The sequence below is a fragment of the Citrobacter sp. Marseille-Q5395 genome, from assembly GCF_947057495.1.
Lineage (GTDB): Bacteria > Pseudomonadota > Gammaproteobacteria > Enterobacterales > Enterobacteriaceae > Citrobacter > Citrobacter murliniae.
Map to the genome: position 1 here is coordinate 1 of NZ_CAMSEL010000027.1, position 47823 is coordinate 47823.

46 protein-coding genes are annotated in these 47823 nt (G+C 47.7%); 20 read left to right on the top strand and 26 right to left on the bottom strand.

Features of this window, described 5'->3' with window-relative positions; all coding sequences use genetic code 11:
* The first annotated feature begins 207 nt into the window (after positions 1-207).
* Positions 208-567 carry a hypothetical protein gene (locus OH663_RS23255; protein WP_015063010.1) on the top strand — a complete coding sequence of 120 codons (360 nt, stop codon included), beginning with the start codon at positions 208-210 and terminating at the stop codon, positions 565-567.
* Positions 568-599: 32 nt separating this feature from the next.
* On the opposite strand, the gene OH663_RS23260 is transcribed toward OH663_RS23255, so the two are convergent.
* The 8 genes from OH663_RS23260 to mobI are packed head-to-tail and all read right to left on the bottom strand — an operon-like array spanning position 600 to position 10610.
* The gene (locus tag OH663_RS23260; RefSeq protein WP_015063009.1) at positions 600-1328 is read right to left on the bottom strand and encodes a nuclease-related domain-containing protein; all 729 of its coding nucleotides are present in this window, start codon (positions 1326-1328) and stop codon (positions 600-602) included.
* Position 1329: 1 nt separating this feature from the next.
* A complete protein-coding gene (locus tag OH663_RS23265) occupies positions 1330-2511 on the bottom strand; it encodes a S49 family peptidase (protein ID WP_040113315.1) in 1182 nt (393 codons plus the stop codon).
* Positions 2512-2523: 12 nt separating this feature from the next.
* On the bottom strand, positions 2524-3186 hold the full coding sequence (locus OH663_RS23270) for an IncC plasmid conjugative DNA transfer DtrJ family protein (protein WP_015063007.1): 663 nt from the start codon (positions 3184-3186) through the stop codon (positions 2524-2526).
* Positions 3173-4276 carry a hypothetical protein gene (locus OH663_RS23275; protein ID WP_015063006.1) on the bottom strand — a complete coding sequence of 368 codons (1104 nt, stop codon included), beginning with the start codon at positions 4274-4276 and terminating at the stop codon, positions 3173-3175. Before OH663_RS23275 ends, OH663_RS23270 begins: the two co-directional genes overlap by 14 nt.
* The gene (gene traD / locus OH663_RS23280) at positions 4276-6360 is read right to left on the bottom strand and encodes a conjugative transfer system coupling protein TraD (RefSeq protein WP_040113316.1); all 2085 of its coding nucleotides are present in this window, start codon (positions 6358-6360) and stop codon (positions 4276-4278) included. Before traD ends, OH663_RS23275 begins: the two co-directional genes overlap by 1 nt.
* Positions 6360-9395: a MobH family relaxase gene (mobH, locus tag OH663_RS23285; protein ID WP_015063004.1), complete on the bottom strand. Its 3036-nt coding sequence runs from the start codon at positions 9393-9395 to the stop codon at positions 6360-6362. Before mobH ends, traD begins: the two co-directional genes overlap by 1 nt.
* 10 nt (positions 9396-9405) lie before the next feature.
* Positions 9406-10128 (bottom strand): hypothetical protein, encoded by a 723-nt coding sequence (locus tag OH663_RS23290; protein WP_015063003.1) that lies wholly within the window; start codon positions 10126-10128, stop codon positions 9406-9408.
* On the bottom strand, positions 10125-10610 hold the full coding sequence (gene mobI, locus OH663_RS23295; RefSeq protein WP_015063002.1) for a conjugative transfer protein MobI(A/C): 486 nt from the start codon (positions 10608-10610) through the stop codon (positions 10125-10127). The genes OH663_RS23290 and mobI overlap by 4 nt, the downstream gene beginning before the upstream one ends.
* A gap of 668 nt (positions 10611-11278) precedes the next feature.
* Between mobI and OH663_RS23300 the strand changes: the two genes are divergently transcribed.
* From OH663_RS23300 to OH663_RS23320, 5 genes are all read left to right on the top strand, one after another.
* A complete protein-coding gene (locus OH663_RS23300) occupies positions 11279-12076 on the top strand; it encodes a hypothetical protein (protein ID WP_015063001.1) in 798 nt (265 codons plus the stop codon).
* Positions 12077-12081: 5 nt separating this feature from the next.
* Entirely contained in the window at positions 12082-12594 is a 513-nt protein-coding gene (locus OH663_RS23305) for a hypothetical protein (RefSeq protein ID WP_015063000.1), read from the top strand.
* Positions 12595-13208: 614 nt separating this feature from the next.
* Positions 13209-14255: a thioredoxin family protein gene (locus OH663_RS23310; RefSeq protein WP_015062999.1), complete on the top strand. Its 1047-nt coding sequence runs from the start codon at positions 13209-13211 to the stop codon at positions 14253-14255.
* Positions 14245-15660: an IncHI-type conjugal transfer protein TrhH gene (trhH, locus tag OH663_RS23315; protein WP_015062998.1), complete on the top strand. Its 1416-nt coding sequence runs from the start codon at positions 14245-14247 to the stop codon at positions 15658-15660. Before OH663_RS23310 ends, trhH begins: the two co-directional genes overlap by 11 nt.
* Positions 15661-15668: 8 nt before the next feature.
* Entirely contained in the window at positions 15669-19658 is a 3990-nt protein-coding gene (locus OH663_RS23320) for a conjugal transfer protein TraG N-terminal domain-containing protein (protein ID WP_015062997.1), read from the top strand.
* Between the two features lie 371 nt (positions 19659-20029).
* Here OH663_RS23320 and OH663_RS23325 read toward each other — a convergent pair whose 3' ends face one another.
* Positions 20030-20596 carry an HAD domain-containing protein gene (locus OH663_RS23325; RefSeq protein ID WP_015062996.1) on the bottom strand — a complete coding sequence of 189 codons (567 nt, stop codon included), beginning with the start codon at positions 20594-20596 and terminating at the stop codon, positions 20030-20032.
* A 99-nt stretch (positions 20597-20695) separates the two neighbouring features.
* On the bottom strand, positions 20696-21211 hold the full coding sequence (locus OH663_RS23330) for a lytic transglycosylase domain-containing protein (RefSeq protein WP_032610469.1): 516 nt from the start codon (positions 21209-21211) through the stop codon (positions 20696-20698).
* Positions 21212-21358: 147 nt separating this feature from the next.
* Here OH663_RS23330 and OH663_RS23335 point away from each other — a divergent pair, with 147 nt between their 5' ends.
* From OH663_RS23335 to OH663_RS23345, 3 genes are read left to right on the top strand one after another with little or no spacing between them, the layout of a single operon-like run.
* Positions 21359-22108, top strand: a complete 750-nt coding sequence (locus tag OH663_RS23335) for a thioredoxin fold domain-containing protein (protein WP_040113318.1) — start codon at positions 21359-21361, stop codon at positions 22106-22108.
* A 25-nt stretch (positions 22109-22133) separates the two neighbouring features.
* Entirely contained in the window at positions 22134-22526 is a 393-nt protein-coding gene (locus OH663_RS23340; RefSeq protein WP_032610466.1) for a hypothetical protein, read from the top strand.
* Between the two features lie 34 nt (positions 22527-22560).
* Positions 22561-22983, top strand: coding sequence for a hypothetical protein (locus OH663_RS23345; RefSeq protein WP_015062992.1), 423 nt, complete (start codon positions 22561-22563; stop codon positions 22981-22983).
* A 58-nt stretch (positions 22984-23041) separates the two neighbouring features.
* Here the strand turns inward: OH663_RS23345 and OH663_RS23350 are convergent, their stop codons facing one another.
* Positions 23042-23653 (bottom strand): hypothetical protein, encoded by a 612-nt coding sequence (locus OH663_RS23350; protein WP_015062991.1) that lies wholly within the window; start codon positions 23651-23653, stop codon positions 23042-23044.
* 105 nt (positions 23654-23758) lie between these two features.
* Here OH663_RS23350 and OH663_RS23355 point away from each other — a divergent pair, with 105 nt between their 5' ends.
* Positions 23759-24568 carry a DsbA family protein gene (locus tag OH663_RS23355; RefSeq protein ID WP_015062990.1) on the top strand — a complete coding sequence of 270 codons (810 nt, stop codon included), beginning with the start codon at positions 23759-23761 and terminating at the stop codon, positions 24566-24568.
* Between the two features lie 51 nt (positions 24569-24619).
* On the opposite strand, the gene OH663_RS23360 is transcribed toward OH663_RS23355, so the two are convergent.
* The 14 genes from OH663_RS23360 to OH663_RS23425 all read right to left on the bottom strand — a co-directional run bounded on the left by OH663_RS23360 (position 24620) and on the right by OH663_RS23425 (position 38284).
* Positions 24620-24673, bottom strand: a complete 54-nt coding sequence (locus OH663_RS23360) for a DUF4113 domain-containing protein (RefSeq protein WP_223203177.1) — start codon at positions 24671-24673, stop codon at positions 24620-24622.
* A 198-nt stretch (positions 24674-24871) separates the two neighbouring features.
* Complete coding sequence (locus OH663_RS23365; protein WP_032610464.1) at positions 24872-26371, bottom strand: helix-hairpin-helix domain-containing protein; 1500 nt, start codon at positions 26369-26371, stop codon at positions 24872-24874.
* Between the two features lie 25 nt (positions 26372-26396).
* Positions 26397-28034, bottom strand: coding sequence for a PP2C family serine/threonine-protein phosphatase (locus OH663_RS23370; RefSeq protein WP_040115219.1), 1638 nt, complete (start codon positions 28032-28034; stop codon positions 26397-26399).
* Positions 28034-29074 carry a TerY-C metal binding domain-containing protein gene (locus tag OH663_RS23375; protein ID WP_040115221.1) on the bottom strand — a complete coding sequence of 347 codons (1041 nt, stop codon included), beginning with the start codon at positions 29072-29074 and terminating at the stop codon, positions 28034-28036. Before OH663_RS23375 ends, OH663_RS23370 begins: the two co-directional genes overlap by 1 nt.
* Before the next feature lie 88 nt (positions 29075-29162).
* Positions 29163-29801, bottom strand: a complete 639-nt coding sequence (locus OH663_RS23380) for a vWA domain-containing protein (protein ID WP_015062986.1) — start codon at positions 29799-29801, stop codon at positions 29163-29165.
* Positions 29801-30442, bottom strand: a complete 642-nt coding sequence (locus OH663_RS23385; RefSeq protein ID WP_032610462.1) for a TerD family protein — start codon at positions 30440-30442, stop codon at positions 29801-29803. Before OH663_RS23385 ends, OH663_RS23380 begins: the two co-directional genes overlap by 1 nt.
* Before the next feature lie 22 nt (positions 30443-30464).
* A complete protein-coding gene (locus tag OH663_RS23390) occupies positions 30465-31103 on the bottom strand; it encodes a vWA domain-containing protein (protein WP_001388628.1) in 639 nt (212 codons plus the stop codon).
* Between the two features lie 463 nt (positions 31104-31566).
* Positions 31567-32034, bottom strand: a complete 468-nt coding sequence (gene terW / locus OH663_RS23395; protein WP_001176767.1) for a tellurium resistance protein TerW — start codon at positions 32032-32034, stop codon at positions 31567-31569.
* 17 nt (positions 32035-32051) lie between these two features.
* Positions 32052-33260, bottom strand: a complete 1209-nt coding sequence (locus tag OH663_RS23400; protein WP_000506888.1) for a DUF4236 domain-containing protein — start codon at positions 33258-33260, stop codon at positions 32052-32054.
* A 10-nt stretch (positions 33261-33270) separates the two neighbouring features.
* Entirely contained in the window at positions 33271-34227 is a 957-nt protein-coding gene (locus OH663_RS23405; RefSeq protein WP_015062984.1) for an HpcH/HpaI aldolase/citrate lyase family protein, read from the bottom strand.
* Complete coding sequence (locus tag OH663_RS23410; protein ID WP_032610457.1) at positions 34227-35306, bottom strand: cysteine protease StiP family protein; 1080 nt, start codon at positions 35304-35306, stop codon at positions 34227-34229. The genes OH663_RS23405 and OH663_RS23410 overlap by 1 nt, the downstream gene beginning before the upstream one ends.
* A gap of 1 nt (position 35307) precedes the next feature.
* Positions 35308-36081, bottom strand: a complete 774-nt coding sequence (locus OH663_RS23415; protein WP_032610456.1) for a hypothetical protein — start codon at positions 36079-36081, stop codon at positions 35308-35310.
* Positions 36074-37216: a phosphoribosyltransferase domain-containing protein gene (locus OH663_RS23420; protein ID WP_032610455.1), complete on the bottom strand. Its 1143-nt coding sequence runs from the start codon at positions 37214-37216 to the stop codon at positions 36074-36076. The genes OH663_RS23415 and OH663_RS23420 overlap by 8 nt, the downstream gene beginning before the upstream one ends.
* 9 nt (positions 37217-37225) lie before the next feature.
* Positions 37226-38284, bottom strand: a complete 1059-nt coding sequence (locus tag OH663_RS23425; RefSeq protein ID WP_015062980.1) for an ATP-grasp domain-containing protein — start codon at positions 38282-38284, stop codon at positions 37226-37228.
* A gap of 322 nt (positions 38285-38606) precedes the next feature.
* Between OH663_RS23425 and OH663_RS23430 the strand changes: the two genes are divergently transcribed.
* The 8 genes from OH663_RS23430 to OH663_RS23465 all read left to right on the top strand — a co-directional run bounded on the left by OH663_RS23430 (position 38607) and on the right by OH663_RS23465 (position 45124).
* The gene (locus OH663_RS23430; protein WP_015062979.1) at positions 38607-39188 is read left to right on the top strand and encodes a TerD family protein; all 582 of its coding nucleotides are present in this window, start codon (positions 38607-38609) and stop codon (positions 39186-39188) included.
* Entirely contained in the window at positions 39188-40345 is a 1158-nt protein-coding gene (locus tag OH663_RS23435; protein ID WP_015062978.1) for a TerD family protein, read from the top strand. Before OH663_RS23430 ends, OH663_RS23435 begins: the two co-directional genes overlap by 1 nt.
* Positions 40346-40367: 22 nt before the next feature.
* A complete protein-coding gene (locus tag OH663_RS23440; RefSeq protein WP_000007448.1) occupies positions 40368-40823 on the top strand; it encodes a tellurite resistance TerB family protein in 456 nt (151 codons plus the stop codon).
* 22 nt (positions 40824-40845) lie between these two features.
* Positions 40846-41886: a tellurium resistance membrane protein TerC gene (gene terC / locus OH663_RS23445; protein ID WP_000255079.1), complete on the top strand. Its 1041-nt coding sequence runs from the start codon at positions 40846-40848 to the stop codon at positions 41884-41886.
* A gap of 48 nt (positions 41887-41934) precedes the next feature.
* Positions 41935-42513 carry a tellurium resistance membrane protein TerD gene (gene terD, locus OH663_RS23450; protein WP_015062976.1) on the top strand — a complete coding sequence of 193 codons (579 nt, stop codon included), beginning with the start codon at positions 41935-41937 and terminating at the stop codon, positions 42511-42513.
* A gap of 69 nt (positions 42514-42582) precedes the next feature.
* A complete protein-coding gene (locus tag OH663_RS23455) occupies positions 42583-43158 on the top strand; it encodes a TerD family protein (protein ID WP_015062975.1) in 576 nt (191 codons plus the stop codon).
* A 58-nt stretch (positions 43159-43216) separates the two neighbouring features.
* Positions 43217-43867 carry a hypothetical protein gene (locus OH663_RS23460; protein ID WP_032610453.1) on the top strand — a complete coding sequence of 217 codons (651 nt, stop codon included), beginning with the start codon at positions 43217-43219 and terminating at the stop codon, positions 43865-43867.
* 15 nt (positions 43868-43882) lie between these two features.
* Positions 43883-45124 (top strand): vWA domain-containing protein, encoded by a 1242-nt coding sequence (locus tag OH663_RS23465; protein WP_015062974.1) that lies wholly within the window; start codon positions 43883-43885, stop codon positions 45122-45124.
* Positions 45125-45271: 147 nt separating this feature from the next.
* Here the strand turns inward: OH663_RS23465 and OH663_RS23470 are convergent, their stop codons facing one another.
* Entirely contained in the window at positions 45272-45952 is a 681-nt protein-coding gene (locus OH663_RS23470; RefSeq protein WP_032610522.1) for an HAD family hydrolase, read from the bottom strand.
* A 313-nt stretch (positions 45953-46265) separates the two neighbouring features.
* Here OH663_RS23470 and OH663_RS23475 point away from each other — a divergent pair, with 313 nt between their 5' ends.
* Both OH663_RS23475 and OH663_RS23480 read left to right on the top strand, forming a co-directional pair.
* Positions 46266-46895, top strand: coding sequence for a hypothetical protein (locus OH663_RS23475; RefSeq protein WP_032610449.1), 630 nt, complete (start codon positions 46266-46268; stop codon positions 46893-46895).
* 82 nt (positions 46896-46977) lie between these two features.
* Positions 46978-47397: a hypothetical protein gene (locus OH663_RS23480; RefSeq protein ID WP_015062971.1), complete on the top strand. Its 420-nt coding sequence runs from the start codon at positions 46978-46980 to the stop codon at positions 47395-47397.
* The last annotated feature ends 426 nt before the right edge of the window (positions 47398-47823 follow it).

Consider the following 47823-nt stretch of genomic DNA (forward strand, 5'->3'; position numbering starts at 1 on the left):
ATGGCGAAGAAACGGTCTAAATAGGCTGATTCAAGGCATTTACGGGAGAAAAAATCGGCTCAAACATGAAGAAATGAAATGACTGAGTCAGCCGAGAAGAATTTCCCCGCTTATTCGCACCTTCCCTAGCCAGTTTTCACGACTAGGAACTGTTAGTTGAACCCTATTCATTCAGATTTAATAGGGTTGGACGGGAGGAGTTTAATAATGACAACGGCCAACGTAACCACCACTACTATCTACCGCTCCGATGATATTGTGCCTTTTCGTCGGCCACAGGGCGTTCTGGATAATCGTTATATGCCGCAGGCTTATGCTCTGGTACGGAACTGGGCCAGCAAACCAGCGGAGTACGGTTCTGGTGTTCTGGCAACCTACAGACAGGCGGTAGTTAATCTTGCGTATCAGGTTAAAGGGACTCGTGTGATTTTAATTCTGGTTCCCATTGAATGTGAGCCGGTTGGCGTAATCATGACTGACACAGTCTTATGGCCGTCGCTACCCATTGGGGAGGTCATGCAAATTATGCAGGAAGCATGGCAAAATATTCCGGTGTTGAATCCATAAAAAAGCCCCGCATAAATTAGCAGGGCTTTTTTTTACTTTGTCGAACCGAATATTTTACCCGGTAGATTCCGAAGAAAGCGCAAAAGGTTATAGGTAATACGCTGCTCCAATCGCATAGTTGTTTTGTATCTGGTGGTAACGTTGTGGATATGGTCCAGATCAGTATAAAGGCCAGGAGGCTTTCTCTTTAACTTCAGCTCCCCACGGATATAACTTACTGCCTCAGGCTTGAATACAGTTAACTGGCGCCGCTCAGTGACTTTCCGAACAAAATCACCCATACCCATGCAAAGCCAGTCTGGCTTCTCACCTTCAAACTTGCAGGGCCCGTTAATGATGACAACATTGATACACTCCAGTTCGCTGGCGCGTAATGTAGACTGAATGGCCTTGATGTGACCGTAGTTTTGCCTGAACGGGTTTTGTAACTTTAGTGTCCCTGACGATTTCCATTTTCGCCAGTGGCTTTCATCCAGCTTCCCATAGAGCTTTCCAGCATAGTTCTTCTGCTCGATGACGTAGAGCCCATGAGAGGCGATAAGGACGTGATCAATCTGCGTGGTGCCAGTGGCACTAACCGGCAGAGTTAAATCGCTCAGAAGGCCTTCTGCATCATCAGGAAGGTACGCTTCAATTTGCTTGGCCGTCCTGCGTTCAGCAATGGCTGACGATACGAATCCCATCAAGCAATAAAGCACAATGAGTACCAGGGCAATAATACTTATTGCTATCACCCGCCACGCCATCAGGATCACGTCCATCTTATTTCACCGTCGGATAGCTGGTGGCCTGAACAGAATCAAGTAACCGGGAGGTTGTGCCCGCCAGCGTTTCGATGTTGGTTGACAGGCTCATTAACATACCGAGCGCGGAGCGAAGCGATCGTTGCGGCTCGTTGTACGTTTTGAATGTAGTGGTCGAATACATTTGAGACAGACGCGAACGGACCTCGACTGGTGTCAGGTCACCGTCGATGAGACCGTACTGGATTGCTTGCTGCGTTGTCCATACCCGGCCGGAATACAGAGCGACAGCATTTGCCTCCGGGCGGCTAATTAGTTTGTAACCCCGGCCTTGCTCAACGTCCGAAATAAATTTTTCATGCATGGAATCTAGGATTTGCTTCTGCATAAAATCCCGGGTGGCCTCGGAAAGCGGATGATAAGGGTCGAGTGCAGCTTTAAATTCCCCTGCTGTGAGCGGCTCATTTTTAACACCGACCGTATCCATGACGCGGGACAGGTTCCAGTGATCCATTCGTACGCCGATCGAGCCGGTCAGAGCGCTGCTATCTGCATAAATGGCGTCAGCAGGGGACACGGCGTAGTAGCACGCTGAAGCACAAATGCCTTTGACGCTAACGATAATAGGCTTATAGCTGGTTTCCATATCGGCAATGAAACGGCCACTCCCGGCGGAGAGGACCTCCAGGGTATTGCGTTTCGATTGTTCGGCATTGATATCGTCCTGCGAGCGTGAAGCACTGGTATCACCCGTATTACGGGTCTTGCTTGCGGATTCCGCATGTGAAATACGTTCAATCTTCTGCTGGTGGCTTCGAAGTGCATTAATCTGGCGATAAATAATAATCGCGTCTGAAGGTCCGCCACCACCTGACTCCGCCTCGATAATGACAGCTTTGGCATGCGGGTTGTTGTACGCTTTTGCCAGTGCTGCGGCTATCACAGAACCGTCACCGGCCTCTGACCCGGTGCCCATTTCTCCCGATATGCGCACGACGGCAATATGATCCATTCGTCCTTCTGATTCCTGATACTTATCGTAAATATTAAAGGCCGAAACCCCTGCTGCTGCTAATGCCAGAAGGGAAATAACCACTTTTGAGGTGGTATGGATTCGGAACATCTTATAAAAACGGTCAGCGTTCTCATCAAGCGATTCTTTGATATTGGCAGGTGACTTCTTATTTTTACGGTTAAACATCTGACCACCTTATTACATAAGTTTTTGAAAGTTAGACCACAAGCGGTTGAGTGCAATTCCCAATATCAGCAATGCGACAGGGGGGAACAGTTGAGCGATATTGTTAAAAAGAGACATATTAGGCATTGAGAGGTAAACAAAGGTTAATGCACCAATTATCCAGAAGGCTCTGAACCAGATCCTGTAAAACTGAACGGTTACATTACCGAAAACGTAACGTTTTAATTTCCATTGATACATGCCGTCAGCGAGCATAGCAATTAAGTAAGGTGAAAACACAATCAGCCAGCCGAGTATCAGATTCCAGCGGAAAATGGACTGATAAATGAGCAAGGGGAGATTCTTTGCCACAGTGTAGTTTACCGATGACATCTTCTCTGCAACGTAATTCAGCCCACGCGCAGGTTTCGTCGTTTCCGGGATCAGTATCGTATTCAGATATTCGATCAGCTTATAGTCATTAATCAGAGTCGACAAAGTAGCTTCACTATTTGCAATAACCGACAACCACCGGTCATTAGAAATGAGGCTACGACTGGCGTTCACCTCCTGAGTGATTTGTTGCTTTAGATCGTCAGTATTCTGGAAGCCCAGACTATAAATAAGATAAAGCATCATCCCTAAAAAAAGCAGTCCTCTGATGAATACTGCCCGTGCAGAATTATCCGCAGCCATTTGCGTCCCTCCACTCCCTGAATAAGTCTAATCGGTCGCCATGGTCACGGTAGTGGCTTCGCCAGATTGTTGGCACACCCAGCAACCAGTGGTATTGCTGCGGGATTATGTGGTTGATCAGGCTGAACTCAGCCAGTTCCTTATGCTCCGGACTTTTCCAATGAATTTGACCGGGTTCAGGAACATAGACACAGGCTTTTTCCTTTGCAGCCTGACGGCTAAACTCAACAAAATTAATCCCCCAGGGCGTCCAGTGTCGGTATCTCCCGGTGATCCCTGTATTAAATACCGGGAGCGTTAGCATGGTGTCTGCGTAGGTTGAGATGACCTTTTTGCACACACAAGGGCTATCAATTTGCTCCCGGTCGAGGTGTGTTAATAGTGCCCGGTCCATAATGTGGTTGAACATATTGGCATATAGCCCGGTCGGGTCGGGCAGGCGGTCAATCGCCGAGATTAGTTTAAATTTGATACGAGAGAGAAACGCCGAGTCTTCTATGGTAAGAATGTGACTTAATGTGGTTTCAGGGTGAATGAGTGGCTTATTGCGTTGTACTTGTTTAAACGTGACGCTGTCAGGCAGCGTAATAAACGCCGATGCAGCACTCGTAAAATTGACAAAATAGGGAAGTAAATAACTCCCCAGCATTTTTGAATTTTTATCAACAAGGCGGCGGCGCTCTTCAGAATTGTCGAATGTAATGCGAAAACCAATAAATTTTCGCTGTCCGTCTTCGCTCGTAAGAAGAGACTGAACCCATTCATCACAAGGTCCCTGAGCTACGGACCAGTAACTTGTTTCATGGTCACCGTATTCATTGCTGGTGGACAGTTCCCCTTGGAGCAGAAAAAGCTCGGAAAGGATAATAGCCAGCGCTGATAAAGACTCAGCATCGTTGTCATGGCAAAATTGCCCCACAGATTTCAAAGCACCTTTTTCAATCCCTGCCAGACGGTCACGAACATCCTGCGAATCGGCAAACTTCAGGCCTAATGACTGCATACGCCGTTTAACAAGCGAACGGCTTTTACTGACTTTCAGAGATGAACTGAAAATTTGATTTTGTGTCAGAGTAATTTGCTCGTCCATCAATGCAATTTCCTTAGATGTTTATTTAAATAGTCTAAACCCACATTCTGACGCAAAGTTACTTTTCCGGCGGGTTTCAGGAACATCTCCAATAATGTTGTATTGGGTCTCATCGAGTTTTCACTTACGGCAATCGGGATCTGCCCGACGACTTTACGACCATCCTGAAGTCTGGCCACAATATGAAATTTTGGAACCTGGCCTAAAAGCTCTTTCGGAATACTTTCTTCCAGCGTTGTTTGCTTTCTTTCTGATATCGAACCAGAGAAGTTATTATGCGGCAAAGTGGTTTCTGATCCTGTCGTATACGTGACCATATTTGTACTAATTGGACTTTTACCAAAGTTTTCTACAACCAGCGTTTGCGTTGGGGTGTCGTTTACCCGCAGGCTAATGTAATTGTTACACAGACCCGTAATACGATTTGCAGTCTCAATGTTTGCTGCTGCAATAAAATCGGAAATGGTTTGCGTGCAAATAAACAATGCAATTTGTGCGGCACGACCCTGAGCGAGTAAGTTTATCATTGAATTGTTGATTGCGGAGTGTGCTTCGTCGACGAAAATACTGATCCTTGAATGTGAGGACATATCACCATCATCAGAGTTATAGCGACTACCCGCGCAGGACGTCAGGTCTGACATTATCAACTGCGAAATAGCCCGGGCGGATTCCGGGTTGGAAAGACCATCGAGCGAGATATAGAGAACACCTCCGGTACTGAATATTCCATCTGAAGTGACTATTTCACGCGAAGTGAGTGAATTAGGTGACGGCGAAAGCAATTCATTCAGTGGTTGTTCGGTCAGACGACTGAACAGCGGCATAATACCCGCTGTCATTTTTGACATGTGCTCAGGATCAGACAAAGAATAATCTACTAACCGGCCGACGGTATCAATCCAATCAATGGGCTCGGCACCTTCATAATTCAAGAAGTGGGCAGAAAACCATTCAACAAGGCGCTTAAAGCGGACTTGTAGAGTATCATTCGAAGAATATTTCACCTTTTCCATCCATACATCGGGCCCGTAGTGCCGTGCATAACAGCATTCCAGAACTTTTACGGTGAGGTTCAGGATTGCCATGTGGCTTTTCATGTTTTTATGAATGAGATATATCGACGGTTTTTTATCCGTGTAAGACAGACCGGTAATCACAGTTGAAACGAGAGCCTCGGCATATTGTACGAATGGGTTAACTTCCCCGGGAACCGAAACCAGACTAAGAAGGCGTGAGGTGAGGTCCGAAACATTGGTATAAGCGTTGCAGACATCAATACACACTGAAGAAGAAGGCTGGGCAGGGTGAAACTTATAAAATGGCAACCCAAGTTCCGCCGCTTCATCCATAAGTGACTGCCGCCAATCTGCGTCGTTCTTTGGATCAATAACCACAATGACGTGGCCTAAATGCAGCATACTGATGCTCAATAACCGCTGAAGGACTGTTTTACCGGTACCGACGTTTCCGGTAATGAGGGTATGGCCGAACCAGTTATCTTCGGTAACAAAAATTGGCGCCCGTTTATCAACAGCAAAAATGGCGTTACTGCCACCCATGGATCTGGCCATCGCCTCAAAATGCCGCGCTATGGGGTTTAGGGCAAATGGCAGGGCTATCTCTCTTTTATCGCTTGAGAGATTGGCAATTTGATACGCGCGATCTGCATGCTCGGGACCCCATTCAAAGCCGTTACAGAAGTAGGTTTTTCTGTCCGGTACCTGACGGTTGGATTTTTTATACTCTTGTACCAGCTGGCGGTACTTTCGCTCGTTAGAGAAAAAGTTACTTTTGTTGATCGACCTGAGCGATTTAAGGCTAATAAACATAATCTGGCGCTGAAACACGCGCCAGTGCGCCATCAAATAAGGGTATGCCGTTTTACAGCGGTACAAACAAACCAAAAGCATGAAGGCAGCGGTATACAAAATGATGGGGGCAATATTCAACCCATCTGATCGAAACCCCATAAACAGCATTATTATGGCGCAAATTAAAAGTACTGAGGCACTTCTGTACTCCAATATCGGCCTGTAAAAGTTTTCCTGGGCGTGCAGGTTGGTCCTTTTTGATTTTGCCATTATAGATTCCCTACATCTTTAAGTGTGTTAATGATTAACTCAATATCGACCTTTGCCCGGTCGGATGCGGCTACCAGAGTTGGCATGTTGAATGCGAAACATTTTGTATTGACTATGGCGCCGGAGGTGACCTGGTATTGAGGAAGCTGGTTAAAAAGCTCAGGCGCATTTAACTGCGTCCCGTATTTTTCAACACATGACTGGGTCAGAAAAAAGGTGTTCTGGGTCAAAACCATGAATCGGTTTTTCCGCTTTCTTTTAAACGACCCAGATAACTTAGTCAGAATGTGGTGAAGCATTGTGGCAATTTCGACGTATTCAAGTTCTGTAACTTCACCGCCACTTAGCAGGGTAAAATCTTCCAGTGTCTCCTTTTCTTCTGCACCAGGTTGGTCAACGGCAATAGGAGCCTGAACTGTGGCAGAGTTGGATCGATTAAAGGCTTCTTTCACTGGAGTCGTGACCGGCGGATTTTCATGCTTCTTCTCTGCTTGAGTGTTTACCGCAAACAGACGAGCCAGGGCCGGAGATAGATGGTTCGCTTTCTCCCCGGCGGGTTCCGATTTTATAGGGTCCTGTGATGACACAGGACTTGTTAAAATTACTTCTTTCCCGGTTGTATTGGGAGCTGGTGGCTCTCTGGTATCCTCAGGATCATTCAATTTACCGGGCGCAACGACCTGGTCTGTTTCATCATGGAATTCGGCGACATCGCTATTTTTCGCCTCAGGCTGGGGGGGTTCAACCACAGAGTTGTCGGCGACTATAAAGTCAGAATATGCCTCACTATCGCTATCTAGGGTTTCTTCCAGCAGGTGGCCATATTGCTCATACTCAGAAGCAGTGACGGTCTCCGGTTCGGAGTGGGCGTTAATCTGTTCAGCTACCGAATTGGCCTCTACAGCCTGGGGGGTATTCAGTCGCGCCGGAGGGAGATCAAGCGGTGTTTGTGGGGGCGAAACCGCTTCGTTTAATGATGGACTTTCAGGGATATCCAACGGCTGGTACATTGACGTATCAAAAAGCGACTTCAGCGTAGAAGTGGTTCGGGGTTCCGAGGTGCTCACCTGAATACCAGCACAGTTATCCCCCAGTTGTATCAGGCGTAGATTGTTTACGTCACGGACTATCCACATACCATCCAGTGATCCATCACGGTACGTCAGCTGGAAAAAGGGCCCATCACAAAATGCCGCCTCATCAATACCAGGGATTAACGCAATAGCAGCATCGAGATTAAGGTAAGGTACGGAATCAATATTAATGACTGCGTTGTGGGGCAGTGGGGCGCTCAGAAGCATTTCATGCAGCTGCTCGACCAGACGCATCTGACTCTGCTCTTCATGTTCCTCTACCCGTTCCTTTTCATCCAAGCCGCCTGTTCCGGCTGTATCTGTTGGCGTAGTAACCTGCGGATCAATAATATCGGTTGCTTTATCCGTGCCAGCCGCCTCCACACTTTCTGTGATGGCTTCAGTATTTTCACTGCTTTTACCGTTGACACTGTCGGCATCAGGGCCGTTCACGAGTTTGAGTCCGTATTGTGGAGTATCTTCAATGGCGTCGCTTACGGTGTCCGTTACTCTGGTAACAGACTCACGACCCGGGACCGGCCTTCTGTATTCTGTTACAGTTTTCTGTTCATCAATATAGATGAAATCTTTATTTGCATTAACGCTGAAGAGGCCCGGAACAGAATCCGGGATTTTATATGAGTCAAAAATTAACCCGATCCAGCGAAGTTTCAGGAGATTATAAAATTCCAGCTTACCGATACCGTTTCGGAAGATGCTGGCTATTTCATTTTCCGAGTATGTCCCGGGAATAAAATAATGAACCACACGCTCATCATCGTAAGGCTCAACATAACCCCGTTGAACCAGCGACTCTACTAGTACAGTTTTACCTGCATCCCCCTGTGGGAAGTTGAACTTGTGGGCCGCAAAATCACTAAGTACAAAGTCGAGGAAGGCGTTTTCATTGAGGTAAACTTCACCGTTTACAATAATGATGTGCATGGGTTTGGATTTATAGTTATTAATATTAATACTGGTGAAGTTATGCTTAATGGTACCTATTGCTCTTGCCGCAGCATCATTCGACCGCAGACCCATTATCGGGTCCCTCAATACATTAAGGTCAGTTCCCGTTGAATAATAATCTGAGGTTCTTACACATTTGGACAGAAAGTCATTGCCATCGTTATAGACATTCAGTGCCGTAACCATTTTTGCATAGACGCGCTCCTTTTTGACACGGTCGAGGAATGACATACAGACCGGATCTAATATTCTCTCAAGGAAAACGCTTGACCATATATTATGTTGGTTATGAATGCGTTTTCGCCAATGTATTTCATATTCGACAACATTGTTTTCACGTGCCCAGTCAAGCAGGCTTTGCGAGCTTGGCGCCCATGTTAAAGTTTCATTCAGATTCAGACTTACTATATCGAGGTCATATACCTTTCCGGCATCATGCACAAGGCCACAGATAAAAGCGGCATAGAGATATACTTTTCGGCGAATGACTTCTTCATCCTGATACCCAATTGGGCGCAATTCAGAATGATTGGCATTTTTTAAAGAAATCATTGCAACTTCCAGGCTATGTGACAACAATCCGCCAATACCATTATGGTGGTGGTTTTCTGAAGCAGGAAGTAAATGAATCCAACGGATGTATTCAATCAATGGTTTTAAAACCAGATTGGTGAAGGTAAAGGCATCCTCACGGATGTCTCCATCACTTATTGCCAGCATCATAGAGATTGAGTGCAGTTTATCTCTGTAAAGAGAAAGAATAGACTGCTCATTAAACGTTTGTATCCCAGCTGGCCGAGTTGGGTACTCAATGAATTTCAGGACTTCAAGATTCGGGTGATCCGGTACAGTGTATTTCTGATCCCCTATAATCTGAGCAAATGGTGAAAGACTCGAAACATCCTTCATCATTAACTCAGCCACATCATTCTCCCTACTGGAGAAGATGCCTAAAACTCTTTGTATACTTAGGAATAGCGCCCTGAAATTCATCAAATAATCCTTATTGGCGTTTACCAGATAGTTCCGCAGCAATATATGCCTGCACGCTTTTGTACTGTTTTACCTTTTCGATAAACTCATCAGGACTGTAAGAACCTTTTACACGGCGCGACACGTTAAGTGTTTTTTTGACCCGTTCGATATACATGTTGAGACTTCGGATAATATTGTGCGCCATTACGTTGTAATCGCTAACCGGCAGCTGACCCAGAGAGTTGAATTTATACATCTGGGTCAGAAGGTTGTTCATTTCAAAGATGTGCTTATAAAATCGCATCGTGTTCTGGTTGTTGAAGTTTAACTGGACAGATTCAAATCTGAACGGAGAAAACTCAGTTGATGAGAAGAATGGATCACTTTCATCAACCTTAATAGTGGCGATGTGGGCCTCCAGATTCTGCTTCATCAAATTGTTTTCGTCGTGCAATTCATTAAACCAGTCCTGAATTGCCTGCACCAATTCAGGGTGTTTTACCGCATTAACCGTCCTGAATAATGATGAAATAGCAATGCTAACATCATTAAAGCCTCTTATTACGGAACGATTCCGTGCCGTAAGAAATCGGTTAAAGTCTGGCGTGCCTGGAGTAATAGTTACTGTTGCCATGCCGTAATGTTCATTTTTACTTTGCGTGGCTCTTCGGCTATCTTCAGGAGTCTGAGAGGAGCGGGCATTTACATCAGGTGTCTTCTGCTTGCTTTCATTAATTGTTACGTCGGTCATTGTGCCACCTCTGATTTTGAGTATTTACGGATTTTGCGTCCCAGTTCGATATACGCAGTATGATAGAACTCAAGTAATTCTCTGTAGGGTTCTAGTACTCCCTCCGTTTTTTCGATCATTTCATATTCCCAGAAGGCATGATTAACAAAGCAGCTTTTCGAATATTTTCCGCTTTTCATCGCAGAAATCCGTTTCGACATATGACTGGGAGACCTGGTTTTAAACGGGCTGAACTTATGCCAGGTGATTGTAACTTTTTTGGCATTACCGATTAATTCAATTTTCGGCGCATACGAACCCAGATACTCACGCTTTAGCGTATTGTTAGGCCGGGGTAAATTAATCTCCAGATGATTCCGTTCTTTCCACTCGATCCAGTAATTTGTGCAAAGGTCTTCAGCTGCCTCCCGCAGAACCTCGATTTGTGAACGCATCAAACTGCGTGATAATTCTAGTGACTTTATTAGTTTCGAATTAGACATGTGACCTCCTGATGTGAAATCACTATACCGAAGTGGTTTTTATTTTTTTTTCACAAACAGGACTTTTTTCCGTGATTTTTATCGAGAATTTTGAGGTGGGGCTTCGGAGGCGTGAGGAATACAGATAGTGCGCAGCTCCAGATGAACACGGGAACGGCTGAGATGGGCGCATTTAAGCGCGGCAGAAAAGTAACTTTTTCTGCCATGGGTATTTTGAGACCGTGATCTGAAAAGTGCTGTTTTACTTACTAAGTTATACATATATCTAGTGCCACTTTTTAAACAAAAGTGACCCTATGTTTTTTGCGCATAGTGCCACTTTTAAAAAAAGTGACCCTATGTAGTAGTCATGTTAATCAATCGGAAAAATATTCATCCTGAATCGCTTTTTTCGCTAATGTTATTGCCGCTTAATGCCGATAACGATTCGGGCTTTGCTATTTTTTTAAGCGATTAAAATTTCGTTAGCAAGCGCAGGGTTTTTTGATAAAATTCTGGTTAGTTTGGTCAAAAAGTGTTACAAGTAAGGCCAATGGATGAATGGTTAGTTTTAAGACTCAAATAGGCAGTATTAAAATTCCAAAAGTTACTTTTCATCATTCAAAAACCAAACTTTAATTTCATGTAGAAGATTAGTACAATTGTATTGAAGCAAGGACAATCCGCACATGTCAGAATCAGATAACATAACGCGTAACCTACTCGGTAAACTATTACGTACCGAGATTTCGATTATTCGTAGTTACCGTGCATTCCTAATGTTATTGCCTATTCACGGATCTTCTATGTATCAAACAGGGTCTCCACTCCTGCAACGCCGTCTATTTGGAACCGGGTTTGGGGCAATGGCTGATAATGCATTCGAAGTTGAAACACGTCCCGGAAGTTTCCTCGTTCCACGTTCTTTAGGTAAAGAGATCTCGTGGGATAAATTTTTTATGGCCGTTGTTGATGGTGACACTAACGTTATCCGTGAATATGACAGTGACGATACTGACTTCGGCATTTACAATGCAGGGGAAAAAGTTACTTTGTTGAATGGGCAGGAAGATTGTTATAATCCGAGCAAAATTCAGCAGTTACGCTCCAAGTGTGTAGACATACAAAATGATTATTTTATGCAGATCTTCTTTATGTCAATGCTTGCACCTGAGTTTGTCAGTATATTTTTTGGATTAAAGCCTGCTACCGTAGATGCAATAAAAGATGTTGGTGTGTCATCACTCAAAGCAATTAACGATGTCGTTCTATTCCCACGAATAATTGCCTTTACACCGGGGTTGGGGGATGATAGTGCAACATTAAAATCTAAGGTGTTTGCCTGGGCATACGAATTATCTGCCGACATTCGTTTGGGTAAAGTTAGTGACGACTTAATGGAACTATTGCGTTACGACACTATGTTTACATGCCACCGTCAGGATGTGTTCAACTCTTTGGCAAATAAAGTGCTCTTGAAGGATTAATAAAAATGGCTAAAGTCGATCAAACTAAAGCTAACATGTTGTTGAGCGCTACAAAAACGATGTCACTTGGTGCGAATAAAAACTCAATAAGAATTCTTTATGGAAGCCATGTTGCAGAAAATATTGATTTCAGATCGGAACCTCAACAAAACGTTAAAAAAGGTATTCGAGGGTGGAGTCGTCGTTCGGATAACCGCAGAGCATTTTCTGCGGTTATTGATGTCGCGGTAAATTACTTCGGTTTTGATCCTATTCATCCGGAATCCAGCTTCCGCAATATTGACTTCAACCGAATCATGAGCGTGCTGCATAACCTTGGGTATTTCGTCTGCGCCCCTGAGGTCAATAAAATCATTGAGATCCTCACGTCAATGAAAGAAATAGAGGAACTCGAAACTTGTGCGAAATGCAAGCGGCCTTACATTGTCCCGTATACCAATGATACTCATTGCCCTCGGTGCAGATTGTCGTCAACGGTCTCTGCAATAGCGAGATATTCTCAGGAGGAGTTAGATTAGCTATTACTTTATGTGAGTGGTTTTAAGCTGAGACCAAAAATCTAAAGACTGCGTCGTCTTTATCTATTAAATCTTTGGCTTGCATACCGTTACACATGGTTCCTCATGTTGCTGTTTATTTTCAGACGGCTTCCGTTCTGACGTATCTAAAACATACTGTGTTAAATATTACTACCATCCGTATTTTTTTGTCTGCTCTATCCTTCCAACGTTCATTTCTGTAAGTATAACTAACATGAATTGCCATTCTTTGATTCATTACGGTCTTTGAAAAGTCCAGATTTTATGATGCGCCTGCCAATTTCGTTTCTTATAGGTATTCAATTAAGTATAAATTCCCTTATGCGTTAACCAGCAAAGTACGGGGATCGTTCATAATCTGGATAGTGTTGTCTGAATGACAACGCGAATTTGCATTACTGTACCGTCATATAATTAATCCATTTCTCTCTTACAGACCATGTCTTTACCGGGACACTGTGTTGAACTGTCGTTTTTGGGGCTTTGTCGGCGTCACATTTCTGGTTTTTTAACGCATGAAATCTACTCCGTTATCGAACTCCCGGTGATTTTTTTTATGCCATCATACCTCTATTCCATGAGGAGATCGGTGAATGACTCGATTAACGTTACTGCCTTCAAAGATGTTAGTGCTGATGTCTTTGTTTATAACTGGCGTCCATGCAAATGAAGACCAGACCCTTATCAAAGACACCCCATTTGTGTCAGGACAAGCCTTTAAGAAAGGTTTTTTCTGGTATGACGACCCAGCCCGGAAAACTGAGGAAGAAATTAATGAGACTACGCCTCCTGTTGCATCTTCGTCCCAGCCAGTACAAGAAGAAAAGATTGATCTTAATTCAAAGTGGCTAAAGGACAATATGCCCCGGCTTTTGACTCAGGCAATGGATAATCCGACCCCTGAAAACTTATCGAGGTTTTATACAGCGCAACGTTTAATGTTGGATATCGGTACGCGATTTTCGGATAAGTCGAAAGATTATTTTCTTAAAAATCCAATGATGTCTGAAAAACGAAGACAGCCGGTTGAGAAGGTTGCCTTGGATGCACATCGTACGGTTGTGGAAAAAAACCAGCAGACGGTAATGAAAGATATTTTCACAAGATCCGGGCTCTTTTTCTTTTTCCAGAGTACCTGTGAGTTCTGCCACGAAGAAAGTCAAATCCTCCAGTTTATGCAGAATTACTATTCGGTCGACATTCTCCCTGTCAGCATGGATGGCAGACCATTACAAAATGGGTTGTTCCAGGATTTCTCTGTCCCTAATGCGCAGATTATTGATCAATTCAAAATCCGCGAAGTGCCAACTATTTTCCTTGTGTCGAAAGACGGGTCATCAGCGCAACGAATTAGCGAAGGTATGATCACTGCTGAGGAGCTCAAGAATACTATTATTCTGGCTGCAAAGGGCATGAACCTGATTGATGATGCCTCATTCCAATCCACGTTAGATATTAAGCGCCAATATACCATTGGTGAGGATGGCGTAATTACAGTGAATAAATCAGAAATGGAATCTGACCCGTTCTTATTGCAACGAATAATGGACCAGAAGTTGGAAGGGTACGATATGCCTACAGCGGACCCTGTGAACTACTTGAATGTTGGTGGCAGTTTAGGAGGCCCATATGCGCGCTAACCTCCATGTTTGTGCAAAAAAGTTACTTTTGTCGTTAGCCGTTTGCACGGCGATGATTGCACCAAATGCCGGTGCCGATAACGCCATGCGTAATATTTTTAATGGAATGATGACGACAACCAGCCCGGCCAGTTTTGAAACGGCCACCCGTACCGGTGTGGTTGGCGGCTCTTTTTCCTACCGCACAACAAACGTGAATACCAATTTAGTTTCAATGTCTTTCCCCAAAGCTTCCGTCGGCTGTAACGGCATCGATGTTTTCCTCGGTTCATTCAGTATGATTAACGGAGATCAGTTGGTGCAGGTTGCTCGCGGTATCGCGCAGGGGGCCGCGATTTATGCATTTAATGTCGCGGTATCGGCAATCTGTGCTGACTGTGCTGCGACTATTAATGATATCCAGAACAAATTGCAGGCGTTGAACAAATTTGCCAAAGATTCCTGCAACGCTACTTACTCGTTTCTTTCTGAAAATGTTGGACCACCCAGCCAGTATGCGAATGCGGTCAGTTCCGGCCCAGCTTCAATGCTTGGTACTCTTAATGGATTGTTGCCTGATTTCGGTTCATCAATGACCAAGTCGCCAGAAACTGTGACCTCCCAGGTAAAAGCAAAAGACCCTGAAGAGTTTGCTGAAAAATTCAGTGGAAACCTTTTCTATATGTCATTTATGGACATCGATAAAGGTTCTATGAATATCGGTGGCGTGACTGAATTATCTGGCTACAAACTCGCAGAGCAGCTGATGTCGCTTGTCGGCACTGTGATTATCAACTGGGATGCTAAAGGTGAAAAAGCGGGGATGGAAGTTCGTCCATCGACGATGACGGTATCGGATTTCATCATGGGTCCTCCGGCTGGTGGCTCCATAAAAATGCTCAAATGTTCGCCTGTACCCGATCCTGCTTCAGCGAGAAAGTCGCAATGCCTGGTTATGTCTGAAGTGATGGATGGTGGTTTCAAAGGACTGAAGGATACGATTTCAGACCTCCTAATTCAGGTTCAAACAAAGGCAATCAGCGATGTCAGGATCTCTGATGATGAATTACGCATTATTTCTTATATCGGCATCCCAACAATTCTTGATTCTCTTCAGACTTTTGATGTCCCTGAAGGCTATGCCTATATCCAGGATATCAGTGCAATAGCGGCCACCAGCCTTGTCATTAACATGCTTCGGCAAGTTGAAGCAAAGATCAGCGCTATGAATATCCCCAGTGAATCACTTTCCGGACGGCGGCAGGACCTGACTCGGTTATCTGAAAACCTTAGCAATCAGGTAAAAGCAGCTTACGAGCTCACCCGTAGCCAGGTAGGTAACAGCTCTGATGTCATTTCAGCATGGGATGATCGCCGATTAAAGAGGAAGGCGTTCATGGAAAGTCTTCGTGGCACAGGTAACTGAGGTCTGATATGGATTACAACATCTATACAGTAGGTGATATCGAGTTCGTGTGGTCCGCCCTTAACGGGATTGCCCTGATTTTCTCACAATATACCGGTGTAAAAGCATTTCTCACCACGGCAGCGGTGCTGGCTGGAGCCAGCCTGTTTTATAAAACATGGCTTTGGCTGTTGAACCCGACAAAAGCAGAGGTGCCGATATTTTCATGGATTCTTGGGCTGATTCTTTTTTCGATGGCAATAGTACGCGTGGATGTGACTATTGAATCGGTTAAGTCTGGTGAAGTGAGAAATGTCGATGGTATTCCTGTTTTTATCGCGGCGATGGGAACTGTAACCACTAACCTTAGCCAGGGCCTACTCAAAGACTATAAAACGGCGTTTGATCCGCTGGCGCCGATCGACTTTGCCGCAACCACGCTTGATGATGACATTACTCTTGGCCCGATGATTCGCTTCGTTAAATTCTTACAATGGGGCGGGGACAGCCAGGGGTATTGTTCAGCGTTCCCCGAACCAGTTAGCGGATTAGGTGCGATGAACGTGTGTGCGACAGTGCAATCACTGGCCTATAACTGCCTCAAGGGAACACAAAACTCAAGCGCGAAAATCGCTGGGAAAGAAACCATTTTTAACGATATTTTCTCTTCAAATGTCGCGGAAAGCATGGAACGCATTAATCAGGCGATGAAAGGTTCGCTGAAGAACGCATCTGCTAACATCGTGGGTGTGAATAGTTCAAAGTCAGCGACTTGTGAAGAGGTCTGGTCGACCGTTAAACAGGTAACGAGCACCCCGGAGGCTCGACAGACGATTGCTTTGATTGGGCAAACAAACGGTATTCTTACCCCAGAAGAGGCGGGCGGTGCCGCATCCGGATCGAGCTTCACGGATGTAATGGCGTCGGCGAACGGCATGTATGGCAAGGCGATTGGCGCTTATGACGCGACGCTTTCTTTGTTCATCATGAATGAGCTACGTAATGGTGCCAGTAAATACAAAACCCCACTTGGTCTGGCCTCGGATATGCAACTGTTTGAGGCATCATTAAAACGTACGAATACCATGGCATCTCAGGGGCAGCTCTGGCTGCAATTATCTGGTGCGGCAATTGCGTTTCTTGAAATGTTTGCGTACATGGTTGCTCCGTTTGCATTGCTCATGCTGCTTGCACTCGGCGGAAACGGTGTTGCCGCAGCGGCAAAATATCTTCAGTTGATTCTCTTCGTTAATATGTGGCCGATTACTGCGGTGATGGTCAATGCCTACGTGAAGAAGGTGGCAACAGCGGATCTTGATACATGGAGCACACTGAATAGTCAGAGTAACGCGGTGACTTGGATGGGCTTACCAGGGCTTGCCGAAACATATAGTTCTTACTTATCAGTTGCATCAGCGCTCTATGCTCTTATCCCAGTCCTGACGCTGTTCCTGATGACGCAATCCATTCATCCAATGATGAATGCGATGAAAGGAGTTACGCCACCCGCACCTGTGGACTCCAGCCACCTCACGCCGAAAGTGTGGGATGCGCCAAATAGCGGAAAATCATCATTTGGGGATGTTAATCGTACAGCACTGACAAGCACCGGGCAGGGGTTCAGCGGTGGCGGGGCCATGGACTCCAGTAACTTCCGACTCGGTACGTGGAATGCAGGTTCAAGTATCGCGTCAAGCCAGGGACAAGGGGCGGCAATGACCTCATCAGTCATGAGTGCAGCAAGTAATTCATTCCAGCAGGCCTACAATCAGATGAGTGAAGTTGGTCGTTCGGGGCAATCGGGCCAGCAATTTTCCTCGAATCTGCAAAACTTGAAATCATATACAGACCAGGCCGGTGCAAACGTCGCTAATAGCGTAGGGGCGAAGCACGGAATTAATTCGCAGCAATTAGCTGGTGTGGTGTCAAACCTTCTCCTCAATGGAAGTTTGGGACTTGGTGGCGAGGAAAAACTTGGAAAAGGGGGGGCTGGGGGCATAGGTCAGAAAGTGATGGATTCACTAGGTCTGAAAGCATCGGGTACCGTTGGTTCAGGGATCTCAAAATCGAATTCAGGCAGTGATAGCCTCTTAACTGATTTGAATAAAGCTATTACGACTCAATTGTCAGAAAACTCAGGACTTTCTGAACAAATGAGTAAAGCGGCTTCTCAGGTAAACAGTGATCAGTTTGCACAGACCAATGCATTCAAAGAAGCTGCATCAAAAATGAACCAGGCAACACAGACAATGGCCGAAAATCTGTCGACGTCACTTTCAACGAACGCCAGCGCTAATACCGGCATGACACTCGACTCAAGACAGTCTGTCAACCTAGACAGATTCTCCGATTCTATTCGTAATAAAAACTTCAGCGATGATGATGTGCGTAATTTTGCACGGAAAAATGGTCTTGATGAGAATGCGTTTATGGATAAATTCAATTCTTACAATGACACATTTAAGGCCAGCACTCAGTTGGGATCACAACTCCAGCGAACTGATGCGCTGGTGGCAACGACACGCGACTTTAGTGAGCAAAAAATTGCGATTGATACTGCCAGGGGTGAAACGGCTGAGAGCAATAAGCAGGATCTGCGTGAGACCTCCAGCCTGCTTAAAGGGCTGGTTGCTGACTTCGGCGGTAACGCTCAACAGATGCTGCCAATTACCAATCAACTTGACCGAATCACTGGTGATGCATCGGGTATTAATACCATTGCACAGGCGCAGGAGCGCACACCAGACCATGTAGATACCTCCGGCGTAATGAGTGCCGATCGTGTTGCTGACGTAGGGCAAGGTCTGGATGCTCAGGCGAAAGCTGGATTGGCACAGAACCAGCAGAATGCTAATCAACATATTGGCGGACAAACCGAATCAGGTGTTACGCCGTACAATGTGGGCTCGGTCAGTAAAGAAGATATTCAGGGCATTCATAAAGGTAATGTAGCTAACTCCTATAGCGAAGAAAACCAAAGTGTTCTCTCGTCGTTGGATAAGAATACCCCTGTAGTGACTAATGAGACCGTGGGAAGAATTCAGGGGGCTGGGCAGGACGTTAAGAACGCCAACCAAACTTTCGACCAGCTTCAAACTGGTATAGGCGGCAAGCATGCTACTTCAGGCATGGGTAATACCAGCGAAAAACTGAATTCTATGTACGGAGATAGCCAGATACGCGGGATATCAAACAACCTCCCGAATTATTTTGACAGGGTTGCAAATGACCCAACCAAAAAGCCGGATGACAAACGGGCGGAGCTGGCCGCACAAGCCGTGTTTACCTATGGGGCCAGTACAATGGCAACCGGCGCTGAGAAAGAACAACTGAAAGCGGATACTCAAAGCCTCCTCACCGAGCTGGGTCACTACAACGTTAGCTGGGGGATGAATGATCTCCAGAGTATCCATGAAGGTTTCAACATGCACAACAAGGCTTCAGGCTCTCTTGATTCAGCAATAAGGGCGAATCTTGGTGAAGGCGGCTCTGGCGGCGGGATCGTTGGCCAACGAACCCAAACCACGATTGATACCCTTGCTGGTAATAAAATTGAGTCCAATACAGAACGTAGTGTGATTGGCAGTACGCTTTTATCGGGCCAGGAGAGTGTTGCCAGAGGGCTTGACGTTATCGGAGCAAAACCCGTAAACGACATGCTCTCAGGTATTGGGGTCCTGACTACGCCCGCATCTTTGGCAAACGATGCAACGAATCCGGTAAATATGCCGAGTTCGTTATTGGGCAAGGTTGGCAACCACCTGCAAATGTCAGATGGTCTGAGCGCGGTGACCAGCCGTTATAAGGATATGGGAAGTGATGGGATCAAGACGTATGAGAGTGCATCACAAAACTCAGAGCGTGCGATTCGTCAGCAACTGACCGATGATCCACGCTTCGGGTCGGATAAAGCAGATGCGTTCGTTAACTTTATGAAGTCAGACCTTAACAATACAAACGAACCGTATCAGTCGAGAATAGAGAGAGCTGAAAACTGGCTGAATGATAATAAGAAGTAGGAGTGAATACTGACTGATAAAAGCCGTGCTCTTTTTGGGCACGGCTTTTTTATGCCTGCATCCGGGGAAAATAACTATTCACGGCAGTGCTATTCAAGGTAAACCACGAATCTGAGAAAAGTACACCGGCTAACTGAGCATTGGATAAGGTTTGTTCAGTTTTAAAACAATGGTCAAACAGGATACTATCTTAATCACGATTCAAATTCTCTTTCCAAATCCAGTTCACTCGCCACCCTAAGAAACGTGAATGCTTACTGGCCTAAATTAAAGTTGAGGAAAAAGTTACTTTTCTGATCGACTGATGCAGTGTTTTTGGTAGATGGCGAATCATGGTTTTTTTTGACGGAGTGTGTGGAAAAGTTACTTTTTTAATAAAAACGGGCCATCAGTAGGTTATATCTGGCTATCAGATCCGTTATGTCCTTTTCTTTAACCCCCGTGTAATAATCCGTACGGATCAGGTGCGGATATTCTGGCGGAAACAGGGTCGTATCGTCATCAAGGCAGATAAAGGCTTTTACCTGGTGCCTGGCCACGAATTCTTCACATTCAGCTGCACGTACCCCTATTCCCCCCGAGGGTAGACACAGGGATGGGGTTGCGCCAATTACCCGGTCTCTGTACGGCGAGCGGAAAAGTGACTTTAGGTAGGTAATACTCCCGCATTCTCTCCATGAGCTTGATATAACGATGAACATTGAAGGACTTGCATCAAGTAACTTCTCAATCAAATACATCCGTTCGAAAGATTCATTCTGACATTTGTGGATTACACCATCAAAATCCAGGAAAAGAACAATATGGATTAATGGCAGAGGTCCCCATAAGCCAGCTGTTGATTCATCCTGAGGCAAGATCCCGTCCAAGTCTTTATTTCTAAGCTTCTGTGGAGAACAGCGTATCTTGCACAGGAATTCGTATATTGATTGGAGCATACCTAACCTCTTTCACGGGACAGTTTCACTCGCTCAGTGATGAATTGTTCACAGCCACGTAAAACAACTAAACAATAAATTGGAGAGTAGGGGGGTAATTTACTCCGGAACATTTTTTACAATATGTCCGTTGTACTGGGTCTTTGGTTGCGTCCACTGATATAACTCGTCCATGCCATTCCGGCCCTGAATCCGGCGATTGTATTTGACCATGAAGTTAAAGATATACCTCGCCCGGACCTTAGGGGTTTTGCTGTTGTAATCGGCAATCCCTTCAAATACATTACCATTTCGGTCTACAATTTTCCGGTAAAGCCACCAGGTACCTACCCAGAAACTGGCACAGGCGTCATAGGCCAATACCCGCCAGGTAACAGACGGAAAGTGGCCACGTATTTCCGGCAGATTGGACGAATTGATCTGCATAGGTCCAATATCATAAGTGCCATTTTTATTCCGGCTGAACGTTCCCACTTTTCCGCCTTCATTATCAAAAAGCGTAAAGACCAATTCTGCATCAATCCCGAAAAAGCGGGAGGCATCGGTAATGCACTGTGTGTAGACTTCAACAGGAACGGGAATAGGTTTCACATCATCTGCTGGTGGTATAAACACGAGATAATCTCCACTGGAATTACATACTGGATATTCTCCCACATCGCGGGCTAAAAATTTTTACTATAGGGAGGGAATTTTGTCCCTTAAGCGAATTTGGAGGATTTTTTCGCATGATAGTATTAATGCTCCATTAAAGGAGCTGAAATGAATAAGACTATCAAGGCATCATTCTTATTACTGGCATCTTGTACGGCCTTTAGCATGAATGCCCAGACAGTGAAAACTGACGTGCTTCCTGATGCAGCACTGAAGAAATTAAAAGAAGTTGGGCTGTCCATCGAGCATATTGAACCATCCCCAGTAAAAGATATTTATACCGTGATTTCAAGAGAAGGCGTGAGTTACGTCAGCAAAGATGGTGATTACATTTTTACCGGGAGCTTGTTTCATGTTAACGGCAAAGATGTGGAGAATACAACGGAACAGGCGATACTGAAAGGCGTCAGGGAGTTTGCTGCTAAAACAAAATCCATAGAATATAAGTCGGCGAATGAAAAATATCGCCTGGCGGTGTTTACTGATATAACCTGCGGGTATTGCCAGAAACTACATCATGATCTTCAATCCTATCTCGATGCCGGGATCTCAATAAAATTCCTCGCTTTTCCGCGTGCAGGCCTGAACTCCGTGGTCGCGGGGAATATGGCAAAAATCTGGTGTGCGGCCAAACCTAATGATGCGCTGGATGCTGCAATGAGCTCGATATCAATCATTCCGGAAGGACGGCCTGACGCGGCCTGCCTCGATATTATCAAATCGCATTTCCAGGTTGCTTCAACTATTCCGCTTCAGGGTACGCCAACCATGGTAACGCTGTCGGGTAAACCTCAGTTGTTCACCGGCTGGTTGAGCCCGGAAAATCTGGTGACCCGCATGGGCACCGCACAAAAGTGACTTTTCACGACTGCAAGAGGTGATTATGAAATCTGTAATACTGACAACGTTAATGCTCGTGGCGGTTGGCACTCAACCCGTCTTTGCGGCCCAATGCCAGTTCGGGTCCTGCAACGCAGACATTGAGGCCAGCAGTGAACTGCTGGTCTCTGCGGCTCAGACGGATAAAGACGCGGTTTTAAAAAAACTTAATGACGCATCATCCCCCAGCGACGCCATGTCTAAGCGGGTTGAATCGTATCTGAATAATGACAGGCTAAAGGTGAACACCGACAGTACCCGGAAAGGTCCGGGCAATGGAATCGTGAAGCCGACGGATGAGCTAGCGCCGGTAAGGCAGCTGAAAGCCATTCGCCCCGAGCTTGTACAAAACCCCATCACCCAGCCATTGGTTGCCTTTTATGAACGTATGGCCTGAGAGCGCCGTATATCCGCGATTTGGGGGTTAGAAAATGTCGCTCTGGCTCAGCATTGTCACCCGGGCAACGGGATTACCGGATAAGCGGTATTTAAATGATCCGGTGATCTTCCGTTATTACCAACAAAAGATCCAAAAGGCTCCTTTTGCCCTGGTCGGATGGACTCTCTGTTTCCTGGCAACCATCGGTGTGTCGCTGGGACTGGAGCTCTCCAACCAAATATTACTTCTCGTTCTGCTGATTCTGTTTTTACTAATGGTGGTTCTCCAGAGTCGGTACCAGTTCATGCATCCGGAGAGATGCATCAGTGCTCGATTTTACCAGGAGGTGCTGGACGATGCGTCAGTGTCAGATATTCAGAAAGCGCAGTTTGAGTATTTGTTCGTGTCCAAAGTGGATGCAATGACGATCGGTGATCTTTACCGGCTCTATGATTTCAACAGAGGAGGCCGGTAAAGGTGCGGCATGCAGGTGAGAAAAGTCACTTTGCGGTTGGGCGTTGCGGTGCTGGTCATTAGTTCCAGGGAACCGATGCGACATAGTTTCCGGAGCGTAGCGGGGCATCCAGTTTCCCGGCCAGAGCGTCGATCATTGCGGAATACGCAATGCTGTCCGATGGGATTGGCGCATTGCTCTGCATACTGACTTTAAGAACCTGTTGTGCCCCTTTCCCCGCAGGGTAGACTTCCACATCAAGGCGGCGCCAGAAATGCCTCTGTGATATCGTCTCTGACCCCACGATCCCGCTGACGGGTTTATAGTCATAGTCCGTCTGAGTCTGCCCGTGTTTATCTTTTTTCGTTGTCTTCTTCTCGACGACATATCCGGTTATGCCCGTCACCAGCTGTTCACTGTATTGCATATTTTCCTGGGTCTTACTGTAACTGAATCTGAGAATATAGTCGGGCAGATGGTTGGAAATATTAAACCCTATCCCCGTTAATCCACTCGCAAACCGGGCTGCAAACATGCGCGATTGTATACTGTCATCAGGCGCTACAATTTCAAATTTCTTGTTGCCTACCGGGCGTGACATTAAATCGTAAGCATCAACATCATTCCCGAAATGATAGCTGCACCCACATAAGAACGTTGTGGCGGTCAGTAAGAATAAATGCCGTAACATTCTAATTCCTCCAAAAAGGGTTCTTTAACGAATAATTCCGATGTGCTGTGACAGTATAATCGAACACAGGTTGATAACTAACAAGTTGAATTCGTAAAGGTGGCTATGACTAAATTAAATTATTTAAAACCCGTAGCGTCTGTTTTAATTTCTGTGTTGATTGCGACGGCTGGCTCTGTGTATATCACGTCGAAATATTTTAAAACTGAGCTCCCCAGTAACGATGAAGTAGGAAAGGTAGCGGCTACCTATCTGGTAAAAAATCCTCAGTATCTGCTTGAAGCGGGTAAGGCTCTTGAAAACCAAAATACCAACGCCTCCCTTGAGCGGATCATCCCTTACGCACCGGCTCTCTTCGAGACCAAAGAGACTCCCAACATTGGACCGGATAATGCGGCCGTCGCCGTCATCGAGTTTTTCGACTACCAGTGCCATTTCTGTATGAAGGTAGCGCCGGTCGTTGAATCCGTGTTGAGCCAGAGCAGCGATGTTAAATTCTTCTTTAAAGAATTTCCAATCTTCGCTGGTTCGAAACCCGTTTCTGCGATGGGGGCGGCGACAGGCCTGCATGTGTACCAGGCATTTGGCGCTGAAGCGTATCGTAAGTACCACAACAACCTGATGACCAGCGCGTATGTATTCTTCAACAACCAGCGAGGGTTTACGCTCAGTGATTTAGACATGGTGGTGAATAAATCCGGGTTCAACAGCTCATTCAGCGATCGAGAAAAAAGTCGCTATGAGAATGTCATTTCCGGAAATATGCAACTGGGGGAAGCTCTCGGGATCAGCGGAACGCCAGGGTTCATTATCATGAACATGCAAAAACCCGATGCTGCAACGACATCATTCATCCCGGGGGCTGTCGACGAAGCTACCCTGAAATACGCAATCCAGAAGGCCCGTGGTGGTTAAAGTAGCTTTTCATGCCAGAACTGACCATGCCGGGTAACACTGGCATGGATGTCAGGCTTTTACGACAAGTAGCTCATTCCAGCGAGTGGTATACCGTGGCGACATTGACAGTATGGTCTGCTACCCCCTGAAATCCTGCTGAATCCCTTCCCCAAGCAGGAACAGAGAGCTACGCAGCTCTTTGTTAAACCGATCCATCGCCTTCATAAGCGCTTCACAGCCTCGTTTGGCGGGCCGCTCATCGAATTAGTCGCGATGAGTGGCTCAATGCCGTAACAGCTAAAATCTGGTAAGAGATATTTGTTAGTTTTCTACTAATTGAACGACTACCAGCCTGCCACCTTCCTCTTTTGACAAAACAAATTGAGCGTTATTCTTCAGTTCTATTTTTTCCCCAACCATAATCTGCCGCTTATCCGGTAATGACATTAGTCCTGATATGCCTTCATTTACCAACCACCATTGATCGTTATGGTAAACAAAATAACCAACCCGTTTCCTTTGTGCATCCGTTGTACGTTCATTTGGCGCGATAAGACGATTCACATGCCACGCATAGATAGACTGCCCGCTCCAGACCATCAACCGGTGATCGTCAGGACGATAGCTGCCTTCTTTACGAGAAGAATAAAAATTAAGCACTGGCAACTTACCTTTATACGGCGTACCGCAGTAAGGACAGACCGGCTTTGTCTTACCCGAGAAAACGTACCACTTCTGTTCACATTTCGTGTTTTGGCAGGGCTGTATCAGGTCAACGGTCTTAACCAAGGCACTTTCCCACTCATCGGCGGTAGGGCGTTTTGTGGCATCATGTAAGCCATCGATGAAGGCTCGATCAAACAATGACGTCAGGTAGGGACCCATGATGGTGTAAGGAATTTTACCCGGGTCAGCCCAGGGAAGTGAAAAGGAGGATAACTGACTGATTTTGACTGCATTACTTTTGTCTGTCGGATGTTCAATGAAGAGCGCTTTCTCACCCATTGATAAGGTTTCATCACGCACTTCATCCGACATGTCATGTATTTTTCCGCCACGTAGCGGATGACGGAAAAACAGGTACATGTAGATAAGCACCGACAGTGCATGGCGGTCAGTAGTAATGCTTGGCAGTACGCGGTTCGGATCTTCTTTGGAAAGATGGCTGGTTTTCACCACCTCCGGAGCGATAAAATCCGGAGTGCCCACCACATCGGGAGGATACTTTCCAGGAACGACTAGGCCGTCTACGTCAATGATGCAGGCATGGCCCATTTCTGGATCAATCAGCACGTTTTTATAGCTGAGATCGCTGTGACAGAGGCCAGCTGCATGCATCCTTCTGACGGCTCTTGTCAGCAGCAGACAGACTTTGAGATAGGTAAGCGTATTGCCTCGTTCACGCGGATCGAGGAATTTATTCTGGTTGCTGGCGCTGGCAAACCATTTGCCTTCTTTCTCCCGGCCTTTAATATCCAGAAAATCATCGTTTTTGGAACCATATTTAAAGAAAAAATGGTTCTGGTAAGTTGGAACCACGATACCGATTTTATTCCCATGCTCAACAACGTGGGTCGGCCAACAAAACAGATCCTTCCAGTATTCGCCACCGGATTGTCCAAAAATGTTTTGCCTGTAGCGGCCGGTGATCATATCAATACGATCCCGGGCCTGCTCATTCTGCGGTTTTTGATAAAAAGCGACGACGTAAGATTTATCAGGCGAAAAGTAAACATCCTTCATCGAGCCTGAACCAATCACCTCGTCAACATACTGGACTGTTTCGCCGTTCTTTGTTTTACACGTAACGATATTTGCCATATTGATCACCGAAAAAGCGTATCCCTTACCACAACACCGCAATAGTGCGGTCATCATGGTTCCCAGTGGAGAAAAAGTTTAACCAGTCGCCTAACCCCTCAGACGCAATACTGGCGTCTGCGAGGATAGGGGAGATCTCATTAATGAGACGGGTCCATTTTTCGTCACTGCGAAGCCCGTTATCAGTCTCAAACAGAGGGTCTGATACGCCGTCGGTCATAAGGATCAAGTGAGATACGTCATTCCATTTGCCCACGCTGATGCGACCAGTAAATGATGGGTCTGCGATAATGCTCTGGTCAAGGAAGCGGGTTTGTCCTGCGTATTCTCCGCTATCGGGATTTCCAAGTATCCTGACTTTACCTGAAGGACTGTATGCACCTATCGCACCATCGCCAAGCCAGAAAGCAGCTGCAAACAGCTCGTTTTCAGTTCGCAGTGCTACAGTTGCAAGAAGGGTTGTTGAATAGGATTTCACAGGTTGTTCTGCACAAATGGCTTCGTTCTGGATGCTGTTGACCGCGAGCGTAGCTGCCTGTTTAAAATGATGAAGCATGGCGTTTATGGTTGCCTGCTGATCGCTCCCTTCCCAAGTCGTGATATGCTCTTTTAAACGGACGCCTTTCACTCCACTGAGCTGATTGAAAAGGTAATCGCCAGCCGTCATGACTGCAATTCGCGATCCCTCTCTGGAATTTACTGCACTACCGGCCCCGTCTGCGACCAGCATGACAGACCATCCTGTTTCCTGGCTGTGGTTGATATAGAAGTCATCATCTCTGAAGCTCCCGGCATGCTCATGAGAGCGGCCCCGGCGACTGGCGGCAGCAATACATATGTTATCTCTGACCAGGCCAGCAGAGTCCAGATGGGCCTTAGGGTAGGGAGCGTCTGCTGGTGGTTCTATTACCTTCCACAGGCTTCTCGGATCCGGGTTTACTACAAAAAGTAACTTTGTTTCGCATTCGTCGTGCGAAGTGTATGACCACAGTACTGAAAGCTCAATATCGCCAATTTCAGTGGGTATGCCAGTGAGCAACCCTTGTTCTTTTTTATACGACAAGCCAATGTCCCGGGGAAAGACAACGTCTCTTATCGTCGCCCGTCCACCCTCATCCAGTATGATGGCAACCGGCGAAGAGAAACGTTCGCCTGCGCGGGCGTTGGGTATGGTTATTCTCGCTGTCGGGGGCATTACACATTGCACTGCTGACCCGGTCCGATGCTGGCTTTCCGGTACCTGCCCAGGTTTTAGTATCGGAGACGGCTGGTTTTCAGTTTCATTTTTTCCTGGTTTCTGAAGTTCGTAAAAAGGCATCAATTTCCACAATGTAGGGCTGGTTTCGTTGACTGTGGCTGTTTGCGTCTCTTTTTTGTCAATAGCGTGGTTTCCCTGCATATCCTCATCAGTCCCGACCGGCTGTTGCTTTTCGGCAAGGCCTGGAGCAGGCGGGAGGGCAGTCACTGATTCGTTCTCACCTTCGTTAACCAGTGCAGAGGTACCTTTTGCAAGGTTCTCAATCCGCTTTATAAGCTGCATAACCTCGGCAGACAGGGCAGGATCCTGGGATGGAAGGGAAAGCCGCTCACCTTCTGCGGTGTGGCTGAGCTCAGACAGAACTAAGCGGATAATCTTTTCTTCAAGTGACGTATTTTGCGACATCAACCTCTCCCTCTGTTTACGTCGAAGTTAGTGTTTCCGCCATCATTGCTGAATGAAAGACCTTTTTCACACCATGGGCAGATCACGTCATCGGGGCCATCAATGCAGAGCAACTTCCCGCATGAGCACATGGCAAACGCACTGGCATTACCACAGTGGGGGCAACCCGGTACACCATGCAGTTCGTTTGTGTTTACCTGCAAATCGGTAGCGGTGGCATCTGACCACGCAAAATAGTCCTCATCAATGGGATAGCATCCGGCAATATTAAAGTTGTTCAGGTTCAGGTTGAAATCGAGCCCGGAAACCCTTGCTGGTGGCCGTTCATATTTCATCAGGTACGGTCGACGAGTCTTGCTGCAACGCCCGGTGAGCGTAACGCAGTTTTCGTCGTACGCTTTTACATACTCGTCTTTGGACAGGCGAACTATGTATTCAGTCTGGCTGAGCTCCGGTTGTTTTTCGTCCCCGACACTGCGGCTGTGAGCAGTAACCGAGGCCGTGATCCATTTGATGAAGCGGGTAAAGTCGCCTTCCTGTGACTCTGTGAATAGCATGACATTTTCTGTCAGCTGCCGCAGGATATTCAGGTCCGCTGACGGTCCCAGGCCAACGGCAATGAGATTCACCTTACTCGCGTAGTTATTTTTCCAGCGTTTCACTTCTAAGGTTGTGTCGTCAGTCGGACGTCCGTCGGTAAGGAGATACACTACGGGTTTCCAGTCGCCTTTAGTCTCATGAGTGGTTTTTCTTACCTGAGTATCAATTTGCACGGTCAACTCACGCAATGCAGCCCCAAGGCTCGTGCCGCCGCCAACGGGAAGGCGGGGAGGGTAGAACGAGGCAATTTCGTGCAGAGGTACAATCGTGCGGGCTATTCCGGCAAATGCGATTACCGAGACCCAGGCCGTTTCCAGTGCGTGTGGATCTTTTCTTAAATCTCCGACGATCATTTGCAGACCATCAGTCATTTTTTTCAGGTTTTCACCGATCATGGACTCTGAACAGTCCAGAACAAAAAAAACGGGAAGGCGTCTCATAATATCCCTCGTACGGCTGGTAACAGTCAGCAGAAAACGGTTCTGTAAAGGAAGGCGTTTGCCGGGTAAAGCAGCACCTTCCTGTCTGTCAGAGCACCAGCTGTATTTCTGGTGGAGGAGGTGGGAGGGTATCTGTTCCGGCATTGATCCCCGCGCTTGTGCTACCGGAAGAAACGCTGGCCGAAACCCATTTAAAGAAACCTGCAAAAGCGGTTGAGTCGAGAGTCTCCAGAGACACAACCTTATCAGTGAGCTGTTTTAAATGCTCGTGGCCTGCTTTAGGACCTACCGCACAGGCAATGATGGAGCCAAATCCCCGGCCACGAATAGCTTTTACCGCTTCACCGTACGCCATGGCATCAGAAGGCGTACCATCAGTCATCAGGAATACCAGGGGACGCCAGTCTCCTTTTGTATCACCATCTGAGCGACGCACATCCCGGTCTACACACTGCATCAGACATTCAAGGGCAGCGCCGGTGAACGTCCCGCCAGCGCTTGGCACAACGATGTCAGAAAACTGGAAGTCTTCCAGCGGCGTGAGAGGAATAAACTCACGCGCCTCATTGTCATAGGTGATAATGGAGACATGGACACTTTCGAGGGCGTATGGATCCTGGCGGAGTGCGTTTAGCATCGCCTGAATTCCAACGTTAACGGAATGGATGGACTCACCGCGCATTGAACCGGAGGTGTCGATAACAAGGTAAACAGGCAGGCGACGCATCAGATGTAATTCCTCAGGTGTGAGACAAACGAATCTGATTCTGAAGGCTCACCAATTGCCTTGAGTTTCCAGCCTGTAGGTTCGCGTATCAGCTCGGCAAAGACCATGGAGCGCTGGCTGGCAAAGGCGGGTCCGCCAGAAAGATCGAATCGTGCCATTTCAATATTACGGGCATCTACTGCCCGGATGAAGGCATTCTGAACTTTACCAAAGTGCTGCTGGAGCTTTTCACCATTGTAGATCTGAACGATGAACACAATTTTCTCGTACTGAGCGTCAAGGGAATTCAGGCGCACAATAATTTGCTCATCGTCACCGTCACCGGCTCCGGTTCGGTTATCGCCTGTCAGCCAGATATTGCCTGACTTATGGCGAAGGCTGTTGAAAAAGATGATATCGCCATTCACAAGCGTTGGTTTACCATTTTCCACATTGCCGAGATCGGTCACCTTTCCGGCTGAATTACACAGGAAAGCGATCACATCAAGGTCGTATTCTTCTTCTTTTTTACCAAAGATCCCGCCGAGGAAACCTTTCTTTTCCTCATTAATATCCCAACCCAGGCCGATAGTAACGGACGAGAGATCGTATTCATTTTTTTTCAGGCTTACGCCCTGGCCTTTGCTCAGACTGACAGACATGACATCCCCTTAATTAATAAAATTATAAGACCACATTTACTTCTGGCGGCGGCGGTGGCAGGTCTTCAAGACCGATCACTTCTTTTTTGCTGGACTCCACTTTCTGACTGCCTACCGAAATGCTCGCACTGACCCATTTAAAGAAAGCTTTAATCGTCGAACTGTCAGCTGTATCGAGCTGAACCACGATTTCAGTGATTTCTTTGAGGACGCTGGTATCGGCATCATGCCCGGCTGCACATGCCACAACAACGCCGGTTCTGGCGGCTTTAAAGTCATTCAGGCCTTTACGCCAGTCATCATTCGGACTTCCATCCGTCATCAGGAATACTAGGGGACGCCAGTCACCTTTAGTGTCAGCCGTCGTTTTCTGTACTTCTTTGGCAATGGAGCTGGCCGTCAGGGTAAGCGCTTCGCCAAGAGACGTGGTGCCGCTGGCTGTTAGTGCTGGCATCTGGAAACTCAGGAGGTCTGTCAGGGGGACTGCCTGTCGGGCTGAAGAATCAAAGGTGATCACTGACACGTAAGCCGTTTCGAGTGCATACGGATCCTGTTTCAGCGTGGTAAGCAGCGTCTGAACGCCATTCTTAACCGCTTCGATAGGCTCTCCGTGCATAGAGCCGGACGTGTCGAGTAGCAGATATACGGGTAAGCGTCTCAAATGTAATTCCTTCTTAAGAGATCGGAAGAGGAGAGTAGTTTCAGGAAGAGGCCAGAGTTTGTAGATTTGATAAAACGGCACGACATCTGTCGGGTGGAGATTAAATACTCAGAAGCGGCATTAAAGAAATAAGTTAACCACCATTGAATTACCGACATGTGAATGGCCTCTTATCAGAGAAAAAAATTCAGACCGTACTGGAATATAAGATTTCTGAAAAAAACTCCGGCAAAAATAAACTTTCTTATGTATGAAAATCATCATACATCACAGATCTGCATGAATGGAGTGTAAATCGCCCAAAGATTGATGTGTAGCACAAGAGGATGTCAAGACACCAGGTTTTGTAGGCAGAAAGGCGCTGCTGACATTGCGGGAGGAGAATAGATCAAAACTCCGTCACGCAGATACAGAGGTGAAATATGACAAAACCGGGGTTTTCACCCCGGTCTGAGATTTAGCGTCAGGACTTTTTAGCGCTGTATTCTTTTATCAGTTCATCAACGGAGTGCAGAGCCAGCTTCTCTACCGCTTCACTTCGGGTCGAGCCACTCAGCGCAGCCAGACGGTCAATTTTTCTTAAAATCCGCATGCGTAGCGATAATGACACGGCTGTTTTTTTATCCTTATCGAGTACGACCTTCCCTGTGGACTCACCGGTTTTCAGTTCAGCATTCTGTGCGAGCGCTTCATTCATCCGGCGAAGGGTCTTTTTATCCAGCTGGCCCGGATTAACGAGATGGTATGAATGACCTGCCTTGCTGTATTTGATCTCCGCAGAATATGACTCGCGTAGCTCTTTGAGTGCCCGGGTTAATGTCGGCTCTGAGCATTCCAGACTGGTTATAATGTCGGCAGCGGAAACGGGCTTGCCGGTGCCCAGTAAGTTGGCAAGCTTAAAAATCCGGGCCTGTCTGGTATTTAATTGCATCGTAAGATTTAGCCTGCTTAAAGGGTTAGTGGTTCAATAGGCTGAAAAATGAAGGTACTGCTCATCTTTCGAATAACCGGTTGATCGCCTAACGCTTCAACCGGATCAATGTGTTCTAAGCCTGCAAAATTTACTGACGACATCTGGCTGCGACTGCATTTGCAGGACAGGATATACTCATCCTCCAGATAGCCGGTCCGCTTACTGACCCGTTGCGTAAAGCCTGACACAATCACGTTGTCGAACGGTAGCGTATGTAAAACGATACCGACCAGGCGGAACAAGCAGCCATGGACGTGGCGGGCATAGTTTTCGCGTACGGCTTTTTGCGTCATGGCTTTTTCCGTCAGCTCCGTGCCCCGGGCATTAACGCCGTAAATCTTATCAGGGAAATCTTCAATCTCAGCTAAATCAACATCCAGCAGGACTGCTGATAGCTCCGGCTTTACTTCAAATGCAACAAGCGTTTCACGCGGCCATTCAGTTTCTGCCAGCACACCCGCCAGGTATGATTCGAAAAACGCGGCGTCTGTCCGGAACTGCTGCCGGGCATCTGCCTGAGCCGTGGCGAGCCGTTTTTCATGTTCTTCAGCCTCAAACTTCCAGTTTGCATACTGTTCGGCCCAGGCCGTCCGTTGTTGCTGGTACCGGTGCTGTCGAAGGGTATTCTCACGCTCCACATCAATCAGCTCCTGCTGCCACCGGCGAAGATTTTCGGCGTGGCGCTCAGCTTTAGCTGATTCCGATTCAAACCATTTACCCAGAAAACTAATGCCTTCGCTCTCGGCAGGCTTTTCCGGCAATGCAAGATAGTCTGGCTTTTCTGGACGCACCGGTGCCGGAACCTGAAAAGGCGACGTTCTGTTATGCAGGTATACTGCTTCCAGCTCTGCCCAGCTGATGCCTGTTTTAGGATCCGGCGTCAGCTCGTGAATATTACGGATTGCGGTCACCGCTGACATGAGATCAGCGGCTTCCTGCTCAAGCGCCTGTCTGAGCCCCGGGTCGGTAGCCGTCCGGTTCCCACCTCCGGAACGCGCGGCCCGGTCAAGCCGGGTACGGTAACTCAGCCCGGTACCGGGCAAGCCCAGATTGGCATAGGTCCCCCGGCTTCCAAAAGAAACGGAAGCACCTCTCGGCCCGACACTCAGGCTCGGTGCACCGTTACTCAGGTTGAGGCGAACACCAGGAATAATGTTGATCGACTTTCTGAACCTGAACCCCATTATGATTTCCTTAATGATGCTGGGTCACGGTAAGTAATCTGATTCCATCAGCGCTTTGCTCGTTCTGTAACCCATAAAAACGAGCTCTGTCCAGAATGCCAGCCGCCCAGCGGCGATGTGTGGCGGGTTCACACATTGCTCCCTGCGACTTAAACACGGCCTGGGTAGAGTTCAGGATCCGCAGAGCGTCAGAATGCTCACCCTGAGTGACCATCAGCGCGTTTTGAATGACCTCTATCTGACCCGGGTGAATGGCCGTTTTCCCAACAAGCCCATGTGCCATATCAAGAGCCAGCTCTCTGGCCATTACGGCATGATCGTCAATATGCTCACATACGGGCGCGGTCAGGGCAAAATCACGCGGGCCGAAGACCGAAACGAGCATTTTGATGACGTAGCCCATCGGGCTGTCATACAGCGTCAGGTCCCGGGGACGGCGAAGCGACACAACGTTCATAAGATCGTTGCCGCCGATTCGAAGCGCAATAATGCGGTCGTGGCAGGGATGTTCCACCAGACGGGTGGCCAGCTCCCGCATCTGAGCCACGTCAAAGACGTCTTCTGTTTCCAGCGTTGGCATCATGCACAGGTGAGTCCCGCCCATGATATCCCACCATTCAGCTAACGAACTGAGGGTAAATTTCGGCAACACAAACCCGTCGACAGCGGAAAGATCATAATGCGCTTTTAACCATCTGCCCATGTCGGCATGCCGGGGGCGAATGAACACCAGAGGCCAGTCATTTTTACCCAGGCTACGCATGCTGTTACTGAGCTCGTGCAGCAGGTGCTCCAGATTTTTGAGGGCGATGGGGATGTCTGCTTCACTGACAGCATCCTCAAGGCAAATTACCAGAGAGCGCAAACCCGGGATTTTCCCATGCAGGACGGCATCAGCAATATCTTCCCGTGTTGCAGGCATGTATAGCGTGGCTCCCAGATTCCAGGGAGAAAGACGATTTTTCATCAGAGTACCTTCTTGATAATGGTTACAGCCCGATACTGGCCGAGGGTTCCCCCCATTTCTGTAACAACTATTCCCTTTTCACGAGCAAGCCCTACAAGCAAGGCAACGTCCGGGTCGTCAATAGAACGCACAAATATATGGTCCGGTACCCGACGCAATACAGCCCGGGTTGCTTCAGCAATACCGGGTTTAATACGATTGACGCTGTCCACTTTAAATTCATCGGCCAGGAACGCGATAACGTCGCGACTTGTCTGCCATAAGATCCGGGCTGACTCCGTATTCCAGCTCAGGGGAGCGAGGGATGTCGGTGTTAACTTCTTACGGAAATGAGCGACGGTATCGACAAGCATCCGGCTGCATTCGAATTCACTGAGATGCTCGCAAACCATGCACCCATGTAATCCTTCAGAGGACCATACTGACCGGGAGATCAGGCCTGATACCGGCGCACCCATGATGCCAAAAGGAATGAGCCAGTCATCATCACTGGCAGCAAGCCAGGAGCAGCCACAGGGATCCGCCAGGACAACCAGTCGCGGCTGCTCAGGATAGCCCGGGCGATCTTTCAGTGCGCGTACAAGCTCTCCGGTAATTGCACCTTTACCTGTCCATCCGTCAACAAACACAATACCGCTGGTACCGTGTCGCTCTTCAATGACGTCAAGTGCTGTACTGTCAATTCCGCGATCCCGGATGATACTGATGCCGTAATGCCATGAGGTTTTCCCCATATCACGCAGGGTCTGGTGCAGCATAACGCCGAGGGGCACACCTGCCCTGACAAGACTGGCCAGAACGATGGGCTCATCACCGAAGCGTTCGACCAGAGCAATAGCGAGCTGCGTGACTTCTTTTGCAAGCCGGTCTGCCCCCCGATCCAGCGCCCGGTGAAACAAATCAAGATGCCATTGTGTGGGTGCTGGCTCCTGGCTGAGCATGTCCGAATAATGTTTCTTTCCGGACTGAATCAGCTCTTCTTTTTGCTCAACCGGCGTCATCTCAATGACTACCGGCTTTAGCAGAAACTCCACGTCACCGGGCTGGTATGAGCCAGCGAATGTTTCATGTGGCTGCATTTTATTCTTCTCCAAAAATTCGCTGTGAAATGGCCTCTGCAAACTGACTCTGTCGCGGAATGCCAAACCAGCTGCACAGTTTCATAAAACGGTGATCGCTCAGGCTGTCACCCAGACCTATTACGGGGAAAACCCCGCGCTCAGCGCGAAGCTTTTCGAGCAGCCAACTGACAGCTCGCCCCTTCTCAACCGGCGTGGGGAGCCAGGCTACGTTATTACTGTTTCGATGGATGTAGAAACCTTCCGTTGAGAACACCTTTTCAATTTCATCAGCAATAGCAGTGAGCTCATCGAGGCGTGTGCTGTCCCGGTGTTTCATCACCATATAAACCGGAGTTTCATCATATTCATAGTTAAGCCTTGCCCAGGCCTTGATCCCCTTTGCGTCCATCATTTCAGTGATCAGACGTTGCATAGACTCTAACCTTTCCTGGTAGGGCGCTAACTGGTCGAGCATAAGGGCCTTCCATTCCTCGTCGGGCGTTCCCTCTGGCGTTAGAATGACGGCCCCATGCGTGGTGATTGCCCAGGAGCGGAAAGGGATCCTGACGCGGCTGATTTCTTCAGTTCCCCGAGCGGTAACAGGAATGAGTTCAGCCTGCTCAAGGAGCCAGTCCACCAGCATGGACTGTTCTTCTGTCATAAAACTTCGTGGATTCAGGGTGCGATCAACGGCACCGGTACGAAATGGCTCCAGGGCCAGCTCGTCTACCATTTTACGACGGGTCTGAAAGAGCGTGTCGTCAAGGTCGCTCAGAACAACGGGTTTATTCATAGGTAACAATCTCCACGACGGGCGCAACCTCAGCCAGCGCCTTAAGAAGCTGCGCGTCAATACTTTCTGCGGGTGTCTCAGTACACACAAGAATGCGGTCAAACTGCTGGTGGGCGACGTTATAGACAAAATTGGGGATGCCCAGCCCGTAGTTATCCGTAAAGGAAATGGCGGACTCAATGGCATAACCAACGGCGATAGGGGAGCGGGTGGTCGAACCGTAAAATGCCTTTGCCCCGGCAGCTTCGAGCCGTTCTGCAAGCAGGAACGGCTCCCAGACGAATTCCCCTGTCCCGAGAACCAGAACACGCTCCCCTTTGCGGACGGAAACCTCATGGCCGAGATCGGCCGCAGGTGCGAGCATCCCCAGTCGACCCCATGACTGTTTCCCCTGGATGTCCCATTCTCCGCGTGAAGTTACGTTGACTTTCGGCATGTCCGGGACCGGTGCATCTGGTAATGTGGTCCATCCCCACTGACCGCTTACAAGAGAAACCGAAGTGACGGGTAAGGTGCTGCGCTCGGACAAGGCTTTGCCACTCCAGTCGGTAAGCGTAACGGCGATAACCTGTTCAATATGTTGAAGCTTGCCGGTATTACGCAGGGCAGAAAGCAGGTTAATAAAGGTATTACCGGTGGTTGCCTCGTCATCAATCAAAACCAGCGTTCGCGCGTTGGTAACACGACGTCTTTTCTCTTCATCATCTGGCAGATAGATCAGATGATCAGTGGCGTGGCTGTGTTCTTCCTTGAACTCGCAAAGCAACGTGCCATCAACCGGGTGACGGGTAGAGGTCAGATATACAGATTCACGATGCTGGTGGCGCACTTCATCAAACACACCGGCCCCAAGCCCAACGGCGGTTTCAGCCATACCGATAAAGAGTACGGGCCCTGTCAGCGTTGCGGGGAACTGGCTGGCAAGCTGTCTATAGGCCTGCCGCATGACTGAGGGTGGCACGGGAATGTGTCTGCCGAGTACTTTGCTGACAAACAGAAAGGCGCGTTTCGGGTTACGTCTTTCAGCGATATCAAACAGGTCATCGAGCGAAACTTCACCCTGGTCGCGGGTTACCTGAATCGTACCGCATGAGAGGGTACGGCGATAAATCATATCTTCGAGGATGTCAGACATAAATACACCTTAATTCAGAAGGTTAGAGAGTGATTCCGGGTATGCAATTACATCCGTAATGGATCTCACCGCAACCGGAGAAAAGGTGTTTTTAGCGCTCTGGCGCACCATATCTTCAGACATCAGACCGAGCTTAAAGGCAGCAAATAACCCAGGAAGGTTCACCCCGCTGTGAAGGGTATAACCCACCCCCCCTGACGGACGCATGTTGGTTTCAAGCAGCACCGGGTTGCCATTCACATCGTTTCGCGTCTGAACATTCACCAGCCCGTCGGCCTTCATAACACGGGCGCAGTCACACGCCAGTTCCCAGGCGCTTCCTTCGTTTACCAGATACTGGATAGCCCCTTCCTTACGGCGTCCCACGGCTGCGAGTATTTCGCCCTTATCCGCGAGGATATCGACGGAAAATTCCGGGCCTGGCAGGTACGGCATCAAAACAAGGGGTTTAAACGACTCAGCAGCTGATGCTGCTGCAATATACTGTTGCGGACTGACCAGACGATGTTCGGGATGATTAAAGACGGCCATAGGCGAAGCACTGTCATCAAAGCGCCAGAATCCCATGCCATAGATACCCGTCACCGGCTTCACGCATACCGGGCTGTCAGTGAACGGCGGGGCCGCGAGGTGTGTCTTTAATTCTGCCAGCGTATTCACCCGCCAGGATGGTACGACCGGGAGACCCTTTTGCTCCATAAACTGAGCAAAAGTAACTTTTTCGTCAGCCAGAGTTAACCAGTCGACGCCCGTTGCACCGGTAGTAAGGGTGGCACCGGTCGATTCAATGGCTGAACGGTGTTCTTCAAACCACTGGCTGTTACGGCCAGTATGAATATGGTGGATGCCGTAGGTCTGAATGGTTTCCTGAATAAACTGGAGACGTTTTTGAGGATCTTCAGGTTCAGTCAAAGAATAATCGGCAACGGAAAGGATTTCATTTCTTTCGTTACGGTGGGAGGCAAAAACGGTAATGGCAAAATTATTTTTTTGTGCAAATGATTTTACCCCCTGAATAATATCTCGCTGGGAGGACAAACCTTCCATAAACCAAATTTTTTTGTTCATTTTTTTTAATTATCCGGAACGCCATGCAAATTTATGATTGAGAAGTGAGTCTATGAGTGTCTACGCAACATGTCAATCATAATATGATTAATAACTCCTGGGATTATGGAGTGTGCCAGTGTTTTTGTGTGCCCTGTTAAAGTATTGATATTTAATACAAGTCTAGAGATAAGGACATCCTAAAAAGGATTTCATTTTGTGTTTTTACAGAAAACTACCAAAATTTCCCTTGTCAGAGAACTTCATCATGATATGATTTTCTTCGTCAGTTAATAAACAACCCTTTGATTGTCTCGGTCATTACCATTTTAAGGAATAAAACATGGTTTCATTAAGTAAGAACCAGACGGTATCACTCAGCAAAGAATCTTCAGCATTAAGCCAGCTTCAATTCGGCCTCGGTTGGGATCCGATTAAGAAAAAAGGTTTTCTTGGCGGACTGTTAGGTGGCAACGACTCAATCGATCTCGATGCTGGCTGCGTATTAATGGACAGCACTGGTAAAACAATTGACACCATCTGGTTCCGCAAACTGGAATCCACCTGCAAAGCTGTTGTGCACAGTGGCGATAACCTGACCGGTGAGGGTGACGGCGACGATGAAGTGATTAAGGTCAACCTCTCCCGTCTGCCTGCAAACGTTGAATACCTGGCGTTTACGGTTAACAGCTTCCGTGGTCAGTCGTTCAATGACGTCGAAAACGCATTCTGCCGCGTGGTCGATCAAACCGGCAAAGAGCTGGCTCGCTACAAGCTGACTGAGCAGGGCTCACATACCGGGATCGTTATTTCTTCGCTGCGTCGTAATAACGGCAACTGGGACTTTACCGCCCTTGGCCATGCCTGTCGCGGCCGCACAATTGACGATATGCACTCCGATATCGTTTCAGCGGTTATTCGCTAATGAACCTGACGCCGGGGGGCAATGCCCCCGTTCCAGCCCAGGAGTTGCGGGTCCGGATCACCTCGGGCGGTCAGGTGGATGCTTCGGCGTTTCGCCTGTATGCCGACGGGAAGGTGCAGGGTGATGCGGACATGGTGTTCTATGGTCAGCCACGCAACGATGATGGTACCGTCAGCCTGGTCAGTGAAGGCCAGTACTCAACTTTTACTGTCGCGCTCAACCGGCTGAAATCTGATGTCCAGAAAATTGCGTTCACAGTGACCTGTGACGGTGGGCAGACGGTGTCCGGTCTTCGTAATCTTTCCATCGACGTGGAGCAGGGGGCTACCGGCCTGGTTAGCGGCATTGTCGAACTGAGCGGCCGTCAGGAAGCAGCCTTAATTCTGGGTGAGTTTTACCGTCGTAATAATGACTGGAAATTCCGCTTCGTTGCACAGGGGTTCAACGGTGGTCTTAAACCGCTGGCAGAGCATTTCGGCGTAAATATTGCCGACGAACCTGCTCCCGCCGCCCCGACCCCTCCGGTTGCAACCCCTCCGCCAGCTGAGACAAAAATCAGCCTGAGTAAGGTATCTCTGACAAAAGAGAAGCCAGCAATCAGCCTGACCAAACGGGATAACTTCGGTGAAATCCGGATCAACCTGAACTGGCACCGGGGCAGCGGCAAATCGGGTTTCGCAGGCATGTTCGGCTCCAAAGGAATCGACCTGGATCTTGGGGCATTTGTTGAGCTTCAGGACGGGTATAAATCGGTCATTCAGGCGCTGGGTAATGCATTCGGTAATTATCGCGATGAGCCTTATGTTCAGCTCAAGGGCGATGACCGGACGGGTGATGTATCAGACGGCGAGTGGCTGCATATCAATGGCCGGGAATGGAAGCATATCCGTGAAGTGCTGATTTACGCCTTTATTTATGAAGGTATTCCCAGCTGGGACAAGACTGATGGTGTGGTCACCATTCATGTGCCGGATCAGCCTCCCATTGAGACCCGCCTCACCGAAGGTGAAAACCGTCGCACATTGTGCGCCATTGCCAGACTCGTAAATGAAAACGGCGCGATTAAAGTCGAGCGTATCAACCAGTACTTCAAAGGCCAGGACGAAATGGACCGGGCATTTGGCTGGGGATTTCGCTGGAGCGCCGGTTCTAAATAACACAGCAACAAAGGAAACAGGTATGAGCTTTTTCGACAAGGTAAAAGGTGCCATTAACTCTGGCCGGGACGAACTGACCCGCCAGGTTGGTCGTTTCAAAAACAAAAAATTTATGCACGGCACCGTTGCTGTATGTGCCCGTATTGCCGTATCGAGTGACGGCGTGAGTTCGGAAGAAAAGCAGAAAATGATGGGCTTTCTTCGCTCTTCAGAAGAGCTGAAGGTCTTCGATACCAATGAGGTGATCGAGTTCTTCAATAAACTGGTTTCAAGCTTCGATTTCGATGTTGAAATCGGCAAGGGCGAAACCATGAAATACATCCTGGCGCTGAAAGATCAGCCTGAGGCCGCTCAGCTGGCCTTACGTGTTGGTATTGCCGTTGCGAAAAGTGACGGTAACTTCGATCAGGACGAGAAACTGGCCTCCCGCGAGATCGCTATCGCGTTGGGCTTCGACCCGGCTGAATTTGGCCTCTGATCCACATCCCTAAGGGTAAAATATGGTTTCCACACACATCGGCTTCCCGACTGAAACGGTCATTGTTTTCATTGCGCTTTCAGTCGGTGCCATCTTTATTGACCTGTTTATGCACCGTGATGACAAGCCCATTTCCCTGAAGAGTGCGGCGCTCTGGTCCGTATTCTGGGTTGTGGTTGCGATGGCATTTGCCGGTTTCCTCTACATCCACCACGGTGCTGAGGTTGCCAGCCTGTTTGTAACGGGTTATGCGCTGGAGAAAGTGCTGTCGGTCGACAACCTGTTTGTCATGATGGCCATCTTCTCCTGGTTCGCCGTTCCTGATCGTTACCGCCACCGTGTTCTCTACTGGGGGATCATTGGTGCCATCGTCTTCAGGGGCATCTTTGTCGCCATCGGTACGAGCCTGCTGAGTCTGGGGCCGTATGTTGAAGTTGTCTTCGCTATCATCGTCGCCTGGACGGCGGTCATGATGCTTAAAAGCGGTGATGACGATGATGAAATTGAGGATTATTCCCAGCATCTGGCTTACCGCATGGTTAAACGCTTCTTCCCTATCTGGCCGAAGCTCAGAGGTCATGCTTTCCTGCTTAACCAGAAGGAAGTGGATGCCGAACTGGCGAAACCAGAAAACAGCGATGTCACCATTGGCCGTGGTAAAAAGGCGGCGCTGTATGCGACCCCTCTGTTCCTGTGTGTGGCCGTGGTTGAACTATCGGATGTTATGTTTGCGTTTGACTCGGTACCGGCAATCATTGCCGTCAGTCGTGAACCGCTTATCGTCTATAGTGCCATGATGTTTGCTATCCTGGGCCTGCGTACTCTGTACTTTGTCCTTGAAGCACTGAAACAGTACCTGGTTCATCTGGAGAAGGCCGTTATCGTGCTGCTGTTCTTCATCGCGGCAAAACTGGGCCTGAATGCGACCGATCACATTTGGCATCATGGTTACAGCATCGCGGCCACAACCAGCCTGTATGTTGTACTGGGTGTTCTGGCGCTGGGCATTCTCGCAAGCGTCATGTTCCCGGGCAAACCTGAATCTGAGGAAAAGGGGAGCTGATCCCCTGAAGTGTTAACCTGAACAATTACTAATCGAAGAGGTTATTTTATGAGTGTTTCTCTTTCCAAAGGCGGGAACGTCTCCCTGAGTAAAGCAGCTCCGTCAATGAAAAACGTCCTGGTGGGCCTTGGCTGGGATGCGCGTTCAACAGACGGTCAGGACTTTGACCTGGATGCTTCAGCTTTCCTGCTGGCCGCAAATGGCAAAGTGCGCGGCGATTCAGATTTCATCTTCTATAACAACCTGACGTCATCGGACGGTTCCGTAACGCACACCGGCGATAATCGGACCGGTGAGGGCGATGGTGATGATGAATCGCTGAAAATTAAACTGGACGCCGTCCCGTCTGAAGTTGACAAGATCATTTTCGTTGTGACTATCCACGATGCTCAGGCTCGTCGCCAGAGCTTTGGTCAGGTATCCGGTGCGTTTATTCGCCTGGTAAATGACGATAACCAGACTGAAGTTGCTCGCTACGATCTGACCGAAGATGCGTCCACTGAAACCGCCATGCTGTTTGGCGAGCTGTATCGTCACAATGGTGAGTGGAAATTCCGCGCAGTAGGCCAGGGTTATGCTGGTGGTCTGGCATCTGTATGTGCTCAGTACGGTATTAACGCGTCCTGATCGAAAAGTTACTTTTCTTATCCGGGGCTGTTTATTCAGCCCTAATTCAACTGTTTGCAGGAGCTTAAAATGGCAGTTTCTCTCGTAAAAGGCGGCAACGTATCTCTGACCAAAGAAGCACCAACCATGAATGTCGCTATGGTTGGCCTGGGCTGGGATGCCCGTGTAACCGACGGTCAGGGTTTTGACCTGGACGCTTCCGTATTTGCAGTAGGCGAAGACGGTAAAGTGCTGTCAGATGCCCATTTCATTTTCTTCAATAACAAAACCAGTCCTGATGGCGCGGTAGAGCACCAGGGTGACAACCGTACCGGTGAAGGCGACGGCGACGATGAGCAGGTCAAAATCGATCTGACCAAAGTCTCAGCAGACATCAAAAAACTGGTGTTTGCCGTTACCATCTATGATGCAGAAGCGCGTAAACAAAACTTCGGCATGGTGAGCAACAGCTTCATGCGCGTGTACAACAACGACAACGGCGCGGAAATTGCTCGTTTCGATCTGTCTGAAGACGCCTCAACCGAAACTGCAATGGTCTTTGGCGAACTGTACCGCCATGGCGCTGAATGGAAGTTTAAAGCTGTCGGCCAGGGCTTTGCTGGCGGGTTATCTGCACTGGCAACCCAGCACGGCGTGAATATTTAATAATAAAAATAAACTCAACCCCGGTGCTGTCACCGGGGTTTTTTATAGGTGTTAGCACATGGCAAAGAAAAAAGATGATGGTTCAGCAGTAATACTACTTTTTATTGTGGCTTTTTTTGTGTTCCTGCCGTTTCTGATATTCGGGATGTTTTTCTACCGAAAGCTAAAAAGAAAATATTCAGCTATCCCCAACATTCAACGTGTATATGATATTGGCGTCATTTTTAAAACGTTAAGTGCCTCTATCGCAGTTATTGTGGTTTCAGCAGTGCTCGTTCTGCAACTCAGTGCGCTTCCCGTCAAATTTGTATCGCCAGAAATATCACATTATATAGCAAGAGTTATGTTCGTTCTCTATCCACTTGTAATGATCTGGCCAATGAAAAAAATGGCGGAACGCATCGCCATAGAATATTTCGGTATAATTTTTAACGACAATGACAGAACGATAATTCTTCCAGCAGATTTAGGCAATATGGGATTGGGTGACTGGCTTCGTCTCAAGTTTCTGAGCAGGATGGGTGAGCAAGACAGCATTGAGATTCGAAAAATATCGAATATCACACGCGAGAAAGGTGTCAACTTCTATATCCATGGTGATTTCGGATCCCGACGCATCAACTTTTCGAACAAGCAAAAGCGCGATGAGTGTATTTCAGCACTTCAGGCCAGAACCCGGGTAAAGGGTGGCAGAGACTACGGTTACTAAACAAGGAACAGAGTCATGCAATTACAGTCAGGTCAAAATATCCTTCTATCTTCATCATCAGTCACTCTTAATTTGCGATACCCGGTACGTCCCGGTTTTAACGGCGAACCCGACACCTGCGTTTTCATGCTCAACGCACAAGGTAAGGTGAGCGGTGATAACGATTTCATCTTTTTCAATAACCTGAGTTCACCGGAGGGGGCTTTAAAACTGACGGCAGGGACGCAGCAATCAAGCGTACATATTGATCTTAACCGCGTTTCCTCGGCTGTTCAGAAAATCGCCATAACCCTCGTGATAGACGGAAGCGATACTATTACAGGCTTGCAGAATCTGAATTTGCAGGCCTCCGGTATTGCATCGTTTGATCCCGAAACAGCAGGGCGCAGCGAGAAAGCTATTATCGTGGCGGAGGTGTATCGCCATAACGGCAGTTGGAAGCTACGGGCGCTTGGCCTCGGTTTCAACGGTGGGCTTGAGCCCCTGGCGATGAGTTATGGTGTTGATGTTGCACAGACAGCTCCGCAGCCAGCACAACCTGCTCGTATCAGTCTGGAAAAGAAGCTCGAAACAAAATCTCCGCGACTTGTAAGTCTCGCTAAAAAGGCCTCAGTCAGCCTCACTAAAAATAAACTGGAAACCCTGGAGGCAGCAGTTGCGTTTGTTCTTGACGCGTCCGGCTCAATGAGTGGCCAGTTCAGTAAGGGTAACGTTCAGTCCGTGCTGGATCGCATCGCCGTCCTTGCCGCCCAGTTCGATGACGATGGCGAAATGGATGTCTGGGGCTTTGGAGAGAAGCATAAGAAGTATCCAAATGTCACTCTGGATAACCTTGACGATTACATTCAGACCATTCGTGGATCCGGAAAGCGTTCAGCCTGGGAAAATTTGCCGGGGCTTGGTGGGACTAACAATGAACCACCGGTAATGGAAGAAATTGTCGACTACTTCAAAGACTCAAAAATCCCGGTTTACATAGTGTTTATTACCGATGGCGGGATAAGCAAGACCGGAGCAATTAAGAATGCTATCCGGCGCTCAGCCAACTTCCCGATCTTCTGGAAATTTGTCGGCCTCGGTGGATCTAGCTACGGAATCCTGAAAAACCTGGATGATTTTACAGACCGCCGCGTTGATAACACCCATTTCTTTGCAATGGATGACTTCGGCTCTATCAGCGATGAAAAATTATACGATAACTTACTGGAAGAATTTAGACCGTGGATAGATGAAACAAAAAGGTTAAATATCCTTTAGCTTGCTTCCTGATAAAGCTTAATTAGAGGGCTCTGGCGAGAGACCCAGCCAGCTGGGTCTTAAAGGTATCAACGGCCAAACACTGGTCATGGACAACTGTGAAAGCTAGCCCCGGTATATTATTTAAAACGTTCATGTTGTGCGATTTTAGACCCTGAACGACTCCTTTTTTAAGCGGTGTATAAAAGCTTTTTTTCTGTCCCAACGAGGATGGAAGTGCCGCCAGTGGGCATCTTTGGCGGCTGCCAGCAATTCATAATCGCCCCGAGTGTCCCCCCAGGCTCGAAGATGATACTGATCTAATGGTCCGTAAATAGACTCCAGCCGGTTAATTTTCTGTATGCAACGACAATTGTGCCCTGTAATGCGCCCGGTCAGGATACCATTAACGCTTTCCAGCTCTGTACCGATGAGCTTGATCCCCAGTCGTTCAGCAAACGGAGCAAGTACAAGCCTCGGTGAGGCTGAGCAGAGTGTCACCTCAACATTGTTAGAAACTTCCGTTGCCACGGCCAATAGGCCTGATGCTCTCATCAGACGCCCCCAATAAAGGTTGCAATAGGCTTCAGCTTTCTCCTTGACCCACTTTTCCTCGATACCAGTGAGAAACGTTGATATTAAAATTTCTTTGAGTTCATCACGAGTTAGTTTGCGACTCAAACACCGCAGGGTAGGAAGAGCGAGTTTAACCAACCGGCGGGTGAAGACACTGTTACCGAAGGCAAAGCGCAAAAAGGGGATAAAGCTGTCATGTCGGGTAAGAGTTCCATCAAAGTCGAAAACGGAAAGAACCTTTATTTCTGCACGAAATGAATTATCCACAAGCAGCCCTTTTTGAATTAGATAAATTTTCCATATTTTATCATCTGACGAGGGTGACTCAAAGCATGTCAGAATTGGATTGGACCATGAAGATCTCGCAGTCTTACACTGCATCTTGTTATCCATGCCGTGGTCAACTAATTGTGGCCCACAACCTGGCTGTTCGTGGAACAGTTGTTCTGATTCATTTGGCGTTTAGCAACTGTTCTCTCTGGCGCTGCATTTAGGAAAGATATAATGGCGCTAAGCCATATTTTATGTAAGGGTATGATATGGTTCAGCGGATTTTCATTCACGATACTGACAACAGGATTTACCTATGACTATCGATACCGACGATTTCGATCCGGTAGATGTAGATGTAGAGGTTGCAGAGGCGTTAGAGAAGCACATGGCACAGTTACGGGACCTGGAAGCATACTGGCCGTACAGCACGACAGCCGTTATTGATTGTTTTTTTGACCAGGCTACCCGGGCAACTCACGCTGAATTGTGGTTGGCTGCCTGTACAACTTTCCTGAACGGGATTGAAACCTCACTGAGGGTGACGCTTGAACTGATGGAGTCACAGGCGCATTCGCAGCCAGCCGCAACGCTGGTGGATTTAAGTGATATGGCCACACTCAGTAATGCCCTAATGAGAAGGGCGCACATGGCTGGTATGCCGGTGACGCTGCTGGCGTTTCCCGAGGAGCAGGATCTGCTGACCAAGATTGCTGAAGGTGCCCCGAAAAGGCCCTATGCGGAAATCGTGAGGGTTCGTCACAATTTATGTCACGGGAACATCCTGGAGCACATCATCACTGTGAGTGACGATTTGGGGGAGCCAGTCCGGTTATTCACACCTGAATGTATGCGTGTCCTGGCAGAGACGATGTCGGCAATCTCGAAACAATGGGTTGCAGGCATGCATCAATATTGGCGTGATAACAATTTATCTATGCCTTGAAAATTCCGGCCGGATTCTGTTCCCGGCGTCAGTTTAACGCCGGGATGAAATAATTATGATCCACAACCAGAAATAGCTGTTTATGGTTGAGAAAATATTGTGGTATAAAAATTATGTTTTTAACTTGGTGATAGTCATGGAGAAACAAATGAAAATTAAATGCATCGTATTGGCAGGAATATTTTCACTGGTATTTTCTGTTCATGCCAGCGAAACACAGAATAAAAAAAGTGATCCAGTACCTGTCTTTGGGCACGCAACAGCTGTTTCAAAAATGTGTGGTGAACTTCTCGGAGAAACTAATCCAGTTAAGATGAGAGATGGGGCTACTAAGATACTAAACGAGACTCTTAGAAGATTACCTGATGCCGAAGTGTCAGATGAAGGGAAAAATGTAATCGAGGCATTTGTTACTCGATCAAGATCCCCGTCTGACATACCTTCTCGCTGTGAAACCAGTGTTAACGAGAGATACTGGGAAATCGTTCAGTCCAAAAAATGATCTGACGTTGGTTGACTGTAAAAAAACATTTCGCCCGTTAAGATTCTGTCTCTAAAATATATGACTTAATGGGCTATTCAACTCCTTCCTATGTAATATATGAAGTCATTCCCCGATGATTTAATTAACGAAGGTTTAATCCACATGTTCAAAACTGATAAATTGGACAGGCTCAATTTTAATTATTTTACCTCTTCCCGTACTTCAGGTTATTTGGCTGACAATCCAATCTGGTATGATGCTTATAACAAACAAATTCGGAGGGTATAGTGAATGGGTGGCCTGGTCAGCAAAACTAAGGAAGGTGCGAACAAGTTCCTGATATGAGATCATCATATTCATCCGGAGCGCATCCCAGAGGGACATCATGAGCCATCAACTCACCTTCGCCGATAGTGAATTCAGCACTAAGCGCCGTCAGACCCG

Bases quoted from the DNA above. Each gene is read 5' to 3' on its own strand.
- OH663_RS23265 (WP_040113315.1), bottom strand. From the start codon at position 2,511: ATGTTTAACCGTAAAAATAAGAAGTCACCTGCCAATATCAAAGAATCG.
- traD (WP_040113316.1), bottom strand. From the start codon at position 6,360: ATGGCAAAATCAAAAAGGACCAACCTGCACGCCCAGGAAAACTTTTAC.
- OH663_RS23375 (WP_040115221.1), bottom strand. From the start codon at position 29,074: ATGAGACGCCTTCCCGTTTTTTTTGTTCTGGACTGTTCAGAGTCCATG.
- OH663_RS23365 (WP_032610464.1), bottom strand. From the start codon at position 26,371: ATGGCAAATATCGTTACGTGTAAAACAAAGAACGGCGAAACAGTCCAG.
- OH663_RS23300 (WP_015063001.1), top strand. From the start codon at position 11,279: ATGTCAGAATCAGATAACATAACGCGTAACCTACTCGGTAAACTATTA.
- terC (WP_000255079.1), top strand. From the start codon at position 40,846: ATGGTTTCCACACACATCGGCTTCCCGACTGAAACGGTCATTGTTTTC.
- OH663_RS23350 (WP_015062991.1), bottom strand. From the start codon at position 23,653: ATGTTACGGCATTTATTCTTACTGACCGCCACAACGTTCTTATGTGGG.
- terD (WP_015062976.1), top strand. From the start codon at position 41,935: ATGAGTGTTTCTCTTTCCAAAGGCGGGAACGTCTCCCTGAGTAAAGCA.
- OH663_RS23480 (WP_015062971.1), top strand. From the start codon at position 46,978: ATGGTTGAGAAAATATTGTGGTATAAAAATTATGTTTTTAACTTGGTG.
- OH663_RS23400 (WP_000506888.1), bottom strand. From the start codon at position 33,260: ATGGGGTTCAGGTTCAGAAAGTCGATCAACATTATTCCTGGTGTTCGC.
- OH663_RS23335 (WP_040113318.1), top strand. From the start codon at position 21,359: ATGAATAAGACTATCAAGGCATCATTCTTATTACTGGCATCTTGTACG.
- OH663_RS23460 (WP_032610453.1), top strand. From the start codon at position 43,217: ATGGCAAAGAAAAAAGATGATGGTTCAGCAGTAATACTACTTTTTATT.
- OH663_RS23430 (WP_015062979.1), top strand. From the start codon at position 38,607: ATGGTTTCATTAAGTAAGAACCAGACGGTATCACTCAGCAAAGAATCT.
- OH663_RS23425 (WP_015062980.1), bottom strand. From the start codon at position 38,284: ATGAACAAAAAAATTTGGTTTATGGAAGGTTTGTCCTCCCAGCGAGAT.
- OH663_RS23420 (WP_032610455.1), bottom strand. From the start codon at position 37,216: ATGTCTGACATCCTCGAAGATATGATTTATCGCCGTACCCTCTCATGC.
- OH663_RS23440 (WP_000007448.1), top strand. From the start codon at position 40,368: ATGAGCTTTTTCGACAAGGTAAAAGGTGCCATTAACTCTGGCCGGGAC.
- OH663_RS23290 (WP_015063003.1), bottom strand. From the start codon at position 10,128: ATGACCGACGTAACAATTAATGAAAGCAAGCAGAAGACACCTGATGTA.
- OH663_RS23415 (WP_032610456.1), bottom strand. From the start codon at position 36,081: ATGAATAAACCCGTTGTTCTGAGCGACCTTGACGACACGCTCTTTCAG.
- OH663_RS23380 (WP_015062986.1), bottom strand. From the start codon at position 29,801: ATGCGTCGCCTGCCTGTTTACCTTGTTATCGACACCTCCGGTTCAATG.
- OH663_RS23305 (WP_015063000.1), top strand. From the start codon at position 12,082: ATGGCTAAAGTCGATCAAACTAAAGCTAACATGTTGTTGAGCGCTACA.
- OH663_RS23465 (WP_015062974.1), top strand. From the start codon at position 43,883: ATGCAATTACAGTCAGGTCAAAATATCCTTCTATCTTCATCATCAGTC.
- OH663_RS23475 (WP_032610449.1), top strand. From the start codon at position 46,266: ATGACTATCGATACCGACGATTTCGATCCGGTAGATGTAGATGTAGAG.
- OH663_RS23345 (WP_015062992.1), top strand. From the start codon at position 22,561: ATGTCGCTCTGGCTCAGCATTGTCACCCGGGCAACGGGATTACCGGAT.
- mobI (WP_015063002.1), bottom strand. From the start codon at position 10,610: ATGTCTAATTCGAAACTAATAAAGTCACTAGAATTATCACGCAGTTTG.
- OH663_RS23275 (WP_015063006.1), bottom strand. From the start codon at position 4,276: ATGGACGAGCAAATTACTCTGACACAAAATCAAATTTTCAGTTCATCT.
- OH663_RS23255 (WP_015063010.1), top strand. From the start codon at position 208: ATGACAACGGCCAACGTAACCACCACTACTATCTACCGCTCCGATGAT.
- OH663_RS23410 (WP_032610457.1), bottom strand. From the start codon at position 35,306: ATGCAGCCACATGAAACATTCGCTGGCTCATACCAGCCCGGTGACGTG.
- OH663_RS23355 (WP_015062990.1), top strand. From the start codon at position 23,759: ATGACTAAATTAAATTATTTAAAACCCGTAGCGTCTGTTTTAATTTCT.
- OH663_RS23260 (WP_015063009.1), bottom strand. From the start codon at position 1,328: ATGGACGTGATCCTGATGGCGTGGCGGGTGATAGCAATAAGTATTATT.
- OH663_RS23455 (WP_015062975.1), top strand. From the start codon at position 42,583: ATGGCAGTTTCTCTCGTAAAAGGCGGCAACGTATCTCTGACCAAAGAA.
- mobH (WP_015063004.1), bottom strand. From the start codon at position 9,395: ATGAATTTCAGGGCGCTATTCCTAAGTATACAAAGAGTTTTAGGCATC.
- OH663_RS23320 (WP_015062997.1), top strand. From the start codon at position 15,669: ATGGATTACAACATCTATACAGTAGGTGATATCGAGTTCGTGTGGTCC.
- OH663_RS23340 (WP_032610466.1), top strand. From the start codon at position 22,134: ATGAAATCTGTAATACTGACAACGTTAATGCTCGTGGCGGTTGGCACT.
- trhH (WP_015062998.1), top strand. From the start codon at position 14,245: ATGCGCGCTAACCTCCATGTTTGTGCAAAAAAGTTACTTTTGTCGTTA.
- OH663_RS23435 (WP_015062978.1), top strand. From the start codon at position 39,188: ATGAACCTGACGCCGGGGGGCAATGCCCCCGTTCCAGCCCAGGAGTTG.
- terW (WP_001176767.1), bottom strand. From the start codon at position 32,034: ATGCAATTAAATACCAGACAGGCCCGGATTTTTAAGCTTGCCAACTTA.
- OH663_RS23370 (WP_040115219.1), bottom strand. From the start codon at position 28,034: ATGTCGCAAAATACGTCACTTGAAGAAAAGATTATCCGCTTAGTTCTG.
- OH663_RS23405 (WP_015062984.1), bottom strand. From the start codon at position 34,227: ATGAAAAATCGTCTTTCTCCCTGGAATCTGGGAGCCACGCTATACATG.
- OH663_RS23270 (WP_015063007.1), bottom strand. From the start codon at position 3,186: ATGGCTGCGGATAATTCTGCACGGGCAGTATTCATCAGAGGACTGCTT.
- OH663_RS23325 (WP_015062996.1), bottom strand. From the start codon at position 20,596: ATGCTCCAATCAATATACGAATTCCTGTGCAAGATACGCTGTTCTCCA.
- OH663_RS23310 (WP_015062999.1), top strand. From the start codon at position 13,209: ATGACTCGATTAACGTTACTGCCTTCAAAGATGTTAGTGCTGATGTCT.
- OH663_RS23385 (WP_032610462.1), bottom strand. From the start codon at position 30,442: ATGTCTGTCAGTCTGAGCAAAGGCCAGGGCGTAAGCCTGAAAAAAAAT.